Source organism: Rhizobium sp. BK602, from assembly GCF_014195095.1.
Classification (GTDB): domain Bacteria; phylum Pseudomonadota; class Alphaproteobacteria; order Rhizobiales; family Rhizobiaceae; genus Rhizobium.
Genome location: NZ_JACIBC010000001.1, coordinates 55,988 through 111,867 on the forward strand (window position 1 = coordinate 55,988; position 55,880 = coordinate 111,867).

Annotated in this window: 55 protein-coding genes and 1 pseudogene (2 of these 56 running past the window's edge); 32 read left to right on the forward strand and 24 right to left on the reverse strand. The window is 61.1% G+C overall.

Going from position 1 to position 55,880, the window contains the following annotated elements:
- From glpK to map, 11 genes are all read left to right on the forward strand, one after another.
- A protein-coding gene (gene glpK, locus FHX11_RS00265; RefSeq protein ID WP_184353888.1) for a glycerol kinase GlpK crosses the window boundary here: on the forward strand, positions 1-224 show its end. Its footprint begins 1,273 nt before the window's first position; 224 of the gene's 1,497 nt are visible here — the last part of the coding sequence; its start codon lies beyond the left edge, outside the window; its stop codon occupies positions 222-224.
- A gap of 171 nt (positions 225-395) precedes the next feature.
- The gene (locus FHX11_RS00270; protein WP_184353890.1) at positions 396-1,205 is read left to right on the forward strand and encodes a membrane-anchored protein; all 810 of its coding nucleotides are present in this window, start codon (positions 396-398) and stop codon (positions 1,203-1,205) included.
- Positions 1,206-1,502: 297 nt separating this feature from the next.
- Positions 1,503-2,432 (forward strand): serine hydrolase, encoded by a 930-nt coding sequence (locus FHX11_RS00275; RefSeq protein ID WP_246780859.1) that lies wholly within the window; start codon positions 1,503-1,505, stop codon positions 2,430-2,432.
- 62 nt (positions 2,433-2,494) lie between these two features.
- On the forward strand, positions 2,495-2,869 hold the full coding sequence (locus FHX11_RS00280) for a YciI family protein (RefSeq protein WP_184353894.1): 375 nt from the start codon (positions 2,495-2,497) through the stop codon (positions 2,867-2,869).
- Entirely contained in the window at positions 2,866-4,122 is a 1,257-nt protein-coding gene (locus FHX11_RS00285; RefSeq protein WP_184353896.1) for an RNA polymerase sigma factor, read from the forward strand. Before FHX11_RS00280 ends, FHX11_RS00285 begins: the two co-directional genes overlap by 4 nt.
- A 98-nt stretch (positions 4,123-4,220) precedes the next feature.
- Positions 4,221-4,691 carry an SRPBCC family protein gene (locus tag FHX11_RS00290; RefSeq protein ID WP_184353898.1) on the forward strand — a complete coding sequence of 157 codons (471 nt, stop codon included), beginning with the start codon at positions 4,221-4,223 and terminating at the stop codon, positions 4,689-4,691.
- 175 nt (positions 4,692-4,866) lie between these two features.
- Entirely contained in the window at positions 4,867-5,379 is a 513-nt protein-coding gene (locus tag FHX11_RS00295) for a GNAT family protein (protein ID WP_184353900.1), read from the forward strand.
- A gap of 119 nt (positions 5,380-5,498) precedes the next feature.
- The gene (locus FHX11_RS00300; RefSeq protein WP_184353902.1) at positions 5,499-5,753 is read left to right on the forward strand and encodes a type II toxin-antitoxin system prevent-host-death family antitoxin; all 255 of its coding nucleotides are present in this window, start codon (positions 5,499-5,501) and stop codon (positions 5,751-5,753) included.
- Positions 5,753-6,175: a type II toxin-antitoxin system VapC family toxin gene (locus FHX11_RS00305; protein ID WP_184353904.1), complete on the forward strand. Its 423-nt coding sequence runs from the start codon at positions 5,753-5,755 to the stop codon at positions 6,173-6,175. The genes FHX11_RS00300 and FHX11_RS00305 overlap by 1 nt, the downstream gene beginning before the upstream one ends.
- Positions 6,176-6,279: 104 nt before the next feature.
- Positions 6,280-7,341: an LLM class flavin-dependent oxidoreductase gene (locus FHX11_RS00310; RefSeq protein ID WP_184353906.1), complete on the forward strand. Its 1,062-nt coding sequence runs from the start codon at positions 6,280-6,282 to the stop codon at positions 7,339-7,341.
- Positions 7,342-7,393: 52 nt separating this feature from the next.
- Positions 7,394-8,146: a type I methionyl aminopeptidase gene (gene map / locus FHX11_RS00315; protein WP_184353908.1), complete on the forward strand. Its 753-nt coding sequence runs from the start codon at positions 7,394-7,396 to the stop codon at positions 8,144-8,146.
- Between the two features lie 9 nt (positions 8,147-8,155).
- On the opposite strand, the gene FHX11_RS00320 is transcribed toward map, so the two are convergent.
- Positions 8,156-8,719, reverse strand: coding sequence for a PadR family transcriptional regulator (locus tag FHX11_RS00320; RefSeq protein WP_184353910.1), 564 nt, complete (start codon positions 8,717-8,719; stop codon positions 8,156-8,158).
- A 420-nt stretch (positions 8,720-9,139) separates the two neighbouring features.
- Between FHX11_RS00320 and sbmA the strand changes: the two genes are divergently transcribed.
- A complete protein-coding gene (sbmA, locus tag FHX11_RS00325; RefSeq protein ID WP_184353912.1) occupies positions 9,140-10,405 on the forward strand; it encodes a peptide antibiotic transporter SbmA in 1,266 nt (421 codons plus the stop codon).
- A gap of 74 nt (positions 10,406-10,479) precedes the next feature.
- Here the strand turns inward: sbmA and FHX11_RS00330 are convergent, their stop codons facing one another.
- The gene (locus FHX11_RS00330; RefSeq protein WP_184353914.1) at positions 10,480-11,460 is read right to left on the reverse strand and encodes a polysaccharide deacetylase; all 981 of its coding nucleotides are present in this window, start codon (positions 11,458-11,460) and stop codon (positions 10,480-10,482) included.
- Between the two features lie 178 nt (positions 11,461-11,638).
- Between FHX11_RS00330 and FHX11_RS00335 the strand changes: the two genes are divergently transcribed.
- The 3 genes from FHX11_RS00335 (at position 11,639) to der (ending at position 14,446) form a co-directional block, all read left to right on the forward strand.
- On the forward strand, positions 11,639-12,220 hold the full coding sequence (locus tag FHX11_RS00335) for an NnrU family protein (RefSeq protein ID WP_184353916.1): 582 nt from the start codon (positions 11,639-11,641) through the stop codon (positions 12,218-12,220).
- Positions 12,221-12,319: 99 nt separating this feature from the next.
- A complete protein-coding gene (locus tag FHX11_RS00340) occupies positions 12,320-13,003 on the forward strand; it encodes a tetratricopeptide repeat protein (protein ID WP_184353918.1) in 684 nt (227 codons plus the stop codon).
- Between the two features lie 15 nt (positions 13,004-13,018).
- Positions 13,019-14,446: a ribosome biogenesis GTPase Der gene (gene der / locus FHX11_RS00345; protein WP_184353920.1), complete on the forward strand. Its 1,428-nt coding sequence runs from the start codon at positions 13,019-13,021 to the stop codon at positions 14,444-14,446.
- A gap of 122 nt (positions 14,447-14,568) precedes the next feature.
- On the opposite strand, the gene FHX11_RS00350 is transcribed toward der, so the two are convergent.
- Positions 14,569-15,009 carry a MarR family transcriptional regulator gene (locus tag FHX11_RS00350; protein WP_184353922.1) on the reverse strand — a complete coding sequence of 147 codons (441 nt, stop codon included), beginning with the start codon at positions 15,007-15,009 and terminating at the stop codon, positions 14,569-14,571.
- Positions 15,010-15,137: 128 nt separating this feature from the next.
- Here FHX11_RS00350 and FHX11_RS00355 point away from each other — a divergent pair.
- Positions 15,138-15,290: pseudogene (locus FHX11_RS00355) on the forward strand (type II toxin-antitoxin system RelE/ParE family toxin); the annotation flags it as partial.
- 1 nt (position 15,291) lies between these two features.
- On the opposite strand, the gene FHX11_RS00360 reads toward FHX11_RS00355, so the two are convergent.
- The 7 genes from FHX11_RS00360 to FHX11_RS00390 all read right to left on the reverse strand — a co-directional run bounded on the left by FHX11_RS00360 (position 15,292) and on the right by FHX11_RS00390 (position 22,976).
- Positions 15,292-16,398, reverse strand: coding sequence for a glycosyltransferase family 1 protein (locus FHX11_RS00360; RefSeq protein WP_184355729.1), 1,107 nt, complete (start codon positions 16,396-16,398; stop codon positions 15,292-15,294).
- Positions 16,399-16,521: 123 nt separating this feature from the next.
- Positions 16,522-17,439 (reverse strand): sugar kinase, encoded by a 918-nt coding sequence (locus FHX11_RS00365; protein WP_184353926.1) that lies wholly within the window; start codon positions 17,437-17,439, stop codon positions 16,522-16,524.
- Positions 17,440-17,533: 94 nt separating this feature from the next.
- Positions 17,534-18,520 carry an oligopeptide/dipeptide ABC transporter ATP-binding protein gene (locus tag FHX11_RS00370; protein WP_184353928.1) on the reverse strand — a complete coding sequence of 329 codons (987 nt, stop codon included), beginning with the start codon at positions 18,518-18,520 and terminating at the stop codon, positions 17,534-17,536.
- Positions 18,513-19,508: an ABC transporter ATP-binding protein gene (locus FHX11_RS00375; RefSeq protein ID WP_184353930.1), complete on the reverse strand. Its 996-nt coding sequence runs from the start codon at positions 19,506-19,508 to the stop codon at positions 18,513-18,515. The genes FHX11_RS00370 and FHX11_RS00375 overlap by 8 nt, the downstream gene beginning before the upstream one ends.
- A gap of 1 nt (position 19,509) precedes the next feature.
- On the reverse strand, positions 19,510-20,427 hold the full coding sequence (locus FHX11_RS00380; RefSeq protein ID WP_184353932.1) for an ABC transporter permease subunit: 918 nt from the start codon (positions 20,425-20,427) through the stop codon (positions 19,510-19,512).
- A complete protein-coding gene (locus tag FHX11_RS00385) occupies positions 20,424-21,347 on the reverse strand; it encodes an ABC transporter permease subunit (RefSeq protein WP_184353934.1) in 924 nt (307 codons plus the stop codon). The genes FHX11_RS00380 and FHX11_RS00385 overlap by 4 nt, the downstream gene beginning before the upstream one ends.
- A gap of 48 nt (positions 21,348-21,395) precedes the next feature.
- Entirely contained in the window at positions 21,396-22,976 is a 1,581-nt protein-coding gene (locus FHX11_RS00390) for a peptide ABC transporter substrate-binding protein (protein WP_184353936.1), read from the reverse strand.
- 294 nt (positions 22,977-23,270) lie between these two features.
- Here FHX11_RS00390 and FHX11_RS00395 point away from each other — a divergent pair, with 294 nt between their 5' ends.
- Positions 23,271-24,917 carry an alpha-glucosidase family protein gene (locus tag FHX11_RS00395; RefSeq protein ID WP_184353938.1) on the forward strand — a complete coding sequence of 549 codons (1,647 nt, stop codon included), beginning with the start codon at positions 23,271-23,273 and terminating at the stop codon, positions 24,915-24,917.
- Here the strand turns inward: FHX11_RS00395 and FHX11_RS00400 are convergent, their stop codons facing one another.
- The 9 genes from FHX11_RS00400 to FHX11_RS00440 all read right to left on the reverse strand — a co-directional run bounded on the left by FHX11_RS00400 (position 24,918) and on the right by FHX11_RS00440 (position 33,399).
- On the reverse strand, positions 24,918-25,172 hold the full coding sequence (locus FHX11_RS00400) for a hypothetical protein (protein ID WP_184353940.1): 255 nt from the start codon (positions 25,170-25,172) through the stop codon (positions 24,918-24,920).
- Positions 25,169-25,369, reverse strand: a complete 201-nt coding sequence (locus FHX11_RS00405; protein ID WP_184353942.1) for a hypothetical protein — start codon at positions 25,367-25,369, stop codon at positions 25,169-25,171. Before FHX11_RS00405 ends, FHX11_RS00400 begins: the two co-directional genes overlap by 4 nt.
- 96 nt (positions 25,370-25,465) lie before the next feature.
- The gene (ade, locus tag FHX11_RS00410) at positions 25,466-27,163 is read right to left on the reverse strand and encodes an adenine deaminase (protein WP_184353944.1); all 1,698 of its coding nucleotides are present in this window, start codon (positions 27,161-27,163) and stop codon (positions 25,466-25,468) included.
- Positions 27,164-27,388: 225 nt separating this feature from the next.
- Complete coding sequence (locus FHX11_RS00415) at positions 27,389-28,717, reverse strand: aspartate aminotransferase family protein (protein ID WP_184353946.1); 1,329 nt, start codon at positions 28,715-28,717, stop codon at positions 27,389-27,391.
- 434 nt (positions 28,718-29,151) lie between these two features.
- The gene (locus tag FHX11_RS00420) at positions 29,152-29,469 is read right to left on the reverse strand and encodes a metalloregulator ArsR/SmtB family transcription factor (RefSeq protein WP_007692427.1); all 318 of its coding nucleotides are present in this window, start codon (positions 29,467-29,469) and stop codon (positions 29,152-29,154) included.
- 115 nt (positions 29,470-29,584) lie between these two features.
- Positions 29,585-30,334 carry a pyridoxamine 5'-phosphate oxidase family protein gene (locus FHX11_RS00425; protein ID WP_184353948.1) on the reverse strand — a complete coding sequence of 250 codons (750 nt, stop codon included), beginning with the start codon at positions 30,332-30,334 and terminating at the stop codon, positions 29,585-29,587.
- Between the two features lie 37 nt (positions 30,335-30,371).
- Positions 30,372-31,421: a choline ABC transporter ATP-binding protein gene (gene choV / locus FHX11_RS00430; protein WP_184353950.1), complete on the reverse strand. Its 1,050-nt coding sequence runs from the start codon at positions 31,419-31,421 to the stop codon at positions 30,372-30,374.
- Positions 31,418-32,263: a choline ABC transporter permease subunit gene (gene choW, locus FHX11_RS00435; RefSeq protein WP_348649681.1), complete on the reverse strand. Its 846-nt coding sequence runs from the start codon at positions 32,261-32,263 to the stop codon at positions 31,418-31,420. The genes choV and choW overlap by 4 nt, the downstream gene beginning before the upstream one ends.
- Before the next feature lie 179 nt (positions 32,264-32,442).
- Positions 32,443-33,399 carry a choline ABC transporter substrate-binding protein gene (locus FHX11_RS00440; RefSeq protein WP_184353953.1) on the reverse strand — a complete coding sequence of 319 codons (957 nt, stop codon included), beginning with the start codon at positions 33,397-33,399 and terminating at the stop codon, positions 32,443-32,445.
- Positions 33,400-33,633: 234 nt separating this feature from the next.
- On the opposite strand from FHX11_RS00440, the gene FHX11_RS00445 reads away from it, so the two are divergent.
- From FHX11_RS00445 to FHX11_RS00465, 5 genes are all read left to right on the forward strand, one after another.
- The gene (locus tag FHX11_RS00445; protein WP_184353955.1) at positions 33,634-34,215 is read left to right on the forward strand and encodes a thymidine kinase; all 582 of its coding nucleotides are present in this window, start codon (positions 33,634-33,636) and stop codon (positions 34,213-34,215) included.
- 93 nt (positions 34,216-34,308) lie between these two features.
- Positions 34,309-34,695 carry a cytochrome c family protein gene (locus tag FHX11_RS00450; RefSeq protein ID WP_184353957.1) on the forward strand — a complete coding sequence of 129 codons (387 nt, stop codon included), beginning with the start codon at positions 34,309-34,311 and terminating at the stop codon, positions 34,693-34,695.
- A gap of 69 nt (positions 34,696-34,764) precedes the next feature.
- Positions 34,765-35,154, forward strand: coding sequence for a VOC family protein (locus FHX11_RS00455; RefSeq protein ID WP_184353959.1), 390 nt, complete (start codon positions 34,765-34,767; stop codon positions 35,152-35,154).
- A gap of 106 nt (positions 35,155-35,260) precedes the next feature.
- On the forward strand, positions 35,261-36,307 hold the full coding sequence (locus FHX11_RS00460) for a hypothetical protein (protein WP_184353961.1): 1,047 nt from the start codon (positions 35,261-35,263) through the stop codon (positions 36,305-36,307).
- Between the two features lie 229 nt (positions 36,308-36,536).
- Positions 36,537-37,676: a DUF2333 family protein gene (locus FHX11_RS00465; protein WP_184353963.1), complete on the forward strand. Its 1,140-nt coding sequence runs from the start codon at positions 36,537-36,539 to the stop codon at positions 37,674-37,676.
- An 87-nt stretch (positions 37,677-37,763) separates the two neighbouring features.
- On the opposite strand, the gene FHX11_RS00470 is transcribed toward FHX11_RS00465, so the two are convergent.
- On the reverse strand, positions 37,764-38,492 hold the full coding sequence (locus FHX11_RS00470; protein ID WP_184353965.1) for a LuxR C-terminal-related transcriptional regulator: 729 nt from the start codon (positions 38,490-38,492) through the stop codon (positions 37,764-37,766).
- A 348-nt stretch (positions 38,493-38,840) separates the two neighbouring features.
- Here FHX11_RS00470 and FHX11_RS00475 point away from each other — a divergent pair, with 348 nt between their 5' ends.
- Positions 38,841-39,917 (forward strand): hypothetical protein, encoded by a 1,077-nt coding sequence (locus tag FHX11_RS00475; protein ID WP_246780860.1) that lies wholly within the window; start codon positions 38,841-38,843, stop codon positions 39,915-39,917.
- 15 nt (positions 39,918-39,932) lie between these two features.
- Here the strand turns inward: FHX11_RS00475 and FHX11_RS00480 are convergent, their stop codons facing one another.
- The gene (locus FHX11_RS00480) at positions 39,933-40,442 is read right to left on the reverse strand and encodes a TIGR00645 family protein (RefSeq protein ID WP_184353967.1); all 510 of its coding nucleotides are present in this window, start codon (positions 40,440-40,442) and stop codon (positions 39,933-39,935) included.
- Positions 40,443-40,615: 173 nt separating this feature from the next.
- On the opposite strand from FHX11_RS00480, the gene FHX11_RS00485 reads away from it, so the two are divergent.
- On the forward strand, positions 40,616-42,298 hold the full coding sequence (locus tag FHX11_RS00485) for a formate--tetrahydrofolate ligase (protein ID WP_184353969.1): 1,683 nt from the start codon (positions 40,616-40,618) through the stop codon (positions 42,296-42,298).
- A gap of 64 nt (positions 42,299-42,362) precedes the next feature.
- Here the strand turns inward: FHX11_RS00485 and FHX11_RS00490 are convergent, their stop codons facing one another.
- Positions 42,363-43,157, reverse strand: a complete 795-nt coding sequence (locus tag FHX11_RS00490; RefSeq protein WP_184353971.1) for an extensin family protein — start codon at positions 43,155-43,157, stop codon at positions 42,363-42,365.
- A gap of 275 nt (positions 43,158-43,432) precedes the next feature.
- Here FHX11_RS00490 and FHX11_RS00495 point away from each other — a divergent pair, with 275 nt between their 5' ends.
- The 5 genes from FHX11_RS00495 (at position 43,433) to FHX11_RS00515 (ending at position 51,897) form a co-directional block, all read left to right on the forward strand.
- Positions 43,433-45,658, forward strand: coding sequence for a TonB-dependent hemoglobin/transferrin/lactoferrin family receptor (locus FHX11_RS00495; RefSeq protein WP_184353973.1), 2,226 nt, complete (start codon positions 43,433-43,435; stop codon positions 45,656-45,658).
- 406 nt (positions 45,659-46,064) lie between these two features.
- On the forward strand, positions 46,065-47,588 hold the full coding sequence (locus FHX11_RS00500) for an ABC-F family ATP-binding cassette domain-containing protein (protein WP_184353975.1): 1,524 nt from the start codon (positions 46,065-46,067) through the stop codon (positions 47,586-47,588).
- 114 nt (positions 47,589-47,702) lie between these two features.
- On the forward strand, positions 47,703-48,602 hold the full coding sequence (locus FHX11_RS00505; RefSeq protein WP_184353977.1) for a DUF805 domain-containing protein: 900 nt from the start codon (positions 47,703-47,705) through the stop codon (positions 48,600-48,602).
- Between the two features lie 215 nt (positions 48,603-48,817).
- Positions 48,818-51,007 (forward strand): anthranilate synthase, encoded by a 2,190-nt coding sequence (locus FHX11_RS00510; protein ID WP_184353979.1) that lies wholly within the window; start codon positions 48,818-48,820, stop codon positions 51,005-51,007.
- A 254-nt stretch (positions 51,008-51,261) separates the two neighbouring features.
- Entirely contained in the window at positions 51,262-51,897 is a 636-nt protein-coding gene (locus tag FHX11_RS00515; RefSeq protein WP_184353981.1) for a glyoxalase superfamily protein, read from the forward strand.
- A gap of 39 nt (positions 51,898-51,936) precedes the next feature.
- On the opposite strand, the gene bluB is transcribed toward FHX11_RS00515, so the two are convergent.
- Positions 51,937-52,680: a 5,6-dimethylbenzimidazole synthase gene (bluB, locus tag FHX11_RS00520; RefSeq protein WP_246780861.1), complete on the reverse strand. Its 744-nt coding sequence runs from the start codon at positions 52,678-52,680 to the stop codon at positions 51,937-51,939.
- A gap of 410 nt (positions 52,681-53,090) precedes the next feature.
- Here bluB and emfA point away from each other — a divergent pair, with 410 nt between their 5' ends.
- Both emfA and queF read left to right on the forward strand, forming a co-directional pair.
- Positions 53,091-54,005, forward strand: a complete 915-nt coding sequence (gene emfA, locus FHX11_RS00525; RefSeq protein ID WP_184353983.1) for a CDF family cation efflux transporter EmfA — start codon at positions 53,091-53,093, stop codon at positions 54,003-54,005.
- 1 nt (position 54,006) lies between these two features.
- Positions 54,007-54,471, forward strand: coding sequence for a preQ(1) synthase (gene queF, locus FHX11_RS00530; protein WP_184353984.1), 465 nt, complete (start codon positions 54,007-54,009; stop codon positions 54,469-54,471).
- A gap of 58 nt (positions 54,472-54,529) precedes the next feature.
- Here the strand turns inward: queF and FHX11_RS00535 are convergent, their stop codons facing one another.
- Positions 54,530-55,333, reverse strand: a complete 804-nt coding sequence (locus FHX11_RS00535; RefSeq protein WP_184353986.1) for a DUF2076 domain-containing protein — start codon at positions 55,331-55,333, stop codon at positions 54,530-54,532.
- A gap of 232 nt (positions 55,334-55,565) precedes the next feature.
- On the opposite strand from FHX11_RS00535, the gene FHX11_RS00540 reads away from it, so the two are divergent.
- Positions 55,566-55,880, forward strand: partial view of an ATP-dependent Clp protease proteolytic subunit gene (locus tag FHX11_RS00540; RefSeq protein WP_184353988.1) — the 5' portion only. 273 nt of this gene lie beyond the right edge of the window; 315 of the gene's 588 nt are visible here — the first part of the coding sequence; the start codon lies at positions 55,566-55,568; its stop codon lies beyond the right edge, outside the window.

Sequence of the window (55,880 nt, forward strand, 5' to 3'; positions counted from 1 at the left end):
ACCTGCTGGATGCTCCGGTCGACCGTCCCACTATCCTCGAAACCACCGCGCTCGGAGCTGCCTGGCTCGCCGGCAGCCGTGCCGGCGTCTGGCCGGATCGCGATGGTTTCGCCAAGGCATGGGCGCGCGACAGGCGGTTCGAGCCGGCCATGGACGAGAAAACGCGAAGCGTCAAACTCAAGGGGTGGAAGGACGCCGTGCGGCGGACGCTGAGCGCGGGATAATCGACCGGCGAGGCCCATCTCTCACCTCAGGTTATGCCGTGTAAGATTTGTTTATTTTCCTTCCGTTAGGAGAAGCAGCGATAGTCGTCCCGCATCCGATCCTGCCGTCGCAGGACCGGGTGCGGGATCGATTTTTTGGATGAACGCCTTCTGGGGATATCAAGGCGCGTAATGGCTGCTCAATTTTCGGAACTGAAGAAACATATTTATCGGCAGATCAAGTATCATGTGTCCCGGCCGAAGCCGCCTGTCCTGGCGGAGCCGTTTCGCGGCCCCGTCCTCGTGGTCGGTTCGGCGCCGGTGTCGCACAAGCCGGTGGATTTCGACGAGACCTTCCGGGTCATCACCATCAACGGGTCCCAGGTGGTGACGAAGGCATGGGGCATCGAAGCGCCCGACGTGGCGCTCGTGCAGTTCAACCAGATCGAGGGAACGAACACCAATGCCGTCGAAGTGCGGCGCGTTCTCAATGGCGAGCGCGCCAAAATGCTGTACGTTCTGCTGTGGCGCAAGGAGCGGCAGCGGCTGGAAGACGGGCTGAAGGCCTTCAATTATCGCTACGACAAGCTCGAGATCGTCGATCGCTACAAGCGTATGGCGCTGCTCGATAGGGTGGGCGGCGTCAAATGCAGCGAACTGGGCGCCGACGACAAATGCTCGAACGGCATCAACGCCGTGCTTTTCGCGCTCTACAACGGCGCGACCGCGGTCATCATCACCGGCATCAACCCGGATTCCGGCGGCCATGTCTATAATCAGGAAAACCTGACCCGCCTGCATGTCCGCAAGGACAGAGAGGTCCTGTTGCGGCTGATCGAGCGCGGCTATCCGGTCTTCACCAGCGATCCGGCCGTGTCACAGTCGGTTGGCTTGCCGCTATGGGAGGGCAAGGCGAAAGCTGGGCAGGCGTCCCAAGCAGCCGCAAAGGTTGTCCGGCCTTTCTCGAAACCGGCAACTATTCTGGACCCGTCCCCAAACTGATCGGATCATAAGGCGTCGCCCATTTCTTAATGATCGGTGCGCCTTGTTGACGGCATTGCTGCTGGGGAAAGCGGCATGCGCCCTGATGTCGCGGAAACCTGCCGGGCGCGCTTTAGTCAACGAAAAGACTTATTCGCCCGGAAATTCGATGCCGACGTTTGAAACAGGGCATCGGCTATGCGTGTCATCTGGTTGCTATTCGTTGGACTGCTATCGAGCCCGGCTTGGGCGCAGGCCGTCCCTTCGGCCGAATGGACACATGTATCTCCCCAGACTTCCGGATGGTCGGCGCCGCAATTGGGCGAGGCGAAGGCCTTTGCCGACGCGCATGATGTCAGCGCCGTCATGGTGGTCCAGCATGGATCCGTCGTTGCCGAATGGGGAGATACGAGCAAGCCGATGGAACTGGCTTCCATCCGCAAGAGCCTGCTCGATTCCCTGATCGGGATCGCCGTCGCGCAGCATCAGATCGACCTTGCCGGCACGCTCCAGCAATTGGGTGTCGACGACAAGCCACCATCGCTGTCCGATCAGGAAAAGCAGGCGACGGTCCGCATGCTTCTCGAGGCACAATCCGGAATCTATCATCCGGCGCTCTATGAAACGGAGGCGATGGCCGCGCGGCGGCCGCAGCGCTTCAGCCATGCGCCGGGAACGTTCTGGTATTACAACAATTGGGACTTCAACGCCCTCGGCACGATCTACGAAAAGGCGACCGGCACCTCCATCTATGACGCTTTCGAGGACGAGATCGCGCGGAAGATCGGCATGCAGGACTACGACCCGCATGCGCAGCACAAGGTTCGCGGCCGCGCGTCGATCCATCCCGCCTATACGTTCCGGATGAGCACGCGGGATCTTGCCCGCTTCGCTCTCCTTTTTCTGGATGGTGGGCGCTGGAACGGGCAGGAAATCGTTCCCCGGCAGTGGGTGCGCGACAGCACCACGCCCTATTCGGACGCCGATCATGGGTTCGGATACGGCTATCTCTGGTGGACCGCCGACCGGCCGTTGCCGGCCACCGATGCGAGCGCCAATGCGTTTCACCTTCCGACGGGCGCCTATTTCGCCTGGGGCGCGGGCGGGCAATATGCCTTTGTCATCCCGCAGGACGATCTGGTCATCGTCGAACGCACCGACCGCGATCTGCGGCTAAAGTCTCCCCGGCTGCATGAGGTGGCCAATTTGATTGGCCTTATCCGCCAAGCCGGGCATCTCCAGCAATAAATTTTGACGTCGCCTGTCGGAGCGGGCGATACTCCTGCGTCTTTAGGGGAGAGGAGCAACGCATGCTGTACGCAATCCTGTGCTACAACGACGAAGATACGGTGTTTGCCTGGTCCAAGGAGGAGGAGCAGGCGACGATGGACCGTTTGATCGCGGTGCAGAAGCCGCTGGGCGAGGCCGGCAAGCTCGGCCCGGTCGCGCGGCTGATGCCGACGACGGCGGCGACGACGTTGCGTAAGGGCAAGAACGAACCGCTGGTCATTGACGGCCCCTTCGCCGAGACGAAGGAGCAATTGCTCGGCTTCTACGTCATCGACTTTGAGACACTCGACGAAGCAATTGAATTTTCGAAGAAACTGGCGGCTGCCAATCCCGGCGTCGGCTCCTATGAGATCCGGCCGCTTTATGTCTTCAGACCGGGGACGCTCGCGACATGACGGATATTGCCTGGATCGATATCGCGCTGACCAATGCCCGGCCGCAGGTGGTCGGTGCTCTGCTGCGCTATTTCCGCAATCTCGACATCGCCGAGGAGGCGTTTCAGGAGGCCTGCCTTCGGGCCTTGAAGACCTGGCCGGACAAGGGGCCACCGCGCGATCCCGTCGCCTGGCTGATCTTTGTCGGCCGCAATAGCGCCATCGACGCGGTGCGCAAGCAGGCGAAGACGCAGGCTCTCCCGGACGAGGAGGCGATCTCCGATACCGGCGATGCTGAGAGCGATCTTGCCGAGCGGCTCGACGGCTCCAACTATCGCGACGATATCCTGCGGTTGCTGTTTATCTGCTGTCATCCGGACCTGCCGGCGACGCAGCAGATCGCGCTGGCGCTGCGTGTCGTCTCCGGCCTCTCGGTGGCGCAGATCGCCCGCGCCTTCCTCGTCAGCGACAGTGCCATGGAACAGCGCATTACCCGCGCCAAGGCGCGGGTTGCCGCCGCCGGCGTGCCCTTCGAGACGCCGGGCCCGGTCGAGCGGGCCGAGCGGCTGGCGCTGGTGAGCGCCATAGTCTATCTCATCTTCAACGAGGGCTATTCTGCCGGCGGGCCGGGGCGCGAGGCCTCTGCTTTCGCCGACGAGGCGATCCGCCTCGGCCGATTGCTGCTGCGCATCTTTCCCGGTGAGCCCGAGGTGATGGGTCTGCTGGCGCTGATGCTGTTGCAGCAATCGCGGCAGGCGGCGCGCTTCGATGCAGATGGGCAGATCGTGCTTTTGGAAGACCAGGATCGATCGCTCTGGAACCACACGCTGATCGACGAGGCGCTGGCCATGCTCGACAAGGCGATCCGCCATCGCCGTCCCGGTCCTTATCAGCTTCAGGCGGCGATCGCCGCGCTGCATTCGAGGGCCAAGCGGGCCGAGGATACCGACTGGGCGGAAATCGATCTGCTCTACCAGACGCTGGAGCGGGTGCATCCATCGCCGGTGGTGACGCTGAACCGCGCCGTCGCCGTCGCCAAGCTCAAGGGACCGGAAGCCGGACTCGCCCTGATCGAACCTTTGGCGGACCAGCTCGACAGCTATTTTTATTTTCATGGACTTAGAGGTGGCTTGCTCATGCAATTGCAACGGGCGCAGGCGGCACGTTCGGCCTTCGACCATGCCATCGCGCTTGCCCGCTCGCCTGCGGAGGCTACGCATATCCGTCACCAGCTCGACCGCTTGAGCGCCACGGCTCCGGCGATCGCAAAGTAGCCGCCGAGTTGTCCGGTCCCTGTCGGGATAGGACAGCCCCAAACGTCCTGGGACATGGGCCGATCGGGCCGTTTCACATTGGAGAGAGAGATTAGACCATGACCGAACAGACCGCACGCCACGAGCTTTCGCTGACCCGCATCATCCACGCGCCGCGCGAGACACTCTATCGCTGCTGGACGGAGGCGGAGCTTGTGAAGCAATGGTTCGCGCCGCTGCCCTGGACGATTTCTGCCGCCGAACTCGATGTCCGCGCCGGCGGCACCAGCTCCGTCACCATGCGTAGCCCCGAAGGCGAGGATTATCCGAATGTCGGTGTCTATCTCGAAGTGATCCCCGACGAACGGATCGTCTTCACCGATGCCTTCACCAGCGCCTGGGTGCCGTCGCCCAAGCCTTTCATGGTGGGAACCATTCGGTTCGAGGATATCGGCAGCGGCAAGACGCGCTATACCGCGACGGTCCTGCATTGGACGGAAGAGGACCGCGAGAGCCATGAGGCGATGGGTTTTCACGAGGGCTGGGGCCAATGCACCGACCAGCTCGCGGCGCTGGCGGCCAGGATCTGATTTCCCGAGTCATATCCGATGGATGTGCCGAAGCCCTATGCTTGAGATTCAGGAGCGAAAGCTTGGGCCGGGGGATCGCGCGAGCTTCGGAAAATGAGTCCGCGTCGCCGCCGAAGCTGTTGATTTCGGATTCGATTTGCTAAGGCTCGCCCACCAGGGATGAGAGGAGTGAGCCATGCTGCACGTCACCATAGCGCCGGTCGCGCAATCGGACGCCGAGGACCTGATCGCGGCCAATGTCGCGAGCCGCGCCTATCATGCGCCTTGGGCCTATCCATTCGTCGATCGCGATGGCTTCGACGCCTGGTTCGGGCATACGGTGACCGGGCCTAATATAGGCCTGGTGGCGCGCGACGCCGCTACGGGCGGCATCGTCGGCGTGGTCAATATCAGCCAGATGGTCTGGGGCGGGTTTCGCAGCGCCTTTCTCGGCTATCACGGCATGGTGGGTTTTGCCGGCCGCGGTTTCATGACCGAGGCATTGCGCCTGGCGGTTGCCCATGCATTCGATACCGTCGGCCTGCATCGGCTGGAGGCCAATATCCAGCCGGCGAACCAGGCCTCCATCGCGCTGGTCCAGAGGCTCGGTTTCCGCATGGAGGGATTCTCGCCCAAATATCTGAAGATCGGTGGTGTGTGGTGCGATCACGAGCGCTGGGCATTGCTGGCCGACGATCCGAGGCTCTGATGTTGAACGTGAGGTGGTTCGGAGGGTGATTCCAGAGCGGTGGCGAAGCGGTTGATTTCGGATTCGAATTGCCTATCTCTCATGTATGTAGTAACTTCTCTACAAATGGAGTTCGGGCGATGACGGTCATGAGCAGTCGGGAGTTCAATCAAGACACAAGTGGCGCCAAACGCGCCGCCGCCGAAGGTCCGGTTTTCATCACGGACCGCGGCAAGCCCTCGCATGTCTTGCTAAGCATGGAAGAGTATCTGAAATTGGCAAAGAAGGGACCGACTGTCGCCGAGGCGTTTTATTCCCCGGGTGCGGATGAGATCGATTTGGAAATCCCGAGACTCGACGGCGACTTTGGTTTCAAACCGGCCGATTTTTCATAATGTATCTGCTGGATACGAATGTCATTTCAGAGCTTAGAAAGCTCAGCAACGGAAAGGCCGATCCAGTCTTTGCCCGATGGTTTGATGCCATCGCGCCGGATATTCTTTACACCTCGGTCATCACGCTTTTTGAAATTGAAAATGGCATACTGCTTCTTGAGCGACGCGATCCTTCACAGGCCAAAATCCTTCGAGACTGGTCCGAGAAGGTAAGGACCTCTCTCCACGGGCGTATCTTATCCATCGACGAGCCTGTGGCCATGCATTGTGCCGCGACGTTCGTCCCCAATCCGCGACCCTGGCGTGACGCCTTCATCGGATCGACGGCTGCCGTTCATCGCTTTACGCTCGTCACCCGCAATGTCCGCGATTTTCAAGGATTGGATATCGACATCGTCAATCCGTGGATCGGCGCAGCCTGATCCTTCCTCATCAACATTATCGAACAAACCGTTCGATAATTCATATTTGCGATTGCGGCCCCGCCTTCCTATCTCGTCCATCAACAACAGATGGATATTTTGCCATGGAACTTGGCCTCTATACCTTCGCCGACGTCAATCCCGATCCCGCTCTGAACAAGGGCGAGGAGGCGGCACGGCGTCTGAACGATCTGATCGAGGAAATCGAGCTGGCCGATCAGGTTGGCCTCGATGTCTTCGGGCTGGGCGAGCATCACCGCCCGGATTATGCGGCCTCGGCCCCGGCGGTCGCGCTGGCGGCGGCTGCGACGCGAACGAAGACGATCCGGCTGAGCAGCGCCGTGACGGTGCTGAGCTCGGACGATCCGGTGCGCGTCTTCCAGCAGTTTTCGACGCTCGATCTCCTGTCCGGCGGCCGGGCGGAGATCATGGCCGGGCGCGGCTCCTTCATCGAATCCTTCCCGCTCTTCGGCTACAATCTCGAGGATTACGACCAGCTCTTCGAGGAGAAGCTCGACCTGTTGCTGGCGATCCGCGATGGCGAACAGGTGAACTGGACCGGAGAGATGCGCGCACCGATCAACGGGCGAGGGGTCTATCCGCGGCCACTGCAGGACCCGCTGCCGATCTGGATCGCAGTCGGCGGCACGCCGCAATCGGTGGCGCGCGCCGGCGCGCTCGGCCTGCCGATGGCGCTCGCCATCATCGGCGGCGAGCCACGGCGGTTCGCGCCGCTCTTCGATCTCTACCGCGAGGCGGCCCGACGCGCCAAGCAGGATCCGGCCCAATTGAAGACCAGCATCAATGTCCACGGTTTCATCGCAGACACGACCGAAGCGGCGGCCGATCAGTTCTACGGGCCGCAGGCCGAGGTGATGAACCGCATCGGCCGCGAGCGCGGCTGGGGGCCGACAAGCCGGGCGCAGTTCGATCAATCGCGCGGGCCGAACGGCGCGCTCTTCGTGGGCGCCCCCGAAACCGTGGCCGAAAAGATCGTGGCGCATCACAAGCTGTTCAAGAATGATCGCTTCCTACTGCAGATGGCGATCGGCACCATGCCGCATGATCAGATCATGCGCGGCATCGAGCTCTATGGCACGAAAGTCGCGCCGCTTGTGAGAAAGGCATTGACTGATGAGGGCGGAGAGGCGAAAGCGACGGTCTGAACCTTCATGCCCCCACGTCTGTGGACATGAGCGAGCCAGCCGGAAGCCGTGAATGATCGTTACGAACGACGACGAACTGACCAAGCTGAAAGAGATCGGCCGCATCTGCGCCAACGCGCTGCAGGCGATGGCCGCCGCCTTGGAGCCGGGCATTACCACGCTGGAGCTCGATGCGATCGGCCGCAAGGTGCTGGAGGATGCCGGAGCGCGTTCGGCGCCCGAGCTTGTCTATAAATTTCCCGGCGCCACCTGCATCAGCGTCAACGAGGAAGTGGCGCATGGCATTCCCGGCCCACGGGTGATCCAGGCCGGCGATCTCGTCAATCTCGACGTTTCCGCCGAGAAGGACGGGTTCTTTTCCGATACCGGCGCCTCCTTTGCCGTACCGCCGGTCAAGCCGAAGATCGAGCGTCTTTGCCGCGACGGCAAGCGGGCGCTGTGGGTCGGGCTGAACCAGGTTCGCAGCGGCGCACCCTTCTCCAAGATCGGCCATGCCGTCGGCGCCTTCGCTCAGAAGAACCGCTACACGCTGATCGCCAATCTCGCCAGCCACGGCATCGGCCGTTCGCTGCATGAGGAGCCGGCCGAGGTTTCCACCTGGGCCGACCCCGACGAGACGCGGATCATGGAGGACGGCCTGGTCTTCACCGTCGAGCCGTTCCTGTCGCTGGGCGCTACTTGGGCCGAGGGCGGTGATGACGCCTGGACGCTTTACGGCGATCCGCGCGCCGCGACCGTGCAGTATGAGCATACGGTCGTCGCCACCCGCAACGGGCCGGTCATCCTGACGCTTCCGGACAATTGAGCGGGCCGCTCAATCGTCCTTCTTCGTTTCGCCGCGGATGATATCGGCGGCGGCCTGTTCGAGGATCGCTGCGATGCGGGCGCCCTCGGCCTTGCTCCATGGATGTCTGGACCGCAGCGCCGAGCGCAGCAGGTCGCGCGCGCGGTGAACCTCGCCGCCGTCGCGGCCGAAGGGGCGGTCGTCGTCGCCGGCATCTTCACCGCCGAAGACCCGCTTCACATGCGCCATCTTTTCGCCGATCGCGCTGAGCTTGGCGAGCGTGGCCTCGACCAGCGCCTGGTTTTCCTCGACGCGCTTCTGGCCATCTTCGGTGATGCGGTAGAGCTTCTTCGTGCCGCTCGCCTCGACTTCGGCCAGGCCCGTTTCCTCAAGATAGGTGAGGGCGGGGTAGATGACGCCGGGGCTTGGTACATAGAAGCCGCCGGAGCGCTCTTCGAGGGTCTTGATCAGCTCGTAGCCATGCCGTGGTTGCTCGGAAAGCAGGGCGAGGATGATGAGCTGCAAGTCGGCGGCGTCGAATTTCCGCCCGGTGCGAAACCCGCCGCCGAACATGCCGCCCTTGAAGCCTCTCATAAAGTCTCTCCCATGCCGGCCACGGGAATCGTGGCCTCTGCCATGTCGTAGGATATATGCCTCGACGCTGTCAAAGTCAGCGCCGAACATGCGATCTCCAAAGCCTCTCATATCGTTTCTCCTTTTGGGTGATGAGGGTTTGTATCGTTAGTCATGTCGTAAGATATATATCGTAAGATAATATTTGCAAGAGGTATCGCAAATTCCATCGATCGAACCGAGCGGGGAAGCCGCGGCCCCTATGGGCGCCAACTTGGCATCGCTGAACAATCACATCACGATCATGCAATAAGCGGTTACATCTATGTAAGAATAGGGCTTGGCTGGTTGCCGCTTGTGGCGAACTGCCTTAGGTTCGCCGCGAATGAACGTCATTGCGGTTCCTCCCCGACAGAACCCGATTAGGAAAGCTCGCTTATCGTGTTTCACTCTTTCTTCCCCCAGCCGAAATTGCTGTTCACCTCGATGGTGGTCTGGACGCTGGTTTGTATTGCTGCCTGGTATGCATTCTTCTCTGGCCTTGGGACCCAATTGGGTTTCGTCATGCCGTCGGAAGGGCAGGAGCCTTACGATCTCAGCTATTTCCTTCTGTGGGGAAATCTGTGGTTCTATGGATTTTTCCTGATTGCTATCGTGATCTTTTGCGGTGCATGGCACATCCGTGCCTGGAATCATCCATGGAAGGTCTGGTCGCTCTGGGGATCGGCACTGATCATCCTCGTGACCTACTTCGGTGTTCAGGTTTCGGTGGTGATAAACAATTTTCGCCGTCCTTTCGGGGATCTTCTTCAGGCGGCACTCACAAAGCAACCGGGCGTCACAACGGAAAGCTTCTACTCGCTGATGACGATCTTCGCGCAGATCGCTTTTCTCAGCATGTTTGTCTCCATTCTGACCGACTTCTTTACCAGCCACTATATTTTCCGGTGGCGCACGGCGATGAACAATTTTTACATGTCGAAATGGGAGAAGTTGCGCCATATCGAGGGGGCGTCCCAGCGTGTACAGGAAGACACCATGCGCTTTTCCTCCGTGCTGGAGGGCCTAGGCATCAGCCTGATCAACTCGGTGATGACGCTGATCGTATTTCTGCCGATCCTGCTGGCGCTTTCGACCTATGTCACCGAACTCCCCATCATTGGGAAGATTCCTCATTCGCTCTTCTGGCTGGCGCTGTTCTGGTCCATTTTCGGCACGGTGTTGCTGGCGGTTGCGGGTATCAAGCTGCCTGGCTTGAATTTCAAGAACCAGCGTGTCGAAGCAGCGTATCGTAAGGAACTCGTCTATGGTGAGGACCATGAGGATCGGGCGCAGCCGACAACCGTTGGGGAGCTTTTCGCAAATGTTCGGCGGAATTATTTCCGCATCTATTTCCATTACGTGTACTTCAATGTCGCCCGCTATTTTTATTTGCAGGCCGACACGATGTTTGTCTTGTTCATGCTGGTCCCGACTTTCGTAGCCGGTGCGATCACCTATGGTATCTATCAGCAGATCGCGACAGCTTTCGGCCAAGTCAGCAACTCGTTCCAGTATCTCGTCAATTCATGGACGACGATCATCGAGCTGTTGTCGATCCATAAGCGTCTCAAAGCCTTCGAAGCGGCGATCGACGACGAGCCGCTGCCGTCTATCGACCAGAGATATCTGGAGCAGGAAGCGGGCGTCATACACGCTGACGGCTAAGCAGGCGTACCAAATAAAAGGGCCCGCGTTCGACGCAGGCCCTTTTTTCATGAGATCGAGCAACTTGTCCGGTCTCACCCCTGCTGCGGCTTCTCGCGGGTCGCGATCATCGGGATTGCTTCGGAATAGCTGACGCAGGCGACGCCATCACGGTGGCAGACGTCGCTGACGAAGCGGTCGAGCGCCCGCCAATAGGCGCCGTCGTTCATCTCGACGAAATGGAAGCCGAGCTGCAACGGGATGCGGTCGCCGTTATACTGCTTGTCGAAGGCGGCTTCGAAGGCCTCGAAGGTACGGTCTTCATAGGTCTTGGAATTGGCTTTGTCTTCCACGCCCTTGGAGTGGCGGACATAGAGATTGTAGTCCATGCCGATGACGGGCCGATGGCTTGGGCCTTCCGGGATCAGCGGCAGCCCGAAGCGATAGAGCCCGCCGACCAGCTGCGGTAGGGCCGGCCCCTTGGTCACGAGGCTGGCGTCATAGAGGAAACCCATGTCCTTTTCCGCCGGCACGAGGCCGTCGCTGGTGGAGAGATAGGGCGCCCGGAAGCCCTTGACGCCGTGAGTGGCGAAATCCTGCCAGCCCTGCGGCTCCTTGTCCGCCAGGCCGACATTCTTCCATGCGTCGCGCAGGGCGATGCGGGCATTCATGAATTCCTGTTTCCAGTCCGCCGCACTCCAGCCCTTGCCGTCGAAATGGCCGCAGGCATGGCTGGAAATGTCGTGGCCCTCCAGATGCGCGCCCCAGATATTGTCGATGCGGGTGCGCACGTCGTCCTCGCTCTTGGCGAAACCGACATTGGACTTACCGACCCTCTGTCCCGGTCCCTGATAGGCCTTTGCCTGGGCGCGGTTCATCAGGAAGGTGCAGGAGAGGAAATAGGTAAAATGCGCGCCGTTGCGCGCGGCGATCTCACGGCTCTTCGTCCACAGCGCATTGTCATGCGCGCCGTCGAAGGAGATCATCACCAGTTGCTTCGGCTTTTCATCCGCCTTGGCCACCATGGGCAAAGCCAGGGTGAGGGCGAGGGATACGCAGGAGACAAAACGAGACATGGGCACCGGGATAGCGTGATGGAGCTGCTCTTGTCCGAAGGTCGCTTGGCTGTTTTCGGTAGCAGACTCAGGAATTTATCGCTTCCTGTCGTGCAAATGCGGCGAAGCTGCGGTGAAGCTGGTAATTTTTCGCCACAATCGCTAAGCATGTCATCACAAAATAGAACGGGATTCACTCATGTCATTGCTCATTCTCGGCATCGTTCTTTTCCTCGGCATCCATCTCATCCGCGTCGTCGCACCGGGATTTCGGCGTTCTATGATCTCCAGCTTCGGTGAAGGCGGCTGGAAGATCGGCTATTCGGTGGTGAGCGTCATCTCGCTGATTCTGCTGATCTATGGCTTCGGGCAGGCGCGTGACCAGACGCCGATCTGGTCGCCGCCGTTCTGGATGAGCCATATTTCGGCGCTGCTGATGCTTTTCGCGCTGATCTGTCTTGCCGCCTCGCTCTTGCCGGCGGGGTATATCGCGGTGAAGACGAAGCATCCGATGGTGCTGTCGGTGAAGATCTGGGCCTTTGCGCATCTGCTGTCCAACGGCGATGGCGCCGCGATATTGCTGTTTGCGGCCTTCCTCGCCTGGGGCGTCATCCTCAGGATTGCGCTGAAGCGCCGCGAGCGGGCCGGTGAAATCACGCTCCGCCCCTTCGTGTCGGCGACATACGATCTCTATGCCGTCATCATCGGTGCGGTGGCCTGGGCATTGATCATCTGGAAGCTGCACGCGTGGATTATCGGGGTTTCCCCGCTGGTTATGTGACGATTTCTGCCATTCCCCCTTACAACGGCCGCAAAATGGGGTAGAAGGCCCCACTACCATAAGCTCTTTGCAATATTTTGGCCTGCGCCGGAGACGAGAATGGCATTCAACGACGACAGCTTCATCCGCGAGGTGAACGAGGAACTGCGTTCGGACCAGTTGCGGTTCGTATGGCGCCGTTTTGGCCGGCTTATCATCGGCGCCGCTGTGCTCATCGTTCTCGGCACCGCCGTCTATAGCGGCTATCGCTATTGGTCTGGTCAACAGGCCGGCAGTAGCGGCGACCAGTTCATTTCGGCGCTGACGCTCGCCGACCAGAACAAGACCGACGAGGCTCTGGCCGCGCTTGCCGCCATCGAGAAGGATGGCAGCGGCTCCTATCCGCTCTTGGCGCGCATGCGCGCCGCCACGCTGCAGGCGCAGAAGGGCGATACCGCCGGCGCCGTCGCTGCCTTTTCGGCAATCGGCAAGGAAACCGGCATTCCGACAGTCGTCCGCGATGCGGCCCGCCTGCGCGCCGCCTATCTGCTCGTCGATACCGGCAGCTACGATCAAGTCGCGGCCGAGGCGCAGGAGCTGGCGGTGCCGGCGAACGCCTTCCGCCATTCGGCGCGCGACGTGCTTGGGCTTGCCGCCTACAAGGCGGGCGATTTCGCCAAGGCGCGGCAATGGTTCCAGGCGATCGTCGACGATCCGCAGAGCCCGCGCAATGTCGGCAATCGCGCGCAGATGCTGCTTGACCTCATCACGGCATCCGGCAAAGCTCCGGCTGCAAACGGCTGAAGGGTAAATCACTAAATGAGTTTCACGGTTGCGATCGTCGGTCGCCCGAATGTCGGTAAATCCACGCTTTTCAACCGTCTGGTTGGCAAGAAGCTGGCGCTTGTCGACGATACGCCGGGCGTGACCCGCGATCGCCGCCCAGGCGATGCCAAGCTGATCGATCTGCGGTTCCGCATCGTCGATACCGCCGGTCTCGAAGAGGCCGGCGAGGAGACGCTGGAAGGCCGCATGCGCGCCCAGACGGAAGCTGCGATCGACGAGGCCGATCTGACGCTGTTCGTCGTGGACGCCAAGATGGGCCTGACCCATGTCGATAAGACCTTGGCTGAAATGCTGCGTAAGCGCGGCCGGCCTGTCGTGCTCGTCGCCAACAAGTCCGAAGCACGCGGCTCCGACAGCGGCTTCTACGACGCCTATACGCTCGGCCTCGGCGAGCCTTGCCCGATCTCGGCCGAACATGGCCAGGGGATGATGGACCTGCGCGATGCGATCGTCGATGCCATCGGCCATGAGCAGGCTTTCCCGCCGGAGGAAGATGAGGCTGAGACGAATGTCAGCATTCCCCGCCCCGAAATCGGCGAGGATGGCGAGGAGATCGACGAAGAGCCCGCCTATGACGAAACCAAGCCGCTGCGCGTCGCGATTGTCGGCCGCCCGAATGCCGGCAAATCGACGCTGATCAACCGCTTTCTCGGCGAGGACCGGCTGCTGACCGGTCCTGAGGCCGGCATTACGCGCGATTCGATCTCGGTCGACTGGAGCTGGCGCGGCCGCACGGTGAAGATGTTCGATACGGCCGGGATGCGCCGCAAGGCGAGGGTCACCGAGAAGCTGGAAAAGCTGTCCGTCGCCGATGCGCTGCGCGCTATCCGTTTCGCCGAGACCGTGGTCATCGTCTTCGACGCCACCATTCCCTTCGAGAAACAGGATCTGCAAATCGTCGATCTGGTTATCCGTGAAGGCCGCGCCGCCGTGCTTGCCTTCAACAAGTGGGACATGATCGAGGATCGCCAGGCGGTGCTTGCCGATCTGCGCGAAAAGACCGACCGGCTGCTGCCGCAGGCGCGCGGCATCCGTGCCGTACCGATTTCCGGCCAGACGGGCGAGGGGCTCGACCGGCTGATGCAGGCGATCGTCGATACCGACAAGGTCTGGAACAAGCGTATTTCCACCGCCAAGCTCAATCGCTGGCTGGATACGCAGCAGGTCCAGCATCCGCCACCGGCGGTCTCCGGACGGCGCATCAAGCTGAAATACATGACGCAGGTCAAGGCGCGTCCGCCGGCCTTCATGATTTCCTGCACGCGCTCTGATGCGCTGCCGGAATCCTATGTGCGCTACCTGATCAACGGCCTGCGCCAGGATTTCGCCATGCCCGGCGTGCCGATCCGCATCCATTTCCGGTCGTCGGAAAATCCCTACGAGAACAAGAAGAAGCGCTGACGGCCTCTGCCCTCGCTCCGGCGGGAGAAGGGTGGCGCTCCCGAGTTTATCGAAGGGCGCCCGGCTGTGCCGGCGTTACCGGGAAAGCGGTCTTTCAGCCTCTCGGAGAGAGGGGATTGAGATCAGGCCGCGCTCTTGTTCAGCGCTTCGCGCAGGGTGACGATTTCCCCCCGCAGCCGCGCCAGTTCATCCGCCGTCGTGTTCGATGCCTCGAGGATGCAGGGGGGTATGTCGGCGGCTTTTCTCTTCAGGGCGACGCCCTCGCTCGTGAGGCTGATCAGCACCTGGCGCTCGTCCTCCTTGCTGCGGGTGCGCTGGATGAAGCCGGCTGCCTCCAGCCGCTTCAGCAGCGGCGTCAGCGTGCTTGATTCGAGGAAGAGCTTCTCGCCGATGCCGCCGACGGTCTGGCCATCCCCTTCCCACAGCGTCACCATGACGAGATATTGCGGATAGGTGAGGTTCAGCGCGTCGAGCATCGGCTTGTACAGCCGATTCATCGCATGGTTCGCCGAATAAAGGGCGAAGCATATGAAGTCGTCGAGTTTCAATAGATCGTCAGCCATGTCCAATACTCCGTATGGGAGTCGATATAAGTCGTGCGATAAATAATCGTAATCCCAAAAGCGAAATATCGCCATGCATTTTTGCGGATTTCCAATCAATGGGCCGCATGAGTGTCGGCGTCCTTGTCCCCCATTCCGGTCGCATTGGCCGATTGCCGGGCACGCGGGAGCTGGTGGTGGCGCGCACCTCGCTCCTCGTCGTCTACAGGGTGATGGAGTATATCGAGCTGATTCGCGTCCTGCACGGCGCGCAGCAATGGCCGCCGGCCGATGGCGAATAGGCTATTCTTTGTCGGTCAATGCCCGGCCACGATGGTTGGCGATGCGGACATTGCCGATGAATTGCGCCGTCGCGGCTTCCCAGGAATAGTTGAGCGCCAGGCTGCGGGCCGCCTCGCGGGAGGAGGACAGGGCTGCGCGGCAGGCTTGTCCGAGGTCCTCATGGACCACGCCAGCTTCATCGTCGCCGGCCAGAATGTCGGCCGGGCCGGTGACGGGATAGGCGGCGACGGGCACGCCGCTGGCGAGCGCCTCCAGAATGGCATTGCCGAATGTGTCGGTCTTCGACGGAAAGACGAAGACGTCGGCTTGTGAATAGGCATGCGCCAGCGCCTCGCCGAATTTCGCGCCGAGGAAATGAACCTGCGGGTAGAGCTTTTGCAGCTCCGCCCGCGCGGGTCCGTCGCCGACCACGACCTTCGAGCCCGGCAGATCGAGATCGAGGAAGGCCGGGAGATTCTTTTCCAGCGCCACGCGGCCGACCGTCATGAAGATCGGGCGGGGCAGGCCGAAGGGATTGTCCTCCAACGGCTGCGGACGAAACAGCGTCGAATCGATGCCGCGGCTCCAGGGCAGCAGATTGCGGATGCCCTTCAGCCTGAGCTCGTCGGCAAGGCTCGGCGTTGCGACCATGCAGCCGGAGCCGGCATTGTGGAACCATCTGACGAAGGCATAGAGCCAGCGTTGCGGGATCGGCAATCGGGCCGAGACATATTCGGGAAAGCGGGTGTGATAGCTGGTCGAGAATGGCATGCCGTTCTTCAGGCACCAGCGCCTGGCCGTCAGCCCGAGCGGACCTTCGGTGGCGATGTGAACATAGGTCGGCCGCGCTGCCATGATCCTGGCGGCGACCGTGCGGTAGCTGGCGATGGAGAGGCGGATTTCCGGGTAGGTCGGGCAGGGGACATTGCGAAAGCCTTCCGGCGTAATCATGCTGACGTCGATACCCATGCGCGCCAGCTCGCGATTGGTGTTTTCGATCGAGCGGACCACGCCGTTGACCTGCGGGTGCCAGGCATCGCTGACGATGAGCAGGCGCTCCGGCACCGCGACCGGAGTCGCAGCCTGATCCCAGCTATTGTGATTGATGTCCGACAACCGTTGCAACATGCCCAACACACTTCATCCGCACCGCACCCTTTTGGTGTCGGCAGAACCAATTGCGGTGCGATAAAGATGATTCCCGCGCCTGATCTATTGTGCGGGCTGTCCATGATGGAAATATTACAGTGCTCAGCGAGCCGTCTGCAGCTTTTCCGGGGGTACCAATGCACCGTGTTCCTGGATCACTTTCGCGGCGATGCCGGCGGCAAAACGGGCGGCGGCGATGGGATCGTCATGCTCCAGATAATGGGCGAGGAAGGCGCCGTTGAAGCTGTCTCCGGCGCTGGTGGTGTCGACGACCTTGGCGACCTTGACGGCCGGAACCAATGTCTCTCCGGCGTCGGTGCCGATGGTCGCGCCGTCGGGGCCGTTCTTGACGACGACCATGCTGGCGCCGTGCTGTCGGTAGCGCCGGATGGTGCCGGCAATGGAATCATCGGCGAAATGGGCGACTTCGTCGTCGAAGCTCGGCATGACGATGGTGGAGGCGCGGGCGCCTTCGCCGATCAGCGTGTGCATGGCATCCAGGCTCGACCAGAGGCGCGGGCGGATGTTGGGGTCGAAGACCACCAGCTTGCCGACAGCCTTGGCGCGGCGCAGTTCGGCCAGCAACGTCTCGGCGTCCTCGTGCGAAAGGATGGCGAGCGTGATGCCCGAGAAATAAAGGACATTCGAGGCCTCGATCGCCGTGCGTAGCGCGTCGCCGTCGGTCGCGAGCTGGCGGGCGGCCGAGCTGTCGCGCCAATAGCTGAAGGAGCGCTCGCCGTCCTTGAGGTTGATCATATAGAGGCCGGGGGTCTTGCCGCGAAGACGGCGAATGCTCGTCGTGCCGATGCCGTGCTCGGTCATGAAGGCGAGCATCTCGTCGGACATGGCGTCGTCGCCGAGTGCGGTGAAATAATCGATCGACCAATCTTGCGGCAGGCAGGCACGGGCATACCAGGCGGTGTTGAAGGTATCGCCGGCAAAGCCCTTGCGCAGATGACCGTCCTTGGCCTGCGACAATTCCACCATGCATTCGCCGATCGATAGAAAACGTCCGCCCAAGACTTGCCTCCCGCAGTTTGCTTGCCTGCTGCATACCCGCATGGCGCCGCTTGAGCAAGGTGGACGGCGGGCCCCGCCGTCCACTTTCGGAGCTTTACGGCAAGTCCATATGATAGCATGCCGCAGTCTGGCCGGGGCGCACCTGTTCGGTCGGCGGCGCCTTCGTCCGACAGATATCCGTCGCCTTCCAGCAGCGTGGCGAGAAGACGCAGCCGGGCGGCGGATTGAGCGGCGAGGGCGGATCGCCCTGCAGGCGGATGCGCTCGCGGCCGCGGGCCAGCTTCGGGTCGGGGATCGGTGCCGCCGAGAACAGCGCCTGCGTATAGGGATGGGCCGGATGGTCGAAGACGGTGGCGGCGGAGCCCGCTTCCACCACCTTGCCGAGATAAAGCACCAAGACATCGTCCGAGATCAGGCGCACGACGGAGAGGTCGTGGCTGATGAAGATCAACGTCAGGCCGAATTCCTTGCGCAGCTTGCGCAGAAGCGTGATCACCTGGCCCTGGATCGAGACGTCGAGAGCAGAGACCGGCTCGTCGCAGACGATCAGCTTCGGCCGGGTGATGACGGCGCGGGCGATGCCGATGCGCTGCGCCTGGCCGCCGGAGAACTCGTGCGGATAGCGGTTGATCATCTCCGGCACCAGGCCGACCGCCGCCATGATCTCGCGCACGCGCTCCTGCCGCTGTGCTCTCGTCAGCTTCGGCTCGAAGACGGTCAGTGGCTCGGCGATGATGTCGCCGACGGTCATGCGCGGATCGAGCGAGGCGATCGGGTCCTGGAAGATGATCTGCATGTCGCGGCGGCCGGCACGCATCTCCTCTTCCGACAGATCCAGCAGGTTGCCGCCCTGCCACATGATGCGGCCCTTCTGTGCCTTGATCAGCCGCAGGATGGAGCGGCCGAGCGTCGACTTGCCGCAGCCGGATTCGCCGACGATGCCGAGCGTACGCCCCGTCTTCAGCTCGAAACTGACATCGTTGACGGCTGTCAGGATCAGCGGCGGCTTGAAGAGGGATTTCGAGGGAAGCTCGAATTCGGTTGTGAGATGCTCGACCTTCAGAAGCGTCTGTTCAGCCATGGACGAGGCTCCGTTCCTGATTAGCCGAGAGGGGATGGAAGCAGGCGGCGCAACGCTGCGGCGCGAGCTTGTCGAGCGGCGGCGCGGCATCAAGACAGTCGTCCTGCACATGGGCGCAGCGCGGCGAGAAGGAACAGCCGCGCGGCAGATGCATCAGGTTCGGCGGCCGGCCGGGGATGACGGCGAGGTCGTCGACATCCTGATCGGGCCGCGGGATCGAGGCGTGCAGCGCCGCCGTATAGGGATGGGCCGGGTTTTCGAACAGTTCCTCGACCGGCGCTTCCTCGACGATGCGGCCGGCATACATGACGGCGACGCGATCGGCGAGACCGGCGACGACGCCGAGATCGTGGGTGATCATGACGAGCGCCGTATTCATCTCCGCCGTCAGCTCGTTGAACAGATCGAGGATCTGCGCCTGGATGGTGACGTCGAGCGCCGTCGTCGGTTCGTCGGCGATCAGCAGCTTCGGCCTGGTCAGCAGCGCCATGGCGATGACGATGCGCTGGCGCATGCCGCCGGACAGCTCGTGCGGATAGAGGTTGAAACGCCGTGTCGGGTCGGGGATGCCGACGCGCTTCAGCATATCGAGCGCTGCTGCCGAGGCGGCGCGCGCCGAAAGCCCGCCATGGACCTCGAGCTGTTCCGTCAACTGCCGCGAGATGCGCAACGACGGATTGAGGGCCGTCATCGGGTCCTGGAAGACCATGGCCATGTCCTTGCCGCGCACATGGTCGAGTTCCCTGGGTTTCAGGGCCAGCACGTCCTTGCCGTCCAGCAGCGCCTGGCCACTGGTGCGCCCGTTCTTGGCGAGCAGGCCCATCAGGCCGAGGAAGGTCTGGCTCTTGCCGGAGCCGGATTCGCCGACGATGGCGATGCGCTCGCCACGGCCGATCTTCAGGTTCATCTTCGAGACGGCGGCGACCTCGCCTTCCGGCGTGCGGAAGGTGATCGAGTAGTCTTTGAGTTCGAGAAGTGTGTCTGTCATGTCAGCGATCCTTCGGATCGAATGCGTCGCGCAGGCCGTCGCCGATGAAGAGCAGGCTCATCAAGAGGGCGACCAGGAAGCCGGCGGGGAAGAACAGCAGCCAGGGCGTCGTTTCCATGCCGGCCGAGCCTTCGGCGATCAGCGTGCCGAGCGAGGTCAGCGGTTCCTGCACGCCGAAGCCGAGATAGGAAAGGAAGCTCTCCGTGGCGATGATCTCCGGAATGGTGAGCGTCGCATAGATCACCACCGGGCCGACGAGGTTCGGAACGATGTGCTTGAGGATGATCTTGAACGAACGCTGGCCGGAGGCCCGGGCCGCCTCGATGAATTCCCGCTGCTTGATGGAGAGCGTCTGGCCACGCACGATACGCGCCATGGTCAGCCATTCCAGCGCACCGATCGCCGCAAACAGCAAGTAGACGTTGCGGCCGAAGATCACCATCAGCAGGATGACGAAGAGCACGTAGGGCAGGGCGTACATGATATCGACGAAGCGCATCATGATGGCATCCACCCGACCGCCGAAATAGCCGGCGACGGCGCCGTAAAGCACCCCGATGACGACCGAGACGAGGGTTGCCACGAGCGCGACGGTCAGCGAGACGCGCGTGCCGTAGAGCGTGCGTGCCAGCAGGTCGCGGCCGTTGCCGTCGGTGCCGAAATAGTGGCCGGCGGCGAAATCCGGAGGCCCGCGGAAGGACGTCCAGTCCGGGTCCTCATAGTTGAAGGGCAGGAAATACGGGCCGAAGATGGCGACCAGCACCAGAAACGCCAGCACGACGAGGGAGATCGCAGCCGCCTTGTTGCGCAGGAGGCGGCGCATCGCATCGCCCGTGAGGGAGCGCCCTTTCGGCGCCAGCCCCTCGGCTGAAAGCAGCTCCGCTTCCAGCAATTCACGTTTTGCGGAATTGAGGATCATCGCATTCTCACTTTCGGGTCGAGCCAGGCATAGGCGATGTCGACGAGCAGGTTCAGGACCACGATCAGAACCATGTAGAAAATGACCGTGCCGAGCACCATGCCGTAGTCGCGGTTGAGCGCGGCGCCGACGAAATAGCGGCCGACGCCGGGAAGGCCGAAGATGCTTTCCACCACCAGCGAGCCGGTGAGCAGGTAGCTTGCCGCCGGGCCGAGATAGGAGACGACGGGCATCATCGCCGGCTTCAGCGCATGGCGCATGACCGTGAGCCGTGGGCCGATGCCCTTGGCCTTGGCGGTGCGGATGAAGTTCTGGCCCATCACCTCGATCATCGAACCGCGCATCAGGCGCGAAATGCGCGCGGCATGCGGCAAGGTCAGGACGATGACGGGCAGGATCAGGAACCGTATCGAGCCGTTGCCCCAGCCGCCGACCGGCAGCCAGCCGAGCGTGTTTCCGAAGATGAGCTGCAGGATCGGGGCGATCAGGAAGCTCGGCATGACCAGGCCGATGAGCAGGCCGCCGCCCAGCCAGTAATCGGCCGCGCGGTTCTGATAGAGCGCCCCAAGACAGCCGATGAATATGCCGATAACGGTCGCCAGCACGAAAGCGGCGCCGCCGATGGTCAGCGTGTAGGGAAAGCCCGACATGATCTGCTGGGTGACGGTGAAGTCCTGATTGGCGAAGGAGGGACCGAGATCGCCCTTCAGCACGTCGCCGACATAGATCAGATATTGTTCGACCAGCGGCTTATCGAGATTGTAGTGGGCTGCGAGGTTGGCTTTGACTTCCGGCGGCAATGGCCTTTCGCCATCGAAAGGGCCGCCGGGGGCAAGACGCAGAATGAAAAAACACACTGTCACGGCAATCCACAAAACCGGGATTGTCGACAGCAGACGACGGAGAGCGTAGCGAAACATGGGTGCGTTGAGGCCCCGCCAGCCAAGAGCGGGCGGGGCCTTTTCCTATTATTCTTTGATGGACAGCCAGCGGGTACGGTGAATGTCCTGAATATTGTCGACGAAGCCCTGGACCTTCGGAGCGACGATATTCTGGGAGACATAATAGTAGATCGGGATCGCGGCACTGTCGTCGAGGGCGATCTGCTCGGCCTTCTTGTAGATCTCGGCGCGCTTCTTCAGGTCGGTTTCCTCGTTGCCCTGCTTGATCAGCGCATCATAGTCCTTGTTGCTCCAGCGGCCGTAGTTCATCTCGACGCCGGTGGACAGCAGGTTGAGGAAGTTGATCGGATCGTTGTAGTCGGCGAGCCAGCCGGCACGGCCGATCTGCACCTCGCCACGCTGCATTTCATCGTAATGCACCTTGGTTTCGGTGTTGTAGAGCTCGATATCGACGCCGAGCGGCTTCCACATGGCGGCGATCGCGACGGCGATGCGCTTGTGGTTGTCGTTGGTGTTGTAGCGAAGCTGTGCCTTCAGCGGATGGTCGGGACCGAAGCCGGCTTCCTTCAGCAGTTTCTTGGCCTCTTCGACCTTCTGCTTGTAGGGCTCATCCTTCCAGCTCACATAGGCCGGTTCGCCATAGTTGGAGGTGCCCGGCGGCACCCAGGAATAGGACGGCAGTTCGCCGGTGCCGAGGATCTTCGGGCCGATGACTTCGCGGTTGACGGCCATGGAAAGGGCCTGGCGGACACGCTTGTCGTTGAAGGGCGGCTTGGTGAAGTTCAGGACGTAATAATAGGTGCCGAGGAACGGAACCACATGTGCTTGGCCGGGAAGGTTCTTCTGAATCCAGTCGAACTGGTCGGCGGGGAACGAGGTGAGGATGTCGAATTCGCCAGCGCGATAGCGCTTCAGCGCCGCAGCCTGATCTTCGAGCGTGTAGTAATTGACGTTGTCGATCTTGATGTCCTTGGCGTCGTAATACTGATCGCTCTTGACCATGCTCACATGCGAACCGGGCACCCATTCGGTGGGCTTGTAGGGGCCGTTGGTGACGATGTTGCCGATCTTGACCCATTCGTCGCCCTTGGCCTCAACGACATGCTTCGGCACCGGATAGGCCGTGTAGTGCATCAGGGCGTTGATGAAATAGGGGGTCGGGTTTTCGAGCGTGATTTCCAGTGTCTTGTCGTCGATTGCCTTGACGCCGAGCTGTGTCAGATCCTTGATCTCGCCCTTGTTGATCTTTTCCGCGTTCAGGATCGTGTACTGAAGATAGGCATACTGGGCGGCGGTCTTCGGGTCCATCAGGCGCTGGAAAGCGAAGACGAAATCCTGTGCCGTCACCGGCTGGCCATCGGACCATTTGATGCCGTCGCGCAGCTTGAAGGTATAGACCTTCTGGTCGGGGGATACGGTCCAGCTTTCAGCCTGTCCGGGAATGGGGTTGTCCTTGGGATCTTCGGTCACCAAGCCTTCGAAAATATCGCCGTCGATACGGTTTTCCCAGTCGCCGGAAATCTTTTGCGGGTCGAGCGACGTGGGGTCGCCGCCGTTGTGGATATTGAGGGTCGCGGCATGCGCGGAGACGCTCAATAGGGTGCCGACGAATGCCGATGCGATAAGTTTTCGGGTGAAATAAGTCATATCTTTCCCCACCTTTCTGGAGTGACGGACCTTGTTTTTTCAAGGTTATTTTAGTTCCGCAGCTAACCTGGACGTGCAGGTCAATGTCGCAAGTTATCCGAAGCGACGTCGCTTTCAAGCCCCCCTGGTAAATCGCCGCTGGCGGCCGGGAAATTTCCACTTCCGAGGGTTTTGCGAAATCGGCCTCATAAATCTTGCGCGTGCAATCCGGATCGGCGCTTCCCGGCTTGCGGCTTGCCGCCTCGTGTTTAGTGTGCGATTTGAAGGAACCTGTGAAATCGAGGCGGATCGTTGATGGCATCGGCGGACAAGACGGCGGGAGCCGATTGGTGGCGTGGCGCGGTAATCTATCAGGTCTATCCGCGATCGTTTCAGGATACCGACGCCAATGGGCTCGGCGATATCAAGGGCATCACCCGCCGCCTTAAGCATATCGCCTCACTCGGCGTCGACGCCATCTGGCTGGCGCCGTTCTTCACCTCGCCGATGGCCGACATGGGCTATGATGTCGCCGACTATTGCGACGTCGATCCGATCTTCGGCACGCTCGCCGATTTCGACGAGATGATGACGGCGGCGCATGCGCTAGGGCTCAAGGTCATCATCGATCAGGTGATCTCGCACACCTCGGACCGGCATCCCTGGTTCGTCGAGAGCCGGGCAAGCCGCGACAATCCCAAGGCCGACTGGTATGTCTGGGCCGATCCGAAGCCGGACGGCACGGCGCCGAACAACTGGCTGTCGATCTTCGGCGGGCCGGGCTGGGAATGGGATGGCGTGCGCCGGCAATATTACCAGCACAATTTCCTGGCGTCGCAGCCGGACCTGAACTTCCACAACGCCGAAGTGCAGGATGCCGTGCTCGCCGCAGTCAAATTCTGGCTCGACCGCGGTGTCGACGGTTTTCGGCTGGATACTGTCAATTACTATTTCTGCGACAAGCTTTTGCGGGACAATCCGCCGGCGGCGAGCGTGGTCGGCGGCCTCGATGCGCCGGAGAGCAACCCCTACGGCATGCAGAACCATCTCCATGATAAGACGCAGCCGGAAAATATCGGCTTCCTGAAGCGGTTCCGGGCGCTGCTCGATCAATATGAGGGCCGCACGACCGTCGGCGAAGTGGGAGATGGCGCCCGCTCGCTGCAGACGGTGGCCGCCTATACGAGCGGCGGCGACAAGCTGCACATGTGCTATACGTTCGATCTGCTCGGACCGGATTTCACCCCGGCGCATTTCCGTCGCTGCGTCGGCGATTTCCAGGCCAATGTCGCCGATGGCTGGGTCTGCTGGGCTTTCTCCAACCATGACGTCAACCGCCATGTCAGCCGCTTCGCCGAAACCGAGGCGGAGCAGCCGCGTGTCGCCAAGCTGGCGATTTCGCTGCTGTCTGTTCTGCGCGGCTCGATCTGCCTCTATCAGGGCGAAGAGCTTGGCCTGCCCGAGGCGGAACTGGCCTTCGAGGATCTGCAGGATCCCTATGGCATTCGGTTCTGGCCGGCCTTCAAGGGCCGCGACGGATGCCGCACGCCGATGCCGTGGGAAGGGGGACGGGCGCATGCGGGCTTCACCACGGCCGAGAAATCATGGCTGCCGGTGCCCTATCAGCATGCGGCGCTCGCCGTCGACAGGCAAGAGGCCGATCCGCATTCCGTGCTGCATCACTATCGCGAGACGCTGGCCTTCCGGAAGCGGCACGCGGCACTGCTCGATGGCGATATGATCTTTCTCGACACGAAGGAGGATGTGCTCGCCTTCACGCGCAGGAAGGGCGACGAGACGCTGCTCTTCGTCTTCAATCTCTCCCGCAAGCCGGTGAAGGTCGCGGTGCCGGAGAATCTGCGGATCGCGAGAGCGACGCCGATGCCTGGCTTCGATCCGGCCGTCACCGGCGATGTCATCACGCTTGCGGCGCTGGATGTGTTTTGCGGTCAACTTGGGTGATCAGCGCAGCAGCTTGTCATAGTCGGTATGAGAGCCGATCCAGAACCAGATGAGATCGTCGCCGTCGGCAACGGCAAGCGCCCGCCAGGAAATGCCGACGCGGGCCGACCAAAAGCGGCCTACCGGCTTGAAATGCAGCGAGGGATGTTTCGGGTTCGCTTTCAGAAGCTCGAAGTTGCGGTCGGCCAATTCCCGGACATGCTGCGGCAGCTTCTCATAAGCTTGCCAAAACGACGGCGCGGCATGATGTTTCACAGGGCCTTTGTCTTCCCTATGCGGAAATCAGCAAGTGCTTTGTCCGCCAGCCGATCCAGCTTCCCGGCGGCAACATCGGCTTCCATCTGCTTGTCCCATCGGCTTGCCTGAAGCGTTTCGAACCATTCGGCGAAGGCTTTGAAATCTTCTGGCCCCAGCTCGGTGACGTTTTTCTCAATCTGTTCAAGCTTCGTCACGATCGTCTTCCATTGCCAAGCGATTTGTATCGTAGGGAAAGATAACAATAGACCCTGCGCAATTGAAGTCCCATGGCCTGTATTGTCGATTGCGCCTCACCCGATCAGCATGAATTTGTCCACATCCACGAGACCGCGATCCGATATCTTCAGATGCGGGATGACCGGCAGCGGCAGGAAGGCGAGCTGCAGGAAGGGTTCTTCCAGCGTTGCGCCCAGGGCATAGGCCGCCTGGCGCAGATGGTGCAGCGTGTCGCGCACGCTCTCATAGGGCTCGAGACTCATCAGGCCGGCGACAGGCAGGGGGATCTCGCCGGTGACGACGCCGTTTTCGACGACGACGAAGCCGCCATTGATGTCGCTGAGACGGTTGGCGGCGAGCGCCATGTCATCCTCGTTGACGCCGACGACGCAGATATTGTGGCTGTCATGGCCGACGGTCGAGGCGATCGCGCCCTTCTTCAAGCCGAAGCCCTGGACGAAGCCGTTGGCGTGGTTGCCGTTCTTGCCATGTCGCTCGATGACGGCGACCTTGATGATGTCGTTGCCGAGGTCGAGATCGGTCTGGTTGCCCTTGACCGGCAGGCGATGGCGGCGGTGTTCGGTGATGATCTTGCCGGGCACGACGCCGATGACCGAGCTTTCGCCCTCGGTAACCGGCACGCCGAAATCGGCGGCATTGATCGGGCGTGCCCTGACGCTGTCGAGGCCGACGGGGGCGACGGGCTTGCGGGTGGCGAAGAGCTCGGCCGTGACGCGGCGGCCGGCCGAGAATACCGTCTCCGCCTTGCAGCTTTCCAAGCTGTCGATGATGATGAGATCGGCGCGCCAGCCGGGTGCCACCAGGCCGCGGTCGCGCAGGCCGAAGGCGCGGGCAGCCGAGATCGAGGCGGCGCGATAGATCGCCAGCGGCTCGACGCCATGCGCGATCGCCGTGCGGATCACGTAATCGAGATGGCCCTGTTCGGCGATATCGAGCGGATTGCGGTCGTCGGTGCAGAGCGCCAGATAGGGCGACAGCCGCTCGGTTATGATCGGCATCAGCGCATGCAGGTCCTTGGAAACCGAGCCTTCGCGCACGAGAATGTGCATGCCCTTGCGGATCTTCTCCAGCGCCTCCTCGGCGGTGGTCGATTCATGCTCGGTGCGAATGCCGGCCGAGAGATAGCCGTTGAGATCATTGCCGCGCAGGAGCGGCGCATGGCCGTCGATATGGCCGCCCTGGAACGCCTCCAGCTTGGCCATGCAGACGGGGTCCTTATAGACGACACCGGGAAAATTCATGAATTCGGCCAGGCCGATGACCTTGGGATGGTCGCGGAAAGGCAGGAGGCGTTCGATCGGCAAGTCGGCGCCGGAGGTCTCCAGATGCGTCGCCGGCACGCAGGAGGAAAGCTGGACGCGGATATCCATGATGGTTTCGAGAGCGCTGTCCAGGAAATACTGGATGCCCTCGGTGCCGAGCACATTGGCGATCTCATGCGGATCGCAGATGACGGTGGTGACGCCATAGGGCAGGACGCAGCGGTCGAACTCGTGCGGCGTCACCAGCGAGGATTCGATGTGCAGGTGGGTGTCGATGAAGCCGGGCACGACGATCCGGCCGGAGATGTCGATCTCCTCGTGGCCCTGGTAGTTGCCGCAGGTGCCGACGATGCGGTCGCCGCAGATGGCGATGTCGGAGGCGACGAGTTCGCCCGTCACCAAGTCGAAGAAGCGTCCGCCCTTGAGCACGATATCCGCCGGTTCGCGGCCGACGCCCTGGTCGATGTAGCGTTCGAGTTTGGCTGACATGGTTCATTCCTGCGTTTGCTGTGATTCCGTATAGCCCCTCACCCTAGCCCTCTCCCCGCCATGCGGGGAGAGGGGATCGGTCCGAATTTGTTGATAGAGCGGCGCTTCTTCCGGCTTGGCGAGAGACGGCGGACCACCTCACCCCGTTTTACGGGGAGGGGGCTTTCCGCTTTTGCCGATGATAATTGCCCATTTCGGCCTTGTGAGAAGAAGGTGTCGTTCGCCTCAGATATTATTCTGCAAGATCTCCCTGAGCTTTCCGAACAGCTCGTCTATATGGTGCTTTTCGATGATCAGCGGCGGGGAGAGGGCGATGATGTCGCCGGTGGTGCGGATCAGCAGGCCTTTTTCGTAAGCCTTGAGGAAGGCGGTGAAGGCGCGCTTGGTGGGTTCGCCGGCGATGGGGTCGAGTTCGATGGCGCCAATCAGGCCGGTATTGCGGATATCGATGACATTGGGGCAATCCTTCAGGGAATGCAGCGCATCGGCCCAATAGTCCGACAGCTCGGCGGCGCGGGTCAGCAGGCCCTCTTCCTTATAGGTGTCGAGCGTGGCGAGAGCGGCGGCCGAGGCGATCGGGTTGCCCGAATAGGTGTAGCCATGGAAGAACTCGATCATATGCTCGGGTCCCTGCATGAAGGCGTCGTGGATTTCCGAGGTGACGAAGACCGCGCCCATCGGGATGACGCCGTTGGTCAGGCCCTTGGCCGTGGTGATGATGTCGGGGGTGACATCATAATATTGGGCCGCGAAAGGCGCGCCGAGGCGACCGAAGCCGGTGATGACCTCGTCGAAGATCAGCAGGATGCCGTGCTTGGTGCAGATGTCGCGCAGCTTCTGCAGATAGCCCTTCGGCGGGATCAGCACGCCGGTGGAGCCGGCGATCGGCTCGACGATGACGGCCGCGATGGTCGAGGCATCATGCAGCGTGACGATGCGCTCGAGTTCGCTGGCGATATCGCCGCCATGCTCCGGCTCGCCGCGGGTGAAGGCGTTCTTGCCGGGAACATGCGTGTGCGGCATGTGGTCGACGCCGGTGAGCAGCGTGCCGAACATCTTGCGGTTGGTGACGATGCCGCCGACGGAGATGCCACCGAAATTGACGCCGTGATAGCCGCGCTCGCGGCCGATGAGGCGGAAGCGGGAGCCGTTGCCCTTCACCCGGTGATAGGCAAGCGCCACCTTCAGCGCGGTCTCGACGGATTCGGAGCCGGAATTGGTATAGAGAACATGGTTCATGCCCTCGGGGGCGATGTCGACCAGCCGGTTTGCCAGCTCGAAGGCCTTGGGGTGGCCGAGCTGGAAGGCCGGGGCATAGTCGAGTTCACCCGCCTGCTGGCGGATGGCTTCGGTGATCTTCGGGCGGCAGTGTCCGGCATTCACGCACCACAGACCAGCCGTCCCGTCCAGCACCTGACGTCCGTCGTGGGTGGTGTAATACATATCCTTGGCGCTGACGAAGAGGCGCGGTTCCTTCTTGAACTGGCGGTTGGCCGTAAACGGCATCCAGAAGGCGCGCAAATCGTTGGGGGTGGCATTGAGACGGTCGGACATGCTGTTCTCCATGGCCATTCGGGGACCATTTCCCGATCGCGGCGCGACGGCGCGATTATTGACTGCCTGGTCAAATTATCAGCCGGCCTTTTGGCGTCAAGATGACGTCGGGAGCCGCGGGACAGGGGGACGAATGAGGCGATGGAGGACGACGTAAAACGGTTTCGCTTTTAGTCCAATCTTGTCTCGTCTTGTCTTGTTTGCCGGAGCAAATCAGATCAGATTTGTTATCGAGCTAACATAGAACCGAATGCGGACGTACGAGGTATTTCTCGCCGAAAGGCGGGCGTTTGACACGAAAAAGCTGGCAAATCGAAAATTTGCCAGCCAAATCATTTATATATGTGGTGATGAAAGCGACTTGACCTCAAGGGTTGGAAACGACCATCCCCATGCAGACCTAGCCTCGGCAGTCCCAAAGCCAATTCTGGCGATTAAGCGGCCGTTCTACTTTTTTCAGGTTCACAATAAATGTCTTCCAGCGTTTCGAGAACCCGGATGACCGACTCTGAAGTGCTGGAGTAGTAAATGGTTTGAGCATCGCGGCGGGTTTTCACCAGCTTCTGGGCGCGGAGCTTTGAAAGATGCTGGGAAAGCGCAGATTGGCTAAGGCCGACCTGATTGGCCAACACGCCAACAGGAACCTCGCCTTTGACCAGGCTGCAAAGAATCATAAGGCGCTTGGGGTTCGCCATCGCCGATAGTAATGCTGCCGCCACGTTGGAGTGGTCGGCCAAATTTCTTGTCTTCATCTCTTTGATCTTCCTAATGCGGAGCGTACATCAGAAATTGTGATATTTCCAACCGGGGAGCTAAACCCGATAATTAATAATACCAAGGGGGGGCAAAGATTGTATATACCTAAATTTAAGGTATCGAGTATGCTATTTTAGATATGTATGAATTAGCGTCGTTCAACTCCCCTAAAGGCGGGTCAAATTCCCATCTGAGGGTGCGATCTCCCCAAATTAGGTCGATTCCTGCCATATCCAGGCCATAAATCCGCCAATCTCCCCCCTTGGCACCCCCTGATGCGGTCACGAGGGCAGAAACAAGATCGGGGTGCCTGGCTACTAATTCTCGCACTAGCACATCCGCATCCCGTGCCAAGATCTCGTTAGCCGCCGAAAGAATCATGAGATCTTCCCCCGGCAAAACATAGGCCTTTCCGAAGCCGCCATTCAGGCTTGCGGCGATCGGGACGAGGCGGAAAAAACAGAAATCCGGAAAGTCCGCATAAAGCTTCGCCTTGGGATGGCGGGCCAGAAATCGCGTGCGGATGCGCGCGTGGAATGGGCCGTCGCGGTCCACGCGCTCGGCTCGGCATTGGATGCTGAGACGGGGGTGGGCGAGGGGATCGCCCTTGCCGGGTTCACCGAAGAGCGCGGAGGCGCGAGGGTCCTTCGAGAGTGCCTTCGTATGGGCGGAAAGACCGGAGACGAGCATGACCGGCACGCCGTCGATATCGGTGCCGGTCAAGACGCGGCTGACGGCAGGAAAGCCGGTTTCAGGATCGAGGACGGCAAGAGCCGCGTGACGGGCGGAGCGCAGCAGAATGCGCGCCTGCCGGCGCGCCTCGTTGTCGGTTTCCCGCAATACGGATGACTTGTCGTTCATCGTTGCCTCCGCAGGCGGGAAGAGCGGTCGGCGCGGACTACTCCTTCCGCCGGTGACTGGTCAGGCCAGCCACGACGTCCTGAGCGGAAATCGTCCCGATAATCGCACCATTGTCAACGACGCCGATATTGCCCGGCTGGCGCGTCAGCGCGTCGAGAATGTCGATCAACGGCGTGGTTGCCGCCGCCGTGCCGGTGACGGAGCCGCTGGCGGGGGGATGGCCCACGCCCTGCTGCATGACGTCGCGCGCCGTCAGCATGCTGATCGGGTTCATATGCTGGACGAAATCCGCCACATACTGATCGGCAGGGTTCTTGACGATTTCCTGGGGCGTGCCGCACTGGATGATGTGTCCGCTCTCCATGATGGCGATGCGGTTGCCGATGCGGAAGGCCTCGTCGAGATCGTGGCTGACGAAGAGGATCGTCCGCTTCAGGCGGCGCTGGAATTCCAGAAGCTCGTCCTGCAGACGGGTGCGGATCAACGGGTCAAGCGCCGAGAACGGCTCGTCCATGAGCAGGATGGGTGCTCCGGTGGCAAAGGCGCGGGCAAGGCCGACGCGCTGCTGCATGCCGCCGGAGAGTTCGTTGACGCGGCGGCTGGCCCATTGCGTCAGGTTGACGAGTTCAAGCTGCTCGTCGACGCGTTTCTTGCGCTCAGGCTCCGGCACGCCGGCAAGCTCCAGGCCGAAGCCGACATTGTCGGCAACCGTGCGCCAGGGCAGCAATGCGAATTGTTGGAATACCATGGAGACCGTGTGCATGCGCAGGTCGCGCAGCGTCTTGGGACTACAGTCATAAGGATTGACCGGCCCGGTCTTGGTGTTGACGACGACATCGCCGCGCACGACCGGCGCCAGGCCGTTGACGGCGCGCAGCAGCGTGGACTTGCCGGAGCCGGACAGCCCCATGAGCACGAGGATTTCGCCTTCCTCGATTTCCAGCGAGGCATTGGCGACGCCGAGCACCAGGCCGGTCGCCTTGCCGATCTCGTCACGGGTCTTGCCTTCGTCGGCGAGCTTGAGCGCCGCCTCGGGACGATCGCCGAAGATAATGCTGACATTGTTGAAGCCGACGGCGGTGGTCATGAGTGGTCTCCTTCGCCGGGGGCACGGAACATGCGGTCGAGAATGATCGCGAGAATGACGATGCAGGCGCCGGAATCGAAGCTCTTGGCGACGTTGACGCTATTCAGCGCGCGCAGAACCGGCACGCCGAGACCCGGAGCGCCGACGAGGGCGGCGATGGACACCATCGACAGCGACAGCATGATCGTCTGCGTCAATCCGGCCATGATCTGCGGCGTTGCGAAGGGCAGTTCCACCTTGCGCAGCACCTGCCGGGGAGTCGCGCCGAAGGATTCGGCTGCTTCGACGAGGGATGGCGGCGTCGAGATGATGCCGAGGCGGGTCATGCGGATCGGCGCGGGAATGGCGAAGACGACCGTGGCGACGAGACCGGGCACCATGCCAAGGCCGAGCAGGATCATCGCCGGCACGAGATAGACGAAGGTCGGTATGGTCTGCATCAGGTCGAGGATCGGCCGCATGAAGGCGTAGAGCCAGGGGCGGCGGGCGGCGGCGATGCCAAGGGGCACGCCGACCAGCATGCTGACGAAGGTCGAGGCCAGCACCAGCGCCAGGGTCTCCGTCGTTTCCTTCCAATAGCCCTGGTTTATGGTGATCAACAGGCCGATCAGGGTCAGGATGGCGACCGGAATGCTCCGGCGCAGCCAGTAGGCGACAGCCGCGAAAACAACGACGACGATCAGCGGATGCGGCACCTGCAATATGAAAAGCAGCGCCTTGATCACATGCGCGACAAGGAAGGAAAGCCCGTCAAAGAACCACGTGACATTCGTCGTCAGCCAATCCACGACGGCTTTTGCCCATGGTCCGATGGGGATGCGATAGTCGGTTAACCAGTTCACGTTTTTGCCCACTCTTGGGGCGGCTGTTCCGGACGTCTTGGGTCGTTCCGGATAGGGCCGCCGGAGAATAACGGCCTATGGCGCGACATGGGATATTGCCCGATGCACGGCACCACAGGAGGGAAACAGTCCGTTCACCGAAGAGAAAGGGGCGGTTGAGCCGCCCCTTGTCCCCGATGTTACAGGCCGAGCTTGGCCTTGACTGCCGCGAGCCCGTCGCCGCCGTCCTTGGTGGTGACGCCAGCGAGCCAGGGCGTGATTGCCGTGGGATTGGCCTTCAGCCATTCCGTCGCAGCCGCTTCCGGTTCCTTGCTGTCGTTCAGGATCTTGCCCATGATCTCGTTTTCCATCGGCAGCGAGAAGACGAGGTTTTTGACGAAAGTACCGACGTTCGGGCACTCCTGCAGATAGCCGGCACGGACGTTGGTGTAGACTGTCGCACCACCGAAATTCGGACCGAAGACATCGTCGCCGCCGGTTAGATAGGTCATCTTGTAGGTGGTGTTCATTGGATGCGGAGCCCAGCCGAGGAAAATGATCGGCTTGCCTTCCTTGTCGGCGCGGGCCACCTGGGCGAGCATGCCCTGTTCGGAGGATTCGACCACTTCGAAGCCCTTGAGGCCGAAGGTGTTCTTGTCCACCATGTCGATGACCAGGCGGTTGCCGTCATTGCCCGGCTCGATGCCGTAGATCTTGCCGTCCAGCTCATCCTTGTGAGTGGCGATATCCTTGAAGTCCTTGATGCCGAGTGCTGCGCCCTTTTCGTTGGTTGCCAGCGTGTACTTGGCTCCCTCCAGGTTGGCGCGGACGGTTTCGACCGACTTGTCTTCGGCAAACGGCTTGATGTTCTCGGCCATGGAGGGCATCCAGTTGCCGAGGAAGACGTCGATGTCCTTGTTTTTCAAGGATTGATAGGTCACCGGCACGGCAAGGACCTTGACGTCCGTGTCGTAGCCGAGGGCCTTCAGAAGGATGGAGGCCGTCGCCGTGGTGGAGGTAATATCCGTCCAGCCAACATCGGCGAAGTGCACGGTGCTACAGCTGGCCGCTTCGGCTGCGGAAGCTGCGGTTGCGCCCAGCGTAAGCGCGGAAAGGGCTGAAGCGAAGGCAATTGCGGTAAAAGTCGTTTTTATCATTGCGTGACTCCCAGTCTAACGTTCCCAAGCAACCACCAATAACCGACATTTTCAAGCGACCACAGCGTATTTGCGCCGGTTTGCGGGGGCTGATTGCGACGCGTGCATTTTTCCTGTCCAGTATCGCCGTGCCGTTACCTTGCCGCGTGAGTCCGCGTTAATTCCTGTGGTTTTTGCCGACGGCATCTTTTCATCACGCGGCGGAGCACCCATGAAGCGGGCAAGGAGAATGTCATGGCCAAGCTCTATTTCCATTATTCGACGATGAATGCCGGCAAGTCGACCATGCTGTTGCAGGCCGCCTATAATTATCAGGAACGCGGCATGCGCACCGCGGCTTTCATCGCGGCGCTGGACGATCGTGCAGGCCGCGGCAAGATTGCGTCGCGCATCGGCCTGACGATGGACGCCATGCCGTTCGAGGTTTCGGACGATCTTTATGCGCTGGTCGAGGGCATGCATGCCGACGAGCCGCTGGCCTGCGTCTTCGTCGACGAAGCGCAATTCCTGTCGCGCGAGCAGGTCTGGCAGCTCGCTCACATCGTCGATCGCCTCGGTCTGCCAGTCATGGCCTATGGCTTGCGCACGGATTTCCATGGAAGACTGTTTCCCGGCTCGCAGGAGCTGCTGACCATCGCCGACGAGTTGCGCGAGGTGCGGACGATCTGCCATTGCGGGCGCAAGGCGACGATGGTCGTTCGCCTGGATGCCGCCGGCAAGGTGGCGCGCGAGGGCGCGCAGATCGAGATCGGCGGCAGCGACAAATATGTCTCGCTCTGCCGCCGGCACTGGGAAGAGGCGATGGGGGAAGAATAGGCGGGCCGCGTCATTGCGTCATCCGGCCGGCGGCTGCGAATGGCTTTATGATTGCCGCAATGGGGATGATTGTCGCATCTCGTGGGAGGAAGCATGAAATCGCTCTGTCTGATGGCCGCGGCCGCGGTTTTACTCTCCGGTTCGGCGGCCCTGGCCGATGGTGACGCGGTCGCCGGTGCGGCGGTCTTCAAGAAATGCGCCGTCTGCCACACCGCGACCCAGCATGAGAACCATGTCGGGCCGTCGCTGATGGGTGTCGTCGGCCGCCCGGTCGCCACCGTGCCCGACTACAGCTACTCATCGGCGATGAAAGCCTTCGGAGCCGACGGCAAGGTTTGGGACGAGGCGCTGCTCAAGAAATATCTGCCCAGTCCGCAGTTCCTGGTGAAGGGCACGAAGATGACGTTCCAGGGCTTGAAGAGCGACAAGGATGTCGACAATGTCATCGCCTATCTGAAGAATCCGGCCGCGGCGCAGTAAAAGGGACGAGTTTCGCCGTGCTCCCATTTTTTCTGCACGCCTGTTTCTCAACCCTATCGGTGAAAAGCGATGCGTTTCGTCAATCCCATCCCGTTTGTTCGCGACATCAACCGTTCAAGGGAATTCTATAGCAAGCGGCTCGGCCTGAAGATCATGGAAGACTTCGGGAATTTCATTCTTTTCGAAACAGGCTTTGCGATCCATGAGGGACGGTCGCTCGAGAAGACGATCTGGCGGCAAAACATCCATCCGCTGGAGTCTTACGGGCAAAGAAACCTGCTTTTGTATTTCGAACATGAGGATGTCGATGCCGCCTTCGCAAAAATCGCGCCGCATGTCGATCTGATCCATCCCGTCGAAAAGCAGGAGTGGGGGCAGAGGGTCTTTCGCTTCTATGATCCGGATGGACACGCGATAGAAATCGGCGAACCGCAGGATGCGATGCCGAAGGGCGATTGAAACGGGAAGAGGTGCGGGTCGCCTGGCGATATCATGCAGCTCCGGCATTTTCTTCGCACCTATAAGCGGTTAGTCTCGCCGATAACGGCAATTGAGAGACGCTTTCATGGTCAAGGCGCATTCCCTCGACGGCGAGATCGATAAGACGGAGGCGACGCTCGACGACGCGATCAAGAGCTTGGACGTGGCAAATACCGTCCTTGCCGGTCACGCCAGGGGTGACACACGTCCCGATGCCATCAATTTCCCGGTTGAGGAAGCGCTGGCACGCGAGGTCACGGAGTTGCTCGATCGCTGGAAATCCCTGGGCGCCGCGCTGGTCAAGGAGCTCGACCGGATGACGGCAATCGTCGAGCTGCAGTACCGGCAATCGCTCGGCGAGAAAATCGATGGCGGTTCCACCGGCCTGTTCCGCCGCGGGATCGGGCACAGCCACCTCAAACCGGCGGCGATCCTGGCCGATCTCGATGCGGCACTTGCGGTTTCCGCCTCGCTGGCCGAGCTGTTCCGGCGCGCGCGGCCGGTGCTGGCTCGGGCGTTTCGGGACTATGAAGCACATTTGACGCGGGTCATCGAACGGCGGCGGCATCTCGATTTCGATATCGAGACTGCGCGTTTGCAAGCTGATGGCTTGGCTCCGAGGATCGAGGACCGACGGGCCGGCGCCCTGTCGGCGCGGGACGAGGATGCGAAATCCGAGCTGGAGGCGGATCATCGGCGGCTGCTGGCCGAACATGATGTCTTGCGGCAGCGGGAACGAGTCCTGCAGCCACGGCGGTCGGCGCTTCAGCGGCTGATCGATATCTACGAGACCTTGGCGGGCGCGCTGAACGGGCAGGTGGCCGCCGTCAATGCGATGGCGGCGAAGCTCGCCGTCGATACCGAACAGCGCATCGCTCTGATGAAGGCTCTGGCATCGGACGCCGTGCCGCCATTGCCGGTTGTCGAAAGATCCGCTCCGGTCGCAGCGCTGATCGCCGCCTTCGAGGCGAATGTGCTCGCCGGGTACGATCTCGCGACGCGCAAGGCACATGTCGACAGCGTCTTTGCCAGGCGGCTGGAGCCTCCGCCGCCAGCGGAACCGGTGACCGAAGAGCAGGCCCAGGACGAGACCGGGAGCGAACCCGCGTCATCGTCCGAGATTGAAAAATGAAAACAGCCGGTTGCCGTTCCCGATGGAAACACATATCTGCTGAGGCGCGACTATATCGCGCGGGTTCAAGGCGTATTGCGCCTTTGCGTGTCGAGCGACACGCGGCGCCTTCAAGTGCGTCGCGATCTTTCAGATTCGCTACCCGCGCTTTAGGTCTTTGATTTTGCGCATGTCGTGATCGCAAAACCGCTGCAACACTCTTGCGCGACATGCTTTAGAGGAGACATCCATGCTTGATTCGATTGCTGCGTTCTTCAGGCGGATCGGCGCCGCCATTGCGCGCGGCCTGGGGCTTCTCGTCGCCTGGATCGTCTGGCCTTTCCTCGCTGCACACGGCTGGTATCAGCGGCGCAACTGGCTGATCAAGCTGCCGATCGCCGCCTTCGTGACTTTGATGGCGGTCCTCTACATCTACTTTATCTGGCAGACGCAGGTCTGGAGCGGCTTCGATGCCAATTATCCCAGTGTCTACAGGTTTGCCGATCGCAAGGTCGGGGCGGGGCAGGAGCTGCCGGCAACGAGCGGGCAGCAGGTCGCAGCGACCGCGCCGAAAGCCTGCCAGACCTCGGGGACGGTTGATGTCACCGCCGATCTTATCGATTTCAACGTCAACCAGAATGCCTGGATCTCCTCGATGCTGCTGTTCAAGCTCGGCTTCTTCGGCATGAGCTGGGACGATACGCCTTTCCTCGACAACAAGGCGGCCTTTCAGCGCGGCGTGAACCAGGCGGTGCGGCGCACGTCGGTGGAGCTGGTCGATACGCTGGGTCGCGTGCGCGGCACATCCGGCATCAACGGCGACCTGCAGAGCGCCCGCGGCAACCTGCAATTCGATGAGGCGAGCTGGTATTTCGGCCTGCGTCCCTTCGGTCCGAAGACGCCGACGCCAAGCTACTATCGCGCCGCGATCACCAGCCTGCGCAAATTCAACACGGATCTCGGCACCTGCAATGCCGTCTTCGACAGCCGCGCCGACAACCTCCTGCAATTTATCGACCGCGTCGCCAACGATCTCGGCAGCACGTCGGATATCCTGGCGGAGAGGTCGGAGAACCACAATTACGGGTGGTTCGACATGCGCGCCGACGACCGCTTCTGGTTCGCCTATGGTCAGCTCTACGGTTATTACGGCATTCTGAGCGCCGTCGGCGCCGATTTTAAGCAGGTTATCACCGAGCGCAATCTCGGCACGCTTTGGTCGGGGACCATGAAGCAGCTCGAAGCGGCACTGCGCATTCAGCCCGCGATCATATCGAACGGGCGCGAGGACGGCTGGATCATGCCGAGCCATCTGGCGACAATGGGCTTCTATATTCTGCGCGTGCGTTCCAATCTGGTGGAAATGCGCAGCGTGCTTGGCGGTCGATGAGACGCCGTGGCGATCGTCCACAACGGCGATCGCCCACGCTCTACGGCATGGGTGCGGGGGCTGCGAATTTAAGGGATGTTGTGAAGATCAGGTGATCAGTTTCAGCCGGATCGCCTTCGCGACGAGCTGCGTGCGGTTGACGCAATCGAGCTTCTTGATCGCATTCATCATGTAGGCGTTGACCGTGTGGTCGGAGAGGGACAGGATCTGGCCAATCTCGACGGAGGTCTTGCCCTGGGCGGTCCAGCGGACGACTTCCAGCTCGCGGGCCGAAAGCGTATGAGCGGCGGCGCTGTCGCTGCGCTTGAGGCAATTGTAGGTGTCGAGCGCCTGCAGCGCGATCATGGTCAGCTCGTTGAGCTCGCTCTGGCCAAGACTGCTGCGATTGCCCATGAACCAGAAGATCAGCCGCTGCCCTTCGGACGAGTTGATGGGCATGACGATCCCCATAGGGCAATCATGCGCCGTCAGGAGCGTGCACAGCTCGCGCGGCAGATCCATGCTGTGCGTACCCTTTTCCACGAGGTGCCAAGCGCGCGGCATGACGGAGTCGCGGGCACGCAGCAGCATCGGGCAACGACGCAGCAGTTGCTGGCGGTCGAAATCGCGCAAAAATTGCGCGGGCATCGAACCTTCGATGATCAGCGGCGCCAGCATGGAATCTTCTGAAACCGGGGCAGTCATCAATGCGACGCTGCTGAAGCCGAAGGCGGAGCGCGTGCGCTCCAGCGCCTGAGCAAAAGCCGTCTGCGTCCGGGCTGTGGCCAACTCGGCGGAAAGCAACAGTTGTCTCTCAGCAGTGATGAAATAGGACATATATAGAGGCGCCCACAGCGTGTTGTCGCTATCAAATACTGGATTTCCAGGCGAATGCTAGACGCAAAAATACCACATATCCAGTAATAATTTCATTTTCATATATTTTAATATTGTAAATTGCTGATTTGTAATACTTTTTTGGAAATGAACCCTATGAGGGCAAAAATCTTATTCCGTTGACTTCTTGCATTATAGCGTCGGCGCAGGTCTTGGGATGGCCAGCGAGGGGAGGATGATGACGGAGAAAAATTGCCGATAGACTTCCGCGCAAGCCTTCGTCAACATGGTCTTCAGCGGCCTGAGGCGCACAGCCTTAGCGTTCAAACGAGAGACTTGCCGCCCAGGATGAGCGCCCGTGAAAAGGTTGCCGCCGATGCCATGATGATCGCGACCGGCGGGCGGTTGATGCCGGTGTGCCTTGCGAAGGCGCAAAGCGATTGCTATCGGTTTGGCACGCAATCGCTTCCAGGCTTCCATTCCATGCATTTTCGCTTTTCACCACAGCTCGCAGCCTGGTCTTGCCGCCGGATTCTGTGGTTTCTGACGGCTGCCTGTCTTTCGGTATTTTTCGTTGGTTCGGCCGAGGCTGGCGGTCTTCAAGGCGGTCGGCCGATGGAATTCCTGCTGGTGCACGGCGACATGCCCGCCTGCCGTGTTGGCGATGGCTGTCCGGACTGGATCTCCGCCGAGGGGCAGATCGTGGCGGATTCGCCGGGGAAGCTGGGGAAGTTTCTGAAACGCCTTGGAAACCGCAGGCTGCCGATCGTCGTCAATTCGCCCGGCGGCGATGTCAGGGCGGCAATGGCGATGGCCGATCTGATCCGCAAGCGCAAGCTGGCGATCGCGGTCGGCCGGACCCGATCGCGCGATTGCCCCTATGACGAGCCGCTTTGCCAGGCGGCCCGCGCGAAGGACGGGTCCCTCCGTGGGACAGCGTTTTCGGCCGGCGCCATCTGCTTTTCGGCATGTCCCTTGTTTTTTGCCGGCGGCGTCGAACGCGTTTCCAGCCCCTTTGCCTTTCTCGGCGTGCACCAGATCACCACCACCTATAGCGAGGTGCGCGTTCAATATCGTACCGAATATGAGACGATAAACGGCAAGCGCAAGGTGCTCTCGAGGCAGGAGGTGGGGCGTAAATTCGTCGGCAAGTACGATACGACGAAGCTCGACAAGCGGCAAAAGGCGAGGCTGGTCGGTTTTCTCGGCAAGATGGGTATCGACGGATCGCTCGTCGACCTGATGCTCGGAACCGAACCGGCATCCATCCATGTCATTTCCCAGATGGATGCGTTGAGGCTGCGCCTGACCACGGAGCTCGCCGCCGCCGATCAGCTTGTAGCGGCACGCAATTGCAAGGACGATCAATCGATCGCGGAGTGCGCCGCGTCGCCGGCGACTATGCCGGCAGCCGTCGGGGAGTAGGAACTGCCCAGGCTGTCAGGCAGCCTTGCCTTTGGCCTTGGCCATGATCTTTTCGAGATATCCCAGCAAAAGGGCCGAGACGACGAAGGCCAGGTGGATGATGGTGAACCACATCAGCTTGCTGTTGTCGTATTGGGTGGCGTTGAGGAAGATCTGCAGCAGGTGGATCGATGAGATCGCCACGATCGAGGAGGCGACCTTGATCTTCAGGCTGCCGGAATCGAGCTTGCCGAGGAAGGAGACTTCGCCTTCGGCTTCATCGAAGCGGCTGACGAAATTCTCGTAGCCAGAGATCATCACCATGACGATCAGGCTCGCCACCAGGGCGGCGTCGATCAGGCCGAGAATGGCAAGGATCATGTCCGCTTCATCATATTGGAAGACGTTGATCGCGACCTTGTAGAACTTGTAGGCGAAGGAGACGGCATAGACCGCGAGCGAGGCGGCGAGGCCGAGATAGAAGATGACCAGAAGCCAGCGGCTGGAGAGAATGATGCGCTCGACCAGTAGTTCCAGGGACTTCATATCGTTTCCTTTTGTCCGTCCTGCATTTCGCGGCGCACAATAGGCGAGGCGCTTCCTGGCGGCAAGGTGCGAGCGTTTCGTTGAGGACAGCAACCCGCGGCTATTCACAGTGGATATTTATTGGGTTATCCCGACTGTAGGAACGGCTCAATGTTCAGGGCGGGAGCGGATCTATGGCAGCAACGGTGGCATCCGACATCGAAATCGCGCGCGCCGCGAAGAAACTGCCGATCGTCGAGATCGGCGTCAAGCTCGGCATTCCGGCGGAGGAGCTCGCACCCTACGGCCACGACAAGGCGAAGATCGGCGCGGGCTTCATCGCGTCGAAGGCGGGCAACAAGGATGGCAAGCTGATCCTCGTCACCGCGATCAACCCGACGCCGGCGGGTGAAGGCAAGACGACCACGACCGTCGGGCTTGGCGATGGGCTGAACCGCATCGGCAAGAAGGCGATCGTCTGCGTACGCGAGGCCTCGCTCGGTCCCTGCTTCGGCGTCAAGGGCGGTGCCGCCGGCGGCGGCTATGCGCAGGTCATCCCGATGGAGGATATCAACCTGCACTTCACCGGCGATTTCCATGCCGTCACCTCGGCCCATAATCTGCTGGCGGCGCTGATCGACAACCATATCTATTGGGGCAACGAGCAGAATATCGATGTGCGTCGCATCACCTGGCGGCGCGCCATGGACATGAACGACCGGGCGCTGCGCGACATCGTCGCCTCGCTCGGCGGCGTTGCCAACGGCTATCCGCGCGAGGGCGGCTTCGATATCACCGTCGCCTCCGAAGTCATGGCGATCCTCTGCCTGGCTTCGGATCTGAAGGATCTGGAAAAGCGCCTCGGCGACATCATCATCGGCTACCGCCGCGATCGCACGCCGGTCTATGCCCGCGACTTGAAGGCGGACGGTGCGATGGCGGTGCTGCTCAAGGACGCCATGCAGCCGAACCTCGTGCAGACGCTGGAAAACAATCCGGCGCTGGTGCATGGCGGCCCATTCGCCAATATCGCCCATGGCTGCAATTCGGTGATCGCCACGCGCACGGCGCTGAAGCTGGCCGATTATGTGGTGACGGAAGCGGGCTTCGGCGCCGATCTCGGCGCGGAAAAATTCTTCGACATCAAATGCCGCAAGGCCGGGCTTTCGCCGGACGCGGCCGTCATCGTCGCGACCGTGCGGGCGCTGAAGATGAATGGCGGCGTCAAAAAGGACGATCTCGGCCAGGAGAATGTCGAGGCCCTGGTGAAGGGCTGCGCCAATCTCGGCCGTCATGTCGCGAATGTCCGCAAGTTCGGCGTGCCCGTCGTCGTCGCCATCAATCATTTCGTCTCGGATACGGATGCGGAAATCGAGGCGCTGAAGAACTATGTCGCTCGCCTTGGCGCCGACGCGATCCTTTGCCGCCATTGGGCCGAGGGATCGGCGGGGATCGAGGAGCTTGCCCAAAAGGTGGTGGAGCTTGCCGAATCCGGCCAGGCGAAATTCCAGCCGCTCTATCCCGACAATCTTCCCCTGCTGGAGAAGATCGAGATCGTCGCCTCGAAGATCTACCATGCCGGCGAAGTGACCGCGGACAAGGCCGTGCGCGACCAGTTGCGCTCCTGGGAAGACCAGGGCTACGGTCATCTGCCCGTCTGCATGGCAAAGACGCAATATTCCTTCTCGACCGATCCGAACGTCCGTGGTGCGCCGGAAGGCCATATCGTATCGGTGCGCGAGGTGCGTCTTTCCGCCGGAGCTGGCTTCGTCGTCGCCATCACCGGCGAGATCATGACCATGCCGGGCCTGCCGAAGGCTCCGGCGGCGGAGCGGATTTTCCTCAATGATCAGGGCTATATCGAAGGATTGTTTTAAGTTCTGATTCTGGTGGAACTGGGCTTGTGCCGAGGGGACGGCTTCATGCCGTCGTCTCGGCAACTCAGTGGCAATAGCGAAAGCCGCCGTTTCTCTTCAGCACGTCCAGATGAAAATGCGTCTCGTGGGCGGCGTCGCTCTCCGGGTCGAGGACGGTCGAGAAATAGAGGCAGGCCGAGGCGCTGGCCGTGCGCTGGAATGCGCCCGTCAGCGTCGGGTCCTCGCGCCGGGGTTCGATGTCGATGGTCTTGCCGTTCTCGAAGGTGAAGCCGGCAATGTCGATGGCATTGCCGCGGGCATGTTCGGAGATCTTGCCGGTGGTGGCGTTGTTGCGCAGGCGGCAGATATAGGTCGAGGCCTGGTTGATCGTGACGATCCGACCGTTGTCCTTCAGCGCGGCGGCGGAAGGGATCACGCTTTCCTTCATCCAATGGGCAAGCGCCAGGGCCGCCTCGCAGCGCATCGTGCCTTCCGGTTTCAACCGGATACCCGGCAGCGCTTCGGTAAGCGCGATCGGTTTGTCGATGCCGCAGCCATTGCCGTCGTCGATGCGGGGGATGTCCTTGAAGATGGCGCCCATGGCGGTCAATTGCGTGAGGCAGGCCTCGTGCTCGTCGTCCGGCTCGGTTGCGACGGTAGGGGGCGGAGTGAGAGGCGGCTTGGGCGGCCCCTGCATTTCTCCGGCGGATGGCTGGCTATCCGAAATCACCGGCTTCTCGGTGGGAACGGGTGCTTCCGTGGATGGTTGCTGGGGTGGTTCGCTATCCGGCTTTGGCTGCGGTATCGGGCCGGTTTGGGGGAGGGATGCTGCCGTCAGCATGATGAGGGCAGTGATGGCGGAGATGATCCGAAATAGCATCAAGTATTTCACCCATTTCTAATAGTGATGCGGTGAAAACGCTCGACACAGCGATTTCGTTGCAATTCAGCAACTTTTGCGATCCACTTTTAAACATGAGAATTTTATTCATGATTATCTTGCTCGGATATATTGACAGTAAAACTCATGTTTTTTATGCGACAGAAACAAGGCGGAATTTTTCCGTCTGTTAACGGAACGAGCCCAGCCAGCCCCTTGCTTGCCCCAGACGCAGCAACCAGCCAGCCCGGTGAAGCAATTCGAAAGGAATGGTTATGGTTGTCCGGCGATCCCGCTCGGCTCTCTTGGCATGCACCGCGGTTCTGGCTTTCGGGCTGGGCACGGCGTCCTATGCACAGACGGCTACCCAGAATGATACGACGACAGGCGAGGCGGCGCCGAAGAGCGACCGCGCGACCGATCTGAAGCCGATCGTGGTCAAGGGCAAGGCGACGAAAGACGTGCTTGCCGACTCTCCAACGACAACCGAGACGACGGCGCAGGAGATCGACGACAAGCAGATCAACAGCATCGAGGATCTCGGCCGCAGCACCGAGGTCGGCGTCGGCTTCAATCGCAACAGCGGCGGCGTCAATATCCGTGGTCTCGGAGACGACCGGGTGCTGACCACCGTCGATGGCATCGAGATTCCCTACCTGCTCGACGGCTCGCGCGACGCCGATGGTGGCGTCAACAGCTTCGACTTCAATTCGCTTTCGACCATCGATGTCGTACGCGGTGCCGATTCCAGCCGTGCCGGCTCCGGCGCCCTCGGCGGCGCCCTTGTGCTGCGCACATTGGAGCCGGAAGACCTGATCGGCCCTGACGCTACCTGGGGCGGCATCTTCAAGTTCGGCTATGACGGCGACGACCGCAGCATCGGCGGTTCGGCGGCTGTTGCCAAGCGGATCGACAATACCGCCGTGCTCTTCCAGGGCGGCTATACGCATGGACATGAGCGCGAGAACAACGGCGATGTCGGCGGCTACTCCACCACGCGTACCGAGCAGGACCCGGCCGACTACAATGAGCGCAACGGCCTGTTCAAGATCCGCCAATATACCGATGTAGGCACTTTCGGCATCACGGCGGAGCATTACAACAAGGACAAGACCATCGACTGGCGCAGCGCCCAGAGCCTGACCGGCAACTTCCGTCCGGGCGACTACGACAAGACCGACAATGTCGAGCGCAACCGCCTGTCGCTTGACTACAAATATGAGGCCGATAGCGCCGATTCCCTCATCGACACCGCCAATGCCGTCTTCTACTGGCAGAATCTGGTGCGCGAGAACGGGGTAGAAGGCTATCGCAATACCTCGGTCATCGGTGATTACTGGCGCCGGAACGAGCTGGAGGAGCGCAGCATCGGCTTCAGCGGTAATGCCTCGAAGGCTTTCGATACCGGCAACTTCCGTCACAACGTCACCGCCGGTCTCAATGTCGCCTTCTCCAAGACGCATCAATATTCGGCGGGCGAGGATAGCTGCGCTCTTCCCCGCTGGCGCGCAACCTGCGCATTCCTGCACACCAACCAGTCCGATATGCCCGATGTCGATGGCAAGCGCGTCGGCGCCTTCATCGACGACAAGATCGAGATCGGCTCCAGTGGCTTCTCGCTGACGCCGGGCCTGCGTTTCGACTGGTACGATTATTCGCCGAAGAACACGGATGCCTATCGCGATAGCGCCAATTATACCGGCCTGCCGTCCGGCCAGTCCGATACCCGCTTCTCGCCGAAGCTGCGTGCAGCCTACCAGCCGCAGAACAATGTCGAGTTCTATGCGCAATGGGCCATGGGCTTCCGTGCGCCGAATGCCAGCGAACTCTATCTGAACTATGGCGTGCCCGGCGGCTATGTCGCCTACGGCAATCCCGACTTGAAGCCGGAAACCAGCAACGGCATCGAAATCGGCACCAATCTCGGCGATGACGATTTCGGCGGCCACATCGGCGCGTTCTATAACAAATACAAGAACTTCATCGACTCGGAAGTGTCCCGCGATCCCACTGGCACCTATCCGCTGGGCATCACGGAATACTTCAACCGCGCCAATGTCCGCATGTTCGGCATCGAGGTCAACGCGCACAAGAAGTTCGACAACGGCATCCACATCAAGGGTGCGCTCGCCTATGTCAACGGCAAGGATTCCGATAGCGGTGAATGGATCGATTCCGTGGCACCTGCCAAGGCGGCCTTCACCGTGGGCTATGCCACCGAGATCTGGGGAACCGACCTGACCTTCATCACGGCGACCAGCGAGCCGAAGAAGGATGGCGACAACTTCCGCACGCCGGGCTACGGCATCTTCGATCTCACAGGCTGGTGGGAGCCGGAACAGGTGAAGGGCCTGACGCTGCGCGCCGGTGTCTACAACATCTTCAACAAGACCTATTACGACGCGCTCAATGCAGCGACCACCACCACCATGACGCAGCCCGCCGCCTTCTATTCGGAGCCGGGACGGACCTTCAAGCTGACGCTGACGCAGAAATTCTAGGGAAGCCGAATACACGCAGCAAACTTGGGCGATGCTTCGGCATCGCCTCTTTTTTGCATTCTGGCGTAGCGTGTTCATGCGTGCGCAATTGTAAATCGTAGCCGCCAATGTTATTGAGGCTGTGTGATCTTTAACCCGTTTTGAGAGAGGAGGACCGTATGACCAAGATTGTCTGGCATATTCGCCAGTTCGGTCCGACTCAGGCCCTGCAAATGCGTTTGCAGGGCTGATCAGAGGCTGTCACTCACTCATTCCTTCTGGTCTGCCCCTGTGGGTAATGCAGCGCCGAACGCATGTGTTCGCGCGGCTGCATCATGACGATTTCCCAAACGATATCCTCATTGCGTGGCGATAAGGCTCCCTTCGTCGATGCAGGATTCCGTTCGGGTCACACCGGAAGAAGACCATGACTCTGATCAATCTGCGCAATGTCGGCATCACCCTGGGTGTGCCGCTGATTTCCAATCTCAATTTCACCGTCGCCGCCGGCGACCGCATCGGCATCGTTGCCGCCAACGGGCGGGGCAAGTCCACGCTGCTCAACTGCATCGCCGGCCGGCTGGAGCCGACGGTCGGGGACATCACCCGTTCGCGCGGCCTGACTGTCGGCTATGTCGAGCAGAATGTCCCCGCCGAGCTCGCAAATGTATCCTTCCATGATGCGGTGCTTGGCGCTCTATCGGCCGAGCAGGCCGAGAGCGAGGGCTGGCGCGTCGATGTCACGCTGGATTCACTCGATGTGCCGGAGGCGCTGCGGGGGAGGGCGCTCGCGGCGCTCAGCGGTGGCTGGCAGCGGCTGGCCATGCTGGCCCGCGTCTGGGTGACCGAGCCAGATGTTCTGCTCTTGGACGAGCCGACCAACCATCTGGATCTTACCAAGATCGCTCTGCTGGAAGAGTGGCTGAACGCTCTGCCCCGCGATGTGCCTGTCCTGATCGCAAGCCACGACCGCGCCTTTCTCGATGCCGTCAGCAACCGCACCCTGTTTTTGCGGCAGGAGCAATCGCAGACCTACGCCTTGCCCTATGGCCGGGCGCGGGCGGCGCTGGACGAGGCGGATGCCTCGGATGAGCGGCGCTTCCAAAAGGACATGAAGGTGGCGCAGCAACTGCGCAAGCAGGCCGCCAAGCTCAACAATCTCGGTATCAATTCCGGCAGCGACCTGCTGACGGTGAAGACGAAGCAGCTCAGGGCTCGCGCCGAGAAACTGGAGGATGCGGCCCGGCCCGGCTATCAGGAGCGCTCGGCGGGCACGATCAAGCTTAGCAATCGCGGCACGCAGGCGAAGATATTGCTGACGCTCGACGACGCCTCCGTCGAGACGCCGGATGGAACGCTGCTGTTCAAGACCGGCAAGCACTGGATCTGCCAGGGCGACAGGGTCGTTCTGCTTGGAGCCAATGGTGCGGGCAAGACGCGGCTTGTCGAGATGATGCAGAAGGCCATCGCCGATCAGCTCGCCCTGGGGACTATCCGGGCGACGCCCTCGCTGGTGCTCGGCTATAGCGATCAGGCTTTGTCCAATCTCGGCCAGGAGGATACGCCGCTTGACGCGATTACCCGTTCGTTCGAGCTTGGCGAACAGCGGGCGCGCACCCTGCTTGCCGGTGCCGGCATGGGCATCGACATGCAGGGCTGTGCTATCGGCAGGCTGTCGGGCGGGCAGAAGGCGCGGCTGGCGATGCTGGTGCTGAGGCTCACCAACCCCAATTTCTACCTGCTCGACGAGCCGACCAACCATCTCGATATCGACGGGCAGGAGGCGCTGGAGGACGAGTTGATGACGAACGAGGCGAGCTGCCTGCTCGTCTCCCACGACCGCAGCTTCGTCCGCAACATCGGTAATCGGTTCTGGCTGATCGACAGGAAGCGGCTGGTCGAGGTGGAGGGGCCGGAGGCGTTTTTCGCGGAGGCCAAAAGGCAGGAATGAGAGGTAGGGCAGCGGAGCGCCGACGGACGGCAACTTTAAGCATATCTACTCGTCAAGTTGACAGCGTGAAATATCGGAGTGCAAAAGACAGCCGAAGCTTCATGAGGGTGCAACTTGACGAGTTTGTTTCTGAACGATCGCTTAAATCGCCCTACATACTGGATGTTCATCTCCATACTCTTGGGATTTTGGATCGGAGCCGTCGTTCTAAGCAAGATGGGCTACGCGCCCGATCTCTTACGCTATACGAACCTCGCCCTCTTCTTCGTCGCTTCTGTGATGGGGGCGCGACTGCGGGATTTCGGATGGTCAGCCTTTTGGGGGTGGGCGGGAGTTGCGGCATTTAGCTTCACTATCCCCATTGGCATAATGGTGATGCGAGAGCCAACAATATTGTCGGGCGGCGAGATAAGTGGTGTCGCTGGACGCTACATTTTGTTACTCTCCACTCTTCCATTCTGGGCTCTGATCGTAGCCGTGGGGCTTCCTGCTAGTGATCCGAATAGTAAGTATGGAAGGTCATCGCGGTACAATATAACTGTATCGGAAAGTACGCAGCAGTTCGCATTGCGCTGGACCTCTTGGACGTTCGCAATTTTCAGGCGACGCGTGAACCGCTCAGTTTACTGGGTTGGCGTGTCGACTGTCTTTGCGATTCTTTTCGCACGAGTGGCGGCGGAACGTGGCAGCAACGACGAAGTTTTGGATACGCTGCGGTTGTTCTTATTGGTAATTGTTATTGTTGCTAAGCTCGTTGCTGCGCGCCTGCGCGATTTTGGGTGGCCTGGGAGTTGGGGATGGGGTGCAGTCTGTGGTCTAAATTTTGTTGTTCAAGGGATAATGTTCTCGTTCATTGAGGACAACCAGATGGATGCTTTGCTGACATATGTGAGGTCGGGGCCAATACTTCTTTGTTTGGCTATAATTGTCGGCGTTGGCATCCCGAGAGGAAATCCTGGCATTAATAAATTTGGCCCGCCCTTTCACTGGAGGCGAAGCAAGGTGGCTGCTTAATCTCGACATTCCCGCTTGCACATCCCCTCATCTCACGCTAACAATTCCCGCCATGAACATGTCCTTGAACAACATCGCAGTTTGGTGGTGGGCTCGCTGAGGCGGCCTCGACCAATCGTGTTCAAAGACGACGAGTGAGCCGCCCGAGATTTCGAGGCGGCTTTTTTGTTATAAAGGCCGTCTGTCATCCGGGCCCGATAACGGAGTGAGGAACAATGGTAACGATCCTGCGGGATGATGGTGCGGAAATCTACGAGACGAAGGGTGGGATCACCGTCACCCGGCAGCGCCGGCCGACGCCCTATGCGGATGCCGTATCGTCCTATATCGACAAGCTCGACGAGCGCCGCGGCGCAGTCTTCTCGTCGAACTACGAATATCCCGGCCGTTATACGCGTTGGGACACCGCCATCGTCGATCCGCCGCTCGGCTTGTCCTGCAACGGGCGCGATGTCTGGATCGAAGCCTATAACGAGCGCGGCGAGGTCATTCTCGGTTTTATCGCCGAAAAGCTGAAGACGGTTTCCGATGTGACGCTCGGCGCTTCGACGCCGCGCAGGCTCGACCTGACGGTAAAGGTGCCGGATCGCGTCTTTACCGAGGAAGAGCGCTCCAAGACGCCGACCGTGTTCACCGTGCTGCGTGCCGTCACCGATCTCTTCTATTCGCAGGCCGATGCCAGCATCGGCTTCTACGGCGCCTTCGGCTACGATCTCGCCTTCCAGTTCGACGCCATCGACCTGAAGCTCAAGCGTCCCGACGACCAGCGCGACATGGTGCTCTATCTGCCGGATGAAATCCTGGTGGTGGACAATTATTCCGCCAAGGCCTGGATCGACCGCTACGACTTCGCCAAGGGTGGCGTCTCCACCGAAGGCAAGTCCGGCGAAATCGCCCCCGAGCCGTTCCGCCATACCGATGCCATTCCGCCGAAGAGCGATCATCGCCCCGGCGAATATGCCGAGCTGGTGGTCAAGGCCAAGGAAAGCTTCCGCAAGGGCGATCTCTTCGAGGTCGTGCCCGGTCAGAAGTTCATGGAACGCTGCGAGAGCAAGCCGTCCGATATTTCCAAGCGGCTGAAGGCGATCAATCCGTCGCCCTATTCCTTCTTCATCAATCTCGGCAACCAGGAATATCTGGTCGGCGCATCGCCGGAAATGTTCGTGCGCGTCTCCGGCCGCCGCATCGAGACCTGCCCGATCTCGGGCACGATCAAGCGCGGCGACGATCCGATCGCCGACAGCGAGCAGATCCTGAAATTGCTGAATTCCAAGAAGGACGAATCCGAGCTGACCATGTGCTCCGACGTCGACCGCAACGACAAGAGCCGCGTCTGCGAGCCGGGCTCGGTCAAGGTCATCGGCCGCCGGCAGATCGAGATGTATTCGCGCCTCATCCACACGGTCGACCATATCGAGGGCCGGCTGCGCGACGACATGGATGCCTTTGACGGCTTCCTGAGCCACGCCTGGGCCGTTACCGTCACCGGCGCGCCGAAGCTCTGGGCCATGCGCTTCATCGAAAGCCATGAGAAGAGCCCTCGCGCATGGTATGGTGGGGCGATCGGCATGGTCGGCTTCAACGGTGACATGAACACCGGCCTGACGCTGCGTACCGTCCGCATCAAGGACGGCATCGCCGAGGTGCGCGCCGGTGCAACCTTGCTGAACGACTCGAACCCCGAGGAAGAAGAAGCAGAAACCGAACTGAAGGCCTCCGCCATGCTCGCCGCTATCCGTGATGCCAAGACTGCCAATTCCGGCAAGCAGCAGCGCGACGTCGCGTCCGTCGGCAAGGGCGTGAAGATCCTGCTGATCGACCACGAGGACAGTTTCGTGCACACGCTGGCGAATTACTTCCGCCAGACGGGCGCTATGGTGTCGACCGTGCGCACGCCGGTGCCGGAAGAGGTCTTCGACCGGCTGGACCCCGATCTGGTGGTGCTGTCGCCGGGACCGGGCAATCCGAAGGATTTCGATTGCAAGGCGACGATCAAGAAGGCGCGGGCGCGCAACCTGCCGATCTTCGGCGTCTGCCTGGGGCTCCAGGCGCTTGCCGAAGCCTATGGCGGCGAGCTGCGCCATCTGGCGATCCCGATGCACGGCAAGCCCTCGCGCATCCGCGTGCTCGAGCCGGGTCTGGTCTTCTCCGGCCTGGGCCGCGAAGTCACCGTCGGCCGCTATCACTCTATCTTCGCCGATCCCTCGACCCTGCCGCGTGAGTTCATGATCACGGCCGAAAGCGAGGACGGAACGATCATGGGCATCGAGCATGTCAAGGAGCCGATCGCGGCGGTGCAGTTCCATCCGGAATCGATCATGACGCTCGGCGGCGATGCCGGCATGCGGATGATCGAGAATGTGGTGGCGCATCTGGCGCGCAAGGTGAAGACCAAGGCGGCCTGAAGCCAGGAACCGCCAGCCGTGAATTGGAAAACGCCCCCGGTGTCCGGAAAGGTGCTGGGGGCGCTTCCGTTTTGGGCGAGCGATTATGATGACATCGGCTTTTTGTCGCCGGTTTCGCTCACATGGGCCTGCTGTGAGGTGGTTTGACTTGCCGCAGGTTGTCCCCTAATCTTTCCGCGTTCCTGTGGGGCGCATCGGCATTGGGGCCGAAAGGGCTAGGCCCGCCCGCTGATAACCTCAGCAGGAGTCTGTCCATGCCAACCCTCGATACCTATCGCAAACAAGCCAAGCTGCTGATGCGCTGGCACCGTGACCGCGACTATTCCATTGGCGGAAGAGTTCGCGTGCTCGACCGTTTCAGCGCGCTGACGGATCGCGAGATCCTGGCGATGAAATTCCCTTTGGCGCTGGCGCAGGAGATCGTTGCGGTCGAGGCGGGCCACAGAAGCTGGGCCGAGTTGAAGGCCGTGGCGGTGGATGCGCCGAAGACGCCGGCCGCATCGACGGAACCGCCGGTTTTCAAGAGCGTCATACCGATCCTTTTCGTGCGGGACGTGACGGCCAGCGCGGCCTTCTTCAGGGACAGCTTGGGCTTCGTGGCAGAATTCCTGCATGGCGCACCGCCGTTTTATGGAGCGGTGTCGCGCGACGGCATCTGGATCCACTTGCGGCTCGTCTACGAGCCCTATTTTGCCGCGGCGGCCGCAAAGGAGGGGTCGCTCATTCTGGCTTCGATCGAAGTTTCGAATGTCCAGGGACTGTTCGAGGAGTTCAAGGCCAGAGGCGTGGAGTTCGCACAGCGACTGACCAAGCAGGCCTGGGGCGGCACCGATTTTCATGTGCGCGACCCGGACGGCAATGTGATTTCGTTTGTTGCGTTCAGATCGTGACGTTTTGATCCGTCGAGGGCTGCCGGAAAGCGGCCGCCCTTACAGGTCCTCGCAATCCTGCCAGCCTTCCTCGAAGACGAGCTTGTCGAGCGGCAGGCGGTCGCGCCAGCCCTTCACGGCAAGTTCAGGCATGTCGTAGAGTTCGTCGACATAGCCGAGGCAGAGCCAGGCGACGATCTTGACGTGGTCGGGTATCTTCAGGATCGCCTTGATGGCGTCCTCGTGGAAGATACTGACCCAGCCGACGCCGACGCCTTCGGCGCGTGCCGCCAGCCAGAGATTTTGTACCGCGCAGACGGTCGAATAGACATCCGTCGCGGGATTGTGCGTGCGGCCGAGCACGACCGGGCCGCCGCGCTTGGTGTCGCAGGTGATGCAGATGCTGAGCGGCGCCTTGCGGATGCCTTCCAGTTTCAGCCGCTGATATTGCGCGCGCCGCCCGCCTTCGAACATCAGGGCGGCTTCCTCGTTTGCCTGGCTGAATGCCTGCCACGCCCGTTCGCGCGTCTCCGCCTGCCGGATCATGATGAAGTTCCATGGCTGCATGAAGCCCACCGAAGGCGCGCGATGGGCCGCCTCCAGCAGCCGTCGGACGAGATCGTCGGGCAGGGGATCGGGCCGGAACTGGTCGCGCACGTCGCGACGCGTCTCGATGGCACGGTAGACCGCCGTGCGCTCCTCCTCGGAAAAGGCGCAAGCCGCGATCAGATGAGCGGCTGCTTCCGGCGATACGGTGGCGGAGGAGGTGTCGTACGGATCGGCGGGATCATCGGAGGGCTGCATGTTCAACCATAGGGCTTGGAGTGGGATGCCCTTCGCCTGCGGATGCCGTCCGTCATGCTAGGGCGTATGTCTACTGCGCGATCGCGCGGCAAAGTACCAGCAGGATTTTCACCTGTAGCGCATGGCAGGCCTCGAATCCGTGCGGGATTGCGACCTCGATCATTCTTCATCCGCTTGGGAAAGCCGGCTTGGATTGGTTTAACCGGTGCATTGGGGATAAATTGTGGTGCGCGCGAGCCAGTCCATCCATTTGATAGATGGGCCATCCTTTGACAAACGGGCCGTTCTGCATCATATGAGCCCTTGATGAGCCGCCTGCGCGAATTTCGCGCGGGCGGTTTTGCATTTGAATGGCGCCGTTTTTGCAATTCGTTCGCATAAGCACGGTGTGCCGACATCTGGAGAAGCGCATGAACAGCCGAGGAAACGATACGATCAGGCGGCTTGCCCTGTGGGGTATCCCGCTATCGCTTGGTGTCATGGGGCTGAAGATGGTCGCCTGGTGGGTGACGGGTTCCGTCGCGCTTCTGTCGGACGGTCTGGAATCCCTCGTCAATGTCGTTGCCGCCTTCATCGCCTTCTTCGTCATCCGCTATGCGCAGAAGCCGGCCGACCGCGACCATCCCTTCGGTCATCACAAGGCGGAATATCTCTCCGCCGTCACCGAGGGGGTGATGATCGTCGTTGCCGCGCTGATGATCGTGCAGGAGGCGGTGGGGCATCTCGGCAACCCGCAGCCGATGCAGGCGCCGGTGCTCGGCCTCGTCGTCAATCTCGGCGCCGGTGTCATCAACGCCTTCTGGGCGCTGACGCTGATCCGCGCCGGCCGGGAGCATCGCTCGCCGGCCCTGACGGCGGACGGGCAGCATATCATGTCGGACGTCTATACGTCGGTCGGCGTGCTTGTCGGCCTGTTGTTGGCACTCGGAACCGGCTATCCGATCTTCGACCCTGTGCTTGCCATCCTGGTCGCCATCAACATTCTCTATCAGGGCTGGAAGGTGATCTCGGCCTCCATCGACGGCCTGATGGACAAGGCCGTCCTGCCGGACGAGGAAGGGGCGATCAAGGCGGCGATCGCGACGCATGCCGAAGGCTCTCTCGGCGTGCACGACCTGAAGACGCGCCGGGCTGGGGCGGTCACTTTCGTCGATTTCCACCTGGTCGTGCCGGCTGCCATGCCGGTGCGTGAGGCCCATCGCATCTGCGACCGCCTTGAAGACGCCATACGAGCGATCCATGCGGGCGCGGAAATAACCATTCACGTGGAGCCGGAGGGCGAGAAGGCCCACGGCATCCGCGTCAAAGTGATCAAGGAGACCTGATATGCCCAAGACCGATGTTTCCGGCCTGTCGATGCTCGGCAGCCAGACGGAAACGGCCGCAAACCCCGAAGCCGCCGTTCTCGAGAAGGTGCCCGCCGGCCATGCCGGTACGGATTATGTCGTGCGTTTCACCGCGCCGGAATTCACCTCGCTCTGCCCGATGACCGGCCAGCCCGATTTCGCCCATATCGTCATCGACTATGTGCCGAACGAATGGCTGGTGGAATCGAAGTCGCTGAAGCTCTTCCTGCATTCCTTCCGCAACCACGGCGCCTTCCACGAGGATTGCTCGATCTATATCGCCAAGCGGCTGGTCGATCTACTGGACCCGAAATGGCTGCGTATCGGCGCCTACTGGTATCCGCGCGGCGGCATCCCGATCGACGTTTTCTGGCAGACCGGCAAGCCGCCGGAGGGCGTATGGCTGCCGGATCAGGGCGTGCAGCCCTATCGCGGGCGCGGGTAACGAAAAAGCCGCCATCCGGAAGGAGGCGGCTTTTTGCTATCGTCAGGGGTGTATGAGCTCAGGCAAACGAGCTGTCGTCGCCGCCCGAGTCATAGGACGAATCGTCGTAGTCATCGTCGTCCTGATCGTCCGGGGTGTAGTCGGCATTCTGGACGCCGCCGTCGTCCTTGTTGTTGTCGTCGTTGCCGAAATAATTGTTGTTGATGATCGTTTCCTGTGCCGGCTGGTCGGCGGCGTTGGCGGCGGTGCCGCCGAAGAGGCCGCCGAGGCCGGACGCCGCTGCCGTGCCGCCGAGATGCGGGCTGAAGAGGCTGGAGAGCGAATTCGCCAGCATCACGCCGCCGGCAACGCCGGCCGCCGTACCCAGCGCCCCGCGCAGGAAGCTGCCGCCCGCCGAGGGGCCTGCTGCCTGCTGGGTCCACGGACCGGACGGCTGCGGCTGGCCGCCCCATGGGCCGGGCTGCGGCTGCGCATTGCGGGCATAGTCGTCATAAAGCCGGCCCTGCTGCTGCGGCGGATAGCCCGCCTGCGGCGCGGGCGCGCGCTGTTGCTGCTGATTGCCACCGAAGAGCGAACCGAGACCGCCGAGGAAGCCGCCGCTGCCCTGAGGCTGTGCGTGGGCATCGGCGCCCTGCTGCTCCAGTTCGTGCACGCGCGCTTCGAGCTGCTGGATGCGGTCGGCCGCTGCCTTCATGCCCTGTTCTTGAACAAGCACGGCCTGCGCCAGGAAATAGGGCGCGGCGGGCTGTTCGCGGATCGACTGGTTGATGAAGGCTTCGGCATCGGCGTCGCGCTGGGTGTTGGCGGTCGCGCGCACGCGGTCGAAGAGAGAGGCGAGCAATTGACGTTCTTCGGGCGACATGATGGCCTCCTTGGCGATCTGTTGCTGCAAATTCGGAGCGCGAGATTTCCCACGCTGACCTGACGTAGGATGCAATTCCGGCTTTTCAAAGCCTGTGCAAGTTACATTTCGGTAATCCGCAACCATAACACCCTGTTACCGGCCGCTATTCACGCCTTGCCTTTTTCCGGCATTGTTTTACGCATTGAGTCGCACTATGTGCGGTGAACGACGCATCATGCTGGAGAGTGGAATGAACGACGAAGACGAACAGGAAGACAAGAAGACCGAGCAGCCCTTGGGCAAGGACGCGGAGGCGAATCTTTTCAAGTCGCGTTCGATCTTCATCTATGGCGGCATCACGCAGGAACTGGCGCAGAAGGTCTGCTCGCAGCTCGTTGCTCTTGCCGCAGCCAGCGATGACGACATCCGCATCTACGTGAATTCGCCCGGCGGCCATGTCGAATCCGGCGATTCCATTCATGACATGATCAAGTTCATCAAGCCGAAGGTTTGGATCATCGGCACCGGCTGGGTCGCCTCCGCCGGCGCGCTGATCTATGTTGCC

Excerpts from the sequence above, each read along its gene's own strand:
- FHX11_RS00270 (WP_184353890.1), top strand. The coding sequence starts at position 396 with ATGGCTGCTCAATTTTCGGAACTGAAGAAACATATTTATCGGCAGATC.
- FHX11_RS00280 (WP_184353894.1), top strand. The coding sequence starts at position 2,495 with ATGCTGTACGCAATCCTGTGCTACAACGACGAAGATACGGTGTTTGCC.
- FHX11_RS00285 (WP_184353896.1), top strand. The coding sequence starts at position 2,866 with ATGACGGATATTGCCTGGATCGATATCGCGCTGACCAATGCCCGGCCG.
- FHX11_RS00290 (WP_184353898.1), top strand. The coding sequence starts at position 4,221 with ATGACCGAACAGACCGCACGCCACGAGCTTTCGCTGACCCGCATCATC.
- FHX11_RS00295 (WP_184353900.1), top strand. The coding sequence starts at position 4,867 with ATGCTGCACGTCACCATAGCGCCGGTCGCGCAATCGGACGCCGAGGAC.
- FHX11_RS00300 (WP_184353902.1), top strand. The coding sequence starts at position 5,499 with ATGACGGTCATGAGCAGTCGGGAGTTCAATCAAGACACAAGTGGCGCC.
- FHX11_RS00305 (WP_184353904.1), top strand. The coding sequence starts at position 5,753 with ATGTATCTGCTGGATACGAATGTCATTTCAGAGCTTAGAAAGCTCAGC.
- FHX11_RS00310 (WP_184353906.1), top strand. The coding sequence starts at position 6,280 with ATGGAACTTGGCCTCTATACCTTCGCCGACGTCAATCCCGATCCCGCT.
- map (WP_184353908.1), top strand. The coding sequence starts at position 7,394 with ATGATCGTTACGAACGACGACGAACTGACCAAGCTGAAAGAGATCGGC.
- FHX11_RS00320 (WP_184353910.1), bottom strand. The coding sequence starts at position 8,719 with ATGAGAGGCTTCAAGGGCGGCATGTTCGGCGGCGGGTTTCGCACCGGG.
- FHX11_RS00330 (WP_184353914.1), bottom strand. The coding sequence starts at position 11,460 with ATGTCTCGTTTTGTCTCCTGCGTATCCCTCGCCCTCACCCTGGCTTTG.
- FHX11_RS00335 (WP_184353916.1), top strand. The coding sequence starts at position 11,639 with ATGTCATTGCTCATTCTCGGCATCGTTCTTTTCCTCGGCATCCATCTC.
- FHX11_RS00340 (WP_184353918.1), top strand. The coding sequence starts at position 12,320 with ATGGCATTCAACGACGACAGCTTCATCCGCGAGGTGAACGAGGAACTG.
- der (WP_184353920.1), top strand. The coding sequence starts at position 13,019 with ATGAGTTTCACGGTTGCGATCGTCGGTCGCCCGAATGTCGGTAAATCC.
- FHX11_RS00350 (WP_184353922.1), bottom strand. The coding sequence starts at position 15,009 with ATGGCTGACGATCTATTGAAACTCGACGACTTCATATGCTTCGCCCTT.
- FHX11_RS00360 (WP_184355729.1), bottom strand. The coding sequence starts at position 16,398 with ATGTTGCAACGGTTGTCGGACATCAATCACAATAGCTGGGATCAGGCT.
- FHX11_RS00370 (WP_184353928.1), bottom strand. The coding sequence starts at position 18,520 with ATGGCTGAACAGACGCTTCTGAAGGTCGAGCATCTCACAACCGAATTC.
- FHX11_RS00375 (WP_184353930.1), bottom strand. The coding sequence starts at position 19,508 with ATGACAGACACACTTCTCGAACTCAAAGACTACTCGATCACCTTCCGC.
- FHX11_RS00380 (WP_184353932.1), bottom strand. The coding sequence starts at position 20,427 with ATGATCCTCAATTCCGCAAAACGTGAATTGCTGGAAGCGGAGCTGCTT.
- FHX11_RS00385 (WP_184353934.1), bottom strand. The coding sequence starts at position 21,347 with ATGTTTCGCTACGCTCTCCGTCGTCTGCTGTCGACAATCCCGGTTTTG.
- FHX11_RS00390 (WP_184353936.1), bottom strand. The coding sequence starts at position 22,976 with ATGACTTATTTCACCCGAAAACTTATCGCATCGGCATTCGTCGGCACC.
- FHX11_RS00395 (WP_184353938.1), top strand. The coding sequence starts at position 23,271 with ATGGCATCGGCGGACAAGACGGCGGGAGCCGATTGGTGGCGTGGCGCG.
- ade (WP_184353944.1), bottom strand. The coding sequence starts at position 27,163 with ATGTCAGCCAAACTCGAACGCTACATCGACCAGGGCGTCGGCCGCGAA.
- FHX11_RS00415 (WP_184353946.1), bottom strand. The coding sequence starts at position 28,717 with ATGTCCGACCGTCTCAATGCCACCCCCAACGATTTGCGCGCCTTCTGG.
- FHX11_RS00420 (WP_007692427.1), bottom strand. The coding sequence starts at position 29,469 with ATGAAGACAAGAAATTTGGCCGACCACTCCAACGTGGCGGCAGCATTA.
- FHX11_RS00425 (WP_184353948.1), bottom strand. The coding sequence starts at position 30,334 with ATGAACGACAAGTCATCCGTATTGCGGGAAACCGACAACGAGGCGCGC.
- choV (WP_184353950.1), bottom strand. The coding sequence starts at position 31,421 with ATGACCACCGCCGTCGGCTTCAACAATGTCAGCATTATCTTCGGCGAT.
- FHX11_RS00440 (WP_184353953.1), bottom strand. The coding sequence starts at position 33,399 with ATGATAAAAACGACTTTTACCGCAATTGCCTTCGCTTCAGCCCTTTCC.
- FHX11_RS00445 (WP_184353955.1), top strand. The coding sequence starts at position 33,634 with ATGGCCAAGCTCTATTTCCATTATTCGACGATGAATGCCGGCAAGTCG.
- FHX11_RS00450 (WP_184353957.1), top strand. The coding sequence starts at position 34,309 with ATGAAATCGCTCTGTCTGATGGCCGCGGCCGCGGTTTTACTCTCCGGT.
- FHX11_RS00455 (WP_184353959.1), top strand. The coding sequence starts at position 34,765 with ATGCGTTTCGTCAATCCCATCCCGTTTGTTCGCGACATCAACCGTTCA.
- FHX11_RS00460 (WP_184353961.1), top strand. The coding sequence starts at position 35,261 with ATGGTCAAGGCGCATTCCCTCGACGGCGAGATCGATAAGACGGAGGCG.
- FHX11_RS00465 (WP_184353963.1), top strand. The coding sequence starts at position 36,537 with ATGCTTGATTCGATTGCTGCGTTCTTCAGGCGGATCGGCGCCGCCATT.
- FHX11_RS00470 (WP_184353965.1), bottom strand. The coding sequence starts at position 38,492 with ATGTCCTATTTCATCACTGCTGAGAGACAACTGTTGCTTTCCGCCGAG.
- FHX11_RS00475 (WP_246780860.1), top strand. The coding sequence starts at position 38,841 with ATGAGCGCCCGTGAAAAGGTTGCCGCCGATGCCATGATGATCGCGACC.
- FHX11_RS00480 (WP_184353967.1), bottom strand. The coding sequence starts at position 40,442 with ATGAAGTCCCTGGAACTACTGGTCGAGCGCATCATTCTCTCCAGCCGC.
- FHX11_RS00485 (WP_184353969.1), top strand. The coding sequence starts at position 40,616 with ATGGCAGCAACGGTGGCATCCGACATCGAAATCGCGCGCGCCGCGAAG.
- FHX11_RS00490 (WP_184353971.1), bottom strand. The coding sequence starts at position 43,157 with ATGCTATTTCGGATCATCTCCGCCATCACTGCCCTCATCATGCTGACG.
- FHX11_RS00495 (WP_184353973.1), top strand. The coding sequence starts at position 43,433 with ATGGTTGTCCGGCGATCCCGCTCGGCTCTCTTGGCATGCACCGCGGTT.
- FHX11_RS00500 (WP_184353975.1), top strand. The coding sequence starts at position 46,065 with ATGACTCTGATCAATCTGCGCAATGTCGGCATCACCCTGGGTGTGCCG.
- FHX11_RS00510 (WP_184353979.1), top strand. The coding sequence starts at position 48,818 with ATGGTAACGATCCTGCGGGATGATGGTGCGGAAATCTACGAGACGAAG.
- FHX11_RS00515 (WP_184353981.1), top strand. The coding sequence starts at position 51,262 with ATGCCAACCCTCGATACCTATCGCAAACAAGCCAAGCTGCTGATGCGC.
- bluB (WP_246780861.1), bottom strand. The coding sequence starts at position 52,680 with ATGCAGCCCTCCGATGATCCCGCCGATCCGTACGACACCTCCTCCGCC.
- emfA (WP_184353983.1), top strand. The coding sequence starts at position 53,091 with ATGAACAGCCGAGGAAACGATACGATCAGGCGGCTTGCCCTGTGGGGT.
- queF (WP_184353984.1), top strand. The coding sequence starts at position 54,007 with ATGCCCAAGACCGATGTTTCCGGCCTGTCGATGCTCGGCAGCCAGACG.
- FHX11_RS00535 (WP_184353986.1), bottom strand. The coding sequence starts at position 55,333 with ATGTCGCCCGAAGAACGTCAATTGCTCGCCTCTCTCTTCGACCGCGTG.